This window comes from Campylobacter concisus, from assembly GCF_902460415.1.
Taxonomy (GTDB): domain Bacteria; phylum Campylobacterota; class Campylobacteria; order Campylobacterales; family Campylobacteraceae; genus Campylobacter_A; species Campylobacter_A concisus_Y.
The window spans coordinates 32,626-75,167 of record NZ_CABPTY010000004.1; the positions used below are offsets into that span (position 1 = coordinate 32,626).

43 protein-coding genes are annotated in these 42,542 nt (G+C 36.9%); 23 read left to right on the forward strand and 20 right to left on the reverse strand.

Annotation, left to right across the window (positions count from 1 at the left end; genetic code table 11):
• Positions 1-53 precede the first annotated feature (53 nt).
• The 4 genes from FZ940_RS08115 to FZ940_RS09685 all read left to right on the forward strand — a co-directional run bounded on the left by FZ940_RS08115 (position 54) and on the right by FZ940_RS09685 (position 3,165).
• Positions 54-1,727: a 4Fe-4S binding protein gene (locus FZ940_RS08115; RefSeq protein ID WP_148822191.1), complete on the forward strand. Its 1,674-nt coding sequence runs from the start codon at positions 54-56 to the stop codon at positions 1,725-1,727.
• The gene (locus tag FZ940_RS08120) at positions 1,720-2,433 is read left to right on the forward strand and encodes a TorD/DmsD family molecular chaperone (protein ID WP_148822192.1); all 714 of its coding nucleotides are present in this window, start codon (positions 1,720-1,722) and stop codon (positions 2,431-2,433) included. Before FZ940_RS08115 ends, FZ940_RS08120 begins: the two co-directional genes overlap by 8 nt.
• Before the next feature lie 205 nt (positions 2,434-2,638).
• Positions 2,639-2,890: a DUF6803 family protein gene (locus tag FZ940_RS09680; protein ID WP_262367624.1), complete on the forward strand. Its 252-nt coding sequence runs from the start codon at positions 2,639-2,641 to the stop codon at positions 2,888-2,890.
• Positions 2,809-3,165, forward strand: coding sequence for a DUF6803 family protein (locus tag FZ940_RS09685; RefSeq protein ID WP_262367625.1), 357 nt, complete (start codon positions 2,809-2,811; stop codon positions 3,163-3,165). Before FZ940_RS09680 ends, FZ940_RS09685 begins: the two co-directional genes overlap by 82 nt.
• Before the next feature lie 39 nt (positions 3,166-3,204).
• On the opposite strand, the gene FZ940_RS08130 is transcribed toward FZ940_RS09685, so the two are convergent.
• The 6 genes from FZ940_RS08130 to gltX all read right to left on the reverse strand — a co-directional run bounded on the left by FZ940_RS08130 (position 3,205) and on the right by gltX (position 8,012).
• Positions 3,205-3,885: an MqnA/MqnD/SBP family protein gene (locus tag FZ940_RS08130; RefSeq protein ID WP_148822193.1), complete on the reverse strand. Its 681-nt coding sequence runs from the start codon at positions 3,883-3,885 to the stop codon at positions 3,205-3,207.
• Positions 3,882-4,154, reverse strand: coding sequence for a barstar family protein (locus FZ940_RS08135; RefSeq protein ID WP_148822194.1), 273 nt, complete (start codon positions 4,152-4,154; stop codon positions 3,882-3,884). The genes FZ940_RS08130 and FZ940_RS08135 overlap by 4 nt, the downstream gene beginning before the upstream one ends.
• Entirely contained in the window at positions 4,151-4,657 is a 507-nt protein-coding gene (locus FZ940_RS08140; protein WP_148822195.1) for a ribonuclease domain-containing protein, read from the reverse strand. The genes FZ940_RS08135 and FZ940_RS08140 overlap by 4 nt, the downstream gene beginning before the upstream one ends.
• Positions 4,658-4,666: 9 nt before the next feature.
• Positions 4,667-5,293: a uracil phosphoribosyltransferase gene (upp, locus tag FZ940_RS08145; RefSeq protein WP_004317747.1), complete on the reverse strand. Its 627-nt coding sequence runs from the start codon at positions 5,291-5,293 to the stop codon at positions 4,667-4,669.
• Between the two features lie 89 nt (positions 5,294-5,382).
• Positions 5,383-6,636 carry a malic enzyme-like NAD(P)-binding protein gene (locus FZ940_RS08150; protein WP_148822196.1) on the reverse strand — a complete coding sequence of 418 codons (1,254 nt, stop codon included), beginning with the start codon at positions 6,634-6,636 and terminating at the stop codon, positions 5,383-5,385.
• On the reverse strand, positions 6,633-8,012 hold the full coding sequence (gene gltX / locus FZ940_RS08155; protein WP_107811683.1) for a glutamate--tRNA ligase: 1,380 nt from the start codon (positions 8,010-8,012) through the stop codon (positions 6,633-6,635). The genes FZ940_RS08150 and gltX overlap by 4 nt, the downstream gene beginning before the upstream one ends.
• Positions 8,013-8,082: 70 nt before the next feature.
• Between gltX and FZ940_RS08160 the strand changes: the two genes are divergently transcribed.
• A complete protein-coding gene (locus FZ940_RS08160; protein ID WP_148822197.1) occupies positions 8,083-8,913 on the forward strand; it encodes a peptidylprolyl isomerase in 831 nt (276 codons plus the stop codon).
• Positions 8,914-9,005: 92 nt separating this feature from the next.
• Here the strand turns inward: FZ940_RS08160 and FZ940_RS08165 are convergent, their stop codons facing one another.
• Together FZ940_RS08165 and yedE are read right to left on the reverse strand one after the other, a co-directional pair.
• The gene (locus tag FZ940_RS08165) at positions 9,006-11,102 is read right to left on the reverse strand and encodes a TonB-dependent receptor (RefSeq protein WP_148822198.1); all 2,097 of its coding nucleotides are present in this window, start codon (positions 11,100-11,102) and stop codon (positions 9,006-9,008) included.
• Between the two features lie 293 nt (positions 11,103-11,395).
• A complete protein-coding gene (yedE, locus tag FZ940_RS08170) occupies positions 11,396-12,454 on the reverse strand; it encodes a YedE family putative selenium transporter (protein WP_148822199.1) in 1,059 nt (352 codons plus the stop codon).
• Between the two features lie 135 nt (positions 12,455-12,589).
• Here yedE and FZ940_RS08175 point away from each other — a divergent pair, with 135 nt between their 5' ends.
• Positions 12,590-13,789, forward strand: coding sequence for a molybdopterin molybdotransferase MoeA (locus FZ940_RS08175; RefSeq protein WP_148822200.1), 1,200 nt, complete (start codon positions 12,590-12,592; stop codon positions 13,787-13,789).
• A gap of 17 nt (positions 13,790-13,806) precedes the next feature.
• Complete coding sequence (locus FZ940_RS08180; protein WP_148822201.1) at positions 13,807-14,808, forward strand: TerC/Alx family metal homeostasis membrane protein; 1,002 nt, start codon at positions 13,807-13,809, stop codon at positions 14,806-14,808.
• Between the two features lie 118 nt (positions 14,809-14,926).
• On the opposite strand, the gene FZ940_RS08185 is transcribed toward FZ940_RS08180, so the two are convergent.
• The 9 genes from FZ940_RS08185 to FZ940_RS08225 form a co-directional block, all read right to left on the reverse strand.
• Entirely contained in the window at positions 14,927-15,490 is a 564-nt protein-coding gene (locus FZ940_RS08185) for a MotE family protein (protein ID WP_148822202.1), read from the reverse strand.
• A complete protein-coding gene (locus FZ940_RS08190; RefSeq protein ID WP_021090542.1) occupies positions 15,490-15,912 on the reverse strand; it encodes a flagellar export protein FliJ in 423 nt (140 codons plus the stop codon). The genes FZ940_RS08185 and FZ940_RS08190 overlap by 1 nt, the downstream gene beginning before the upstream one ends.
• Positions 15,909-17,159 (reverse strand): adenylosuccinate synthase, encoded by a 1,251-nt coding sequence (locus FZ940_RS08195; RefSeq protein WP_148822203.1) that lies wholly within the window; start codon positions 17,157-17,159, stop codon positions 15,909-15,911. Before FZ940_RS08195 ends, FZ940_RS08190 begins: the two co-directional genes overlap by 4 nt.
• A 2-nt stretch (positions 17,160-17,161) precedes the next feature.
• Positions 17,162-18,028 carry an ATP phosphoribosyltransferase regulatory subunit gene (locus FZ940_RS08200; RefSeq protein ID WP_087576583.1) on the reverse strand — a complete coding sequence of 289 codons (867 nt, stop codon included), beginning with the start codon at positions 18,026-18,028 and terminating at the stop codon, positions 17,162-17,164.
• Entirely contained in the window at positions 18,028-22,122 is a 4,095-nt protein-coding gene (locus FZ940_RS08205) for a diguanylate cyclase domain-containing protein (protein ID WP_148822204.1), read from the reverse strand. The genes FZ940_RS08200 and FZ940_RS08205 overlap by 1 nt, the downstream gene beginning before the upstream one ends.
• A gap of 144 nt (positions 22,123-22,266) precedes the next feature.
• Positions 22,267-22,896 (reverse strand): NAD(P)H-dependent oxidoreductase, encoded by a 630-nt coding sequence (locus tag FZ940_RS08210; protein WP_148822256.1) that lies wholly within the window; start codon positions 22,894-22,896, stop codon positions 22,267-22,269.
• 93 nt (positions 22,897-22,989) lie between these two features.
• Positions 22,990-24,012: a selenide, water dikinase SelD gene (gene selD, locus FZ940_RS08215; protein WP_410368987.1), complete on the reverse strand. Its 1,023-nt coding sequence runs from the start codon at positions 24,010-24,012 to the stop codon at positions 22,990-22,992.
• On the reverse strand, positions 24,009-24,608 hold the full coding sequence (gene yedF, locus FZ940_RS08220; protein ID WP_084041655.1) for a sulfurtransferase-like selenium metabolism protein YedF: 600 nt from the start codon (positions 24,606-24,608) through the stop codon (positions 24,009-24,011). Before yedF ends, selD begins: the two co-directional genes overlap by 4 nt.
• A gap of 151 nt (positions 24,609-24,759) precedes the next feature.
• The gene (locus FZ940_RS08225; RefSeq protein ID WP_021090567.1) at positions 24,760-25,707 is read right to left on the reverse strand and encodes a formate dehydrogenase subunit gamma; all 948 of its coding nucleotides are present in this window, start codon (positions 25,705-25,707) and stop codon (positions 24,760-24,762) included.
• Positions 25,708-25,941: 234 nt separating this feature from the next.
• On the opposite strand from FZ940_RS08225, the gene FZ940_RS09690 reads away from it, so the two are divergent.
• The 3 genes from FZ940_RS09690 (at position 25,942) to FZ940_RS09700 (ending at position 26,534) form a co-directional block, all read left to right on the forward strand.
• Entirely contained in the window at positions 25,942-26,085 is a 144-nt protein-coding gene (locus FZ940_RS09690; RefSeq protein WP_262367626.1) for a type 1 glutamine amidotransferase family protein, read from the forward strand.
• 77 nt (positions 26,086-26,162) lie between these two features.
• Complete coding sequence (locus FZ940_RS09695) at positions 26,163-26,321, forward strand: hypothetical protein (RefSeq protein WP_262367627.1); 159 nt, start codon at positions 26,163-26,165, stop codon at positions 26,319-26,321.
• 81 nt (positions 26,322-26,402) lie between these two features.
• On the forward strand, positions 26,403-26,534 hold the full coding sequence (locus FZ940_RS09700; RefSeq protein WP_262367628.1) for a hypothetical protein: 132 nt from the start codon (positions 26,403-26,405) through the stop codon (positions 26,532-26,534).
• A gap of 57 nt (positions 26,535-26,591) precedes the next feature.
• On the opposite strand, the gene nspC is transcribed toward FZ940_RS09700, so the two are convergent.
• The gene (gene nspC / locus FZ940_RS08235; RefSeq protein WP_148822205.1) at positions 26,592-27,731 is read right to left on the reverse strand and encodes a carboxynorspermidine decarboxylase; all 1,140 of its coding nucleotides are present in this window, start codon (positions 27,729-27,731) and stop codon (positions 26,592-26,594) included.
• A gap of 83 nt (positions 27,732-27,814) precedes the next feature.
• On the opposite strand from nspC, the gene FZ940_RS08240 reads away from it, so the two are divergent.
• The 10 genes from FZ940_RS08240 (at position 27,815) to FZ940_RS08290 (ending at position 37,230) form a co-directional block, all read left to right on the forward strand.
• A complete protein-coding gene (locus FZ940_RS08240) occupies positions 27,815-28,036 on the forward strand; it encodes a MoaD/ThiS family protein (protein ID WP_107824274.1) in 222 nt (73 codons plus the stop codon).
• Position 28,037: 1 nt separating this feature from the next.
• A complete protein-coding gene (locus tag FZ940_RS08245; protein WP_148822206.1) occupies positions 28,038-28,472 on the forward strand; it encodes a molybdopterin synthase catalytic subunit in 435 nt (144 codons plus the stop codon).
• 11 nt (positions 28,473-28,483) lie between these two features.
• Positions 28,484-28,945 carry a molybdate transport repressor gene (locus tag FZ940_RS08250; RefSeq protein WP_148822207.1) on the forward strand — a complete coding sequence of 154 codons (462 nt, stop codon included), beginning with the start codon at positions 28,484-28,486 and terminating at the stop codon, positions 28,943-28,945.
• A gap of 240 nt (positions 28,946-29,185) precedes the next feature.
• Positions 29,186-31,039, forward strand: coding sequence for a TonB-dependent receptor domain-containing protein (locus tag FZ940_RS08255; RefSeq protein WP_148822208.1), 1,854 nt, complete (start codon positions 29,186-29,188; stop codon positions 31,037-31,039).
• A gap of 11 nt (positions 31,040-31,050) precedes the next feature.
• Positions 31,051-32,016 carry an ABC transporter substrate-binding protein gene (locus tag FZ940_RS08260; protein ID WP_107709250.1) on the forward strand — a complete coding sequence of 322 codons (966 nt, stop codon included), beginning with the start codon at positions 31,051-31,053 and terminating at the stop codon, positions 32,014-32,016.
• Positions 32,013-32,810 carry an ABC transporter permease gene (locus FZ940_RS08265; RefSeq protein WP_148822209.1) on the forward strand — a complete coding sequence of 266 codons (798 nt, stop codon included), beginning with the start codon at positions 32,013-32,015 and terminating at the stop codon, positions 32,808-32,810. Before FZ940_RS08260 ends, FZ940_RS08265 begins: the two co-directional genes overlap by 4 nt.
• Entirely contained in the window at positions 32,810-33,499 is a 690-nt protein-coding gene (locus FZ940_RS08270; RefSeq protein WP_148822210.1) for an ABC transporter ATP-binding protein, read from the forward strand. Before FZ940_RS08265 ends, FZ940_RS08270 begins: the two co-directional genes overlap by 1 nt.
• Positions 33,492-34,598 carry an NnrS family protein gene (locus tag FZ940_RS08275; protein ID WP_148822211.1) on the forward strand — a complete coding sequence of 369 codons (1,107 nt, stop codon included), beginning with the start codon at positions 33,492-33,494 and terminating at the stop codon, positions 34,596-34,598. The genes FZ940_RS08270 and FZ940_RS08275 overlap by 8 nt, the downstream gene beginning before the upstream one ends.
• A 111-nt stretch (positions 34,599-34,709) precedes the next feature.
• Positions 34,710-35,255: a hypothetical protein gene (locus FZ940_RS08280; protein ID WP_148822212.1), complete on the forward strand. Its 546-nt coding sequence runs from the start codon at positions 34,710-34,712 to the stop codon at positions 35,253-35,255.
• A gap of 358 nt (positions 35,256-35,613) precedes the next feature.
• Complete coding sequence (locus FZ940_RS08290) at positions 35,614-37,230, forward strand: AAA family ATPase (RefSeq protein ID WP_148822213.1); 1,617 nt, start codon at positions 35,614-35,616, stop codon at positions 37,228-37,230.
• A gap of 39 nt (positions 37,231-37,269) precedes the next feature.
• Here the strand turns inward: FZ940_RS08290 and FZ940_RS08295 are convergent, their stop codons facing one another.
• Positions 37,270-38,484 carry a saccharopine dehydrogenase family protein gene (locus FZ940_RS08295; protein ID WP_148822214.1) on the reverse strand — a complete coding sequence of 405 codons (1,215 nt, stop codon included), beginning with the start codon at positions 38,482-38,484 and terminating at the stop codon, positions 37,270-37,272.
• A gap of 92 nt (positions 38,485-38,576) precedes the next feature.
• On the opposite strand from FZ940_RS08295, the gene FZ940_RS08300 reads away from it, so the two are divergent.
• On the forward strand, positions 38,577-39,299 hold the full coding sequence (locus FZ940_RS08300) for a tetratricopeptide repeat protein (RefSeq protein WP_148822215.1): 723 nt from the start codon (positions 38,577-38,579) through the stop codon (positions 39,297-39,299).
• On the opposite strand, the gene FZ940_RS08305 is transcribed toward FZ940_RS08300, so the two are convergent.
• Positions 39,292-39,933: a non-canonical purine NTP pyrophosphatase gene (locus tag FZ940_RS08305; protein WP_148822216.1), complete on the reverse strand. Its 642-nt coding sequence runs from the start codon at positions 39,931-39,933 to the stop codon at positions 39,292-39,294. The two genes, FZ940_RS08300 and FZ940_RS08305, sit on opposite strands and share 8 nt — an antisense overlap.
• Positions 39,934-40,047: 114 nt before the next feature.
• Between FZ940_RS08305 and FZ940_RS08310 the strand changes: the two genes are divergently transcribed.
• Together FZ940_RS08310 and FZ940_RS08315 are read left to right on the forward strand one after the other, a co-directional pair.
• The gene (locus tag FZ940_RS08310) at positions 40,048-41,349 is read left to right on the forward strand and encodes an MFS transporter (protein WP_148822217.1); all 1,302 of its coding nucleotides are present in this window, start codon (positions 40,048-40,050) and stop codon (positions 41,347-41,349) included.
• A complete protein-coding gene (locus tag FZ940_RS08315) occupies positions 41,346-42,470 on the forward strand; it encodes a BaiN/RdsA family NAD(P)/FAD-dependent oxidoreductase (RefSeq protein WP_148822218.1) in 1,125 nt (374 codons plus the stop codon). The genes FZ940_RS08310 and FZ940_RS08315 overlap by 4 nt, the downstream gene beginning before the upstream one ends.
• Positions 42,471-42,542: the final 72 nt, after the last annotated feature.

Consider the following 42,542-nt stretch of genomic DNA (forward strand, 5'->3'; position numbering starts at 1 on the left):
CTATTAATCCCATTAATATTAAAATAAGCCTGTTTTTGATAATAGGAGAAATTATGAAAGAATTTGGCTTTTATAACGATTTTGACGATACTTTAATGCTAAATGAACAGATAGAAATAAATAACGAAAAGGAAGAATATTTAGTTTCTAACTCGCCAAAGCTTAAAGCAAACATTATCGCACCTGAGATAAATTTTTATCTAAAAAATACAACTGCAAGCGTATTAGAAAAAGCTAAAAATACACTTTTGCTTTATGAAGCAAGAGCAACTGCATTTGACATGGCAAAGGATGTTGATTACGAAAAAGAAGTCGGCAAAAATGTCGTAATAGTAAGCAACTCAGGCCGTGAGGAGTTAGCAAATTTATTAAAAGAAAATGGCTATAAAGTCATTGAATTAACGCACTTTGAAGTAAAATTTATTTATGGCGCAGCTGGCGAGCTTAGTGTTTTGATACTTAGAGCAAATGACGAATTTGAGGTCGATTGTGACTTTTTCTTGGTTGAAAATGCAAGGGATTATATGCTAAAGCAAAGCGGCTGTTATGAAATAGCTGGGCTAGAAGATGAAGCTGTGCTTAAAATTTTAAATGAAAAAACTCCAAAATTTAAGTACAAAAGCCTAACTCAATATGACTCTTCGATCTGTCAATATCACGAACGACGAAATGAAATTTGTGGACGCTGTGTCGATGTTTGTCCAACTGTAGCCATTTTAAAAGAAGATGAGACAAAGCATCTTGTTTTCTCACAAATCGATTGTGTAAATTGTGGTAACTGCATTAGCGTCTGCCCTAGCGGATCTCTTGACTCTACACTTATGCCACAAAACTCATTTGCTACTATTGCCAAACTTTACAAAGGTAAAATTCCACTAATAATCTCTAATGAAACAAATTTAGATGAGCTAAATATAAGCCTACCTGAAAATGTCTTACCTTTTTTCATATCAGCACCACATATGTTAAATCAAGCGCATCTCCTTACATTGCTTCAAGAAAGTGGTGCGAGTGTGATTTTATTTAGCAAAACTCTTGGCAAAGGCGAAAAAGACGCCATTAGCATCTTAAATCAAATTTATGAGCTTAAATTTAAAGAGACGGCGATCTATCACGCTAAAGATAAAAATGAGCTTGAAGATGCGCTCAAAAAGGCAAAATTTATAGCTGACTCACAACACACGATAAACGAATATGCCTTGCCAAAAAGAGAAATTTTTGCAAAAAGACTCGAGTTTTTAGTAGGTAGCGAAGATCTTGGCGTGGTAAAAAGCGGCGAGATGATAAGATATGGCGATGTCAAGATAAATACTGATAGCTGTACACTTTGTCTAAGTTGCGTTGGCGCTTGTAACGTAAGTGCGCTAGTAGCTGATAAAAAGACAAATTCGATTTTATTTAATCCAAGCGTCTGTACAGCTTGCGGATACTGCGAACTAAGCTGTGCTGAAAAAGATACCATAAGCCTTGAGGTTGGAAAAATTTCTCTTAAGCCTGAGTTTTTTACATATAATGAGCTGGCACGAGATGAGCTTTTTGCCTGTGTTGAGTGCGGAAAAGAGTTTGCGACCAAAAAAGCGGTCGAAAAGATCGCAACTATAATGCAACCAAGATTTGGCAACGATAGGGTCAAGATAAAAGCGCTTTACTGCTGTGCTGACTGTAAGGCCAAACTAATGGTTCAAGCCCAAATAAACGCGATGAAAGAGGATTTATTGAATGGATAAAAACATCATAAAAGCAAGATCATATTTTTACGAATTTCTAGCATACCCTATGTTTTTTTACACAAATGATGAGAAATTTGCAAGATGGAAAGAGCAGTTAAGATACTTAAGTGCAAATCCTTTGAGTGAGGATAGTGATGCTGCATTTAAAAATTTAGATAAATTTAGCTTTGAAGAATTTTTAAAAGAACAAAATGACGTTCTTTTTGGCTTTACAAACATCCCCTTAAGTGCTTCATTTTATGAAGAGGGCAGAGATAACGGAGCAGCTAGGCTTAGGGTTATTGAATGTTTAAAACTAAGCCCATATAGACGTGATAGAGAGCTTTGCAAAGACAGCGAGGACTACGTTGGATTTATATTTTTAGCGATGGCTACATTTTTAAAAGATGAGTTTAATGATGCAAAAAATATTAGCAACAAGCTATTTTCTGAAACTTTAAATTTATTTGTAGATGAGTTTTCTCAGCTACTTTCAGCTCACAAAGAGGCAAATTTCTTTAAATCATATACTATTATTTTAAAAGATTTCATCGATCTTGAACGCTCTATACTAAACGTAGAAGCACCAGCTAAGCCAAAAGGCGATAGTGTCGCTATGGCAGCTCTTAAGAAAGAGCCATTTCAAAGCAAGATGCCAACAATCAAAACCAAACTTCATTGGGAAGAATTTTCTCCAGTCATCTCACACGAGTTTAAAGACTAGCTTAAATTTACTCTTAGCCCAGCTAGGAGTAAATTTAACATCCGCTTAAATCTCACAATTATTCTTGATATTTTTTAACTATCTTAGCCCCTTGGTAGTAAATTTCTTTAATTTTTTACAAAGGATTTACAATGGTAATGACACACTACATGGAGCTTTTATCGCTCAATCAACCTTATAATCTATCCTCTACATGGTGCTACCTATGGGACTTGCGGAGCTTTTAGTGGCGATGGAGTTTTTCACGATATATCACATGGATAGTGGTAAAAACGCTGGCTTTAAAGCTGTTAGCAAATTTGTTGGCATAGTGCTTGGGGTCTATTTTACAGCTCTTGTGATCTACTTTTTAGCAAAAATTTATCCAACTATAAAATGGCGCGGATATGCCGATGTTATCGCTATCTACTCTCATATCTCATCGGCGTCATCCCGCTTCTTGGCATCGCGCTTTTAGAGCTAAATTTGATCTATAAAAACGCAAGCGAAAGAGCAAAACTAAAGCTTCACTTTTGCCTGCTCATCTTCTTCTTGATCGTCGGACACGTCGCTATGATATTTGGCATGGTTGATCCTACCATAACAGGCTACAAGGCTAATGATGGCGAGATGGATATGCATATGAATATGCAAATGAACATACCAGCAGATATGCCGATGCATGATCACCACAAGATGATAATGCAAAATATGAGTGATGACAACTCAACTAATATGCATATGCATCACTAAATTTAAAAGTTTCTTGGAAGTTGCTAAGCAGCTTTAGATTTAATTCTTTTTTGCCGCTTTTAATAGTCTATTTTCTTTAAAAAATTTTCTGAGTGATTTTTGCTCTTTTGGGCCTATTTTGTAGCTTATAAATTTCAAATACCACTTGATATCTTGCTCGCTTATCTCGCGGCTTTTAGCATACTGGGCTAAGATATAGTTTGGGATCTTTACATTTTTTTGTAAAAATTTTGCGACCAGTCTTTTGTAAAATGAGCCGTTTTTTACGTAAGAAAATCTACCAAAAACAAATGGCAAATTTGTCTTTTCGTGCCAAATTTTACCAAGGTCGTAAAAGCACTCTTTGCCATCGCTTAAGTATGCCTTTAGCGCCCTGTCGCCTATGATCACCTCGCCATTTAGCTTAAGCACCTTGGCTAGGGCATTTGAGCTAGCTGAGGCAGGATCTGGCTTTGGGGCTGAGTTCTTACGCACAAGCACGCTTTTTACATCTTTTTTGGCGACTATTCCAAAATTTAGCTTCTTTAAATTTGCCTTTTTACTAGCTATGCTTGAGATAACCGCAGCGTCGATCTTTCTAGTGTTTAGCGCCCTATTTAGCTTACTTGGCACGCCCTTTTTAAACTCGATCGCCTTTTTTATCTGAGAGCTAAGTGGGGCTGATTTTAAAAATACGTGAAATGGGAGTAAATTTAGATAATCAATCTTTCCAAATATCATTTTTCATCTTTTACAAGCTCAAATTTAACTAGCTCATTTTCGTTGCAAACGTCACAAAATAGCTGGGTTAAGCTCTCTTTTGTGGCACTATCCAAAAAATTTTCATTTTTTAGCTTTATAAGAGTTGGCTCATTTATCTCACAAAGGCAGTCAAAGAGTGCGTCTAAATTTCTGCCGTAGTACTCTGGTAGGTCAAATTTCTTGGCAAAATACTCATGCATTTTTTCTTTTTCGAGCATCTTTTTGGCATCTAAGATCACGATTTTCATTGCATCCTCTTTTCATAAAGCAGGTAAAAATGCTCGTAGTGATCAGGCGTGTAGTAGATAAGCCCGTCGTTTGAGTATAAAATTCTCTCAGCGCCGCGCCTACCACCATTATAATTTACATCACATTCAAACCACTTTCTGCCATCAGCTTCAGGTAGCTTCTTTTCTCTGTTTAAAAATCTATCTCCGCCGATACTTTTGCCGCCGCTTATCTGCCATAAATTTCCGCTTTTTGCGTCCCAGCCAAGTTCAAGTGCCTCTTTTTTGGTTATGAAATTCTTTGGCAGCTTGTTAAATTTATAGATATAAAGAGCGACCTCATCTTTTGAAGTGTATGAGCCATTTTCTGCAAGGCTCTGGCTCTTTTGTCCCTCTTTGTTTAGTTGCTCAAGTAAAATTTGAGCGTTTTTATTTACTTCACTACCATTATTTGAAAAGAAAAAAGTGCCAACAATAATAGCAATGATAAAGGCGACTAAGGCTGGCAAAAGTCTTTTATTCAAATTTTACCCTTAAAGCGTGTTAAAAACTCTATCGCCAGCATCACCAAGACCAGGAACGATGTAGTTTTTCTCGTTTAGTTTCTCATCAATCGATGCCGTATAGACCTCGACGTCTGGGTAAATTTCGCTAAATCTCTTTAGCCCCTCAGGAGCAGCGATGATAGAGATAAATTTGATCTCCTTAACGCCCTTTTCACGCAAGAATTTGACCGCATCTATCGCCGTGCCGCCAGTCGCAAACATAGGATCGATGATGATCGCCATGCGCTCTTTTGCGTCTTTTGGAAGCTTTGCGTAGAAAAACTCAGCCTGAGCGGTCTCTTCGTTTCGCTGAAAACCCAAAAAGCCCACACTCGCATCTGGAATGATGGTAAAAACGCTATCAAGCATACCAAGAGCAGCCCTTAAAATAGGACATATCATCACCTTTGTAGTAAGCCTTTTTGCATCTGCTACCGCAACTGGAGTTTGGACTTTGACATCTTTTACCTTTAAATTTCTAGTCGCCTCAAAGATCATAAGGTAGCTGATCTCATCAACTAGCATGCGAAACTGAAAAGGTTGGGTGTTTTTATCACGTAGAATGGTTAATTTATGCTCAATCAATGGGTGCGAGATGAGCTTTACGTTTTGCATTTTTTGTCCTTAAATTTACTGTTTTTACAAGGTTTGTCTTTTACAAAATGCCAAGAGAAGAATTTAGCCCATATTTGGGCTAAATTTGATTAAAAACCTTTTGCAAGTTTGGCTCTATAGGCCTCAACATCAAAGTCTTTTACTCTTGCTACTCCGTCCTCAACCGCAGCTTTCGCAACTGCTGGAGCAACTGCTGTAAGTACACGTTTATCAAATGGTTTTGGAATGATATACTCTTTACCAAATTTTAGCTCACTAACACCACTTGCTTTTAAAACTTCAGCTGGCACTGGCTCTTTTGCAAGCTGTGCAAGTGCTCTAGCAGCTGCCATTTTCATATTTTCAGTGATCTTTTTAGCTCTAACGTCAAGCGCGCCTCTAAAGATGAATGGAAAACCTAACACGTTATTTACTTGGTTAGGATAGTCGCTTCTGCCTGTACCCATCATAACGTCACTTCTTACAGCCTCAACGTCCTCTGGATAAATTTCAGGCACTGGGTTTGCCAAAGCAAAGATAATAGGCTCTTTATTCATTGAAGCAACCATCTCTTTTGTAAGCACACCAGGCTTAGAAAGACCTAAAAACATATCAGCACCCCTCATCGCATCAGCCAAAGTTCTATCCTCAGTTTCAAGCGCAAACTCTATCTTTTCAGGCGTTAGGTCTGTTCTTTTTGAGTGAATGACGCCTTTGCTATCTATCATCACGATATGTTTTGCACCAAGCGCTTTATACATCTTAGCGCATGCAATGCCAGCCGCACCTGCGCCGCTAACTACGATTTTTATCTTAGATATATCTTTGCCAGAAATTTCCATTGCGTTTATCATGCCAGCACTTGTTATCATCGCTGTACCGTGCTGATCATCATGCATTACAGGGATATCGACTGCTTCTTGAAGTTTCCTTTCGATCTCAAAGCATTTTGGAGCACGGATATCTTCTAAATTTATACCGCCAAATGTTGGAGCAAGAGCCTTGCAAATCTCAACAATCTTATCTGGATCGTGCTCGTCTAGTTCGATGTCAAAGGCATCAACGTTTGCAAATTTTTTAAATAAGACTGACTTTCCTTCCATAACTGGCTTACCAGCGATGGCACCGATGTCGCCAAGCCCAAGGACAGCCGTGCCATCGGTGATAACGGCTACCAGATTTGCTTTATTTGTATATTTATAAGCTAGTTCATTGTCAGCTTCTATCTCTTTGCAAGGCTCTGCAACGCCAGGCGTATAGGCCATTGAAAGGTCTCTTGATGTCTCGCAGGGCGTCTTTACCTTTATCTCGATCTTACCACCTATGTGGTAGTTTAGTGCTTCTTCTTTAGTTACATGTGTCATTTTTCTTCCTTTAATAAATTTTGTATTCTATTTTTCGTCTCGCTACTGCCCACTACTTCAAGCACTTCAAAGATGCTTGGGCTCACGCTTGAGCCAGTTAGCGCTATCCTTAAGGCTTGAGCTAGGTCTTTTAGTTTTAAGCCATTTTGCTCTAAAAATTTATTTGTTAGCTCCTCATAGCCCTTTGCGTCAAGGTCACGATCTAAAATTTGAGCAAATTTAGCCAAAATTTCTTTGCTATTTTCATTTATAAATTTAGCCCATGCTTTCTCATCGTAGCTTTTTGGAGCGTTGATGATCGCGTTTGCACTATTTGCCATTTCGATTAGTGTCTTTGATCTCTCACGGAGCGAATTTAACAGCAACTCACCCTTTGCCAAGGCTTTAAAATTTACGCCAAACTCGAGCATATCATGAGCTAGTCTCTCATAAGGCAAAGTCTTGATGTAATGAGAATTTAGCCAGTCAAGCTTTTGAGCATTGTAGGTGCTTGAGCTTTTGTTGATATCGTTTGGATTAAAGTATTTAAGCATATCATCAATGCTAAAAATTTCATCATCGCCATGACTCCAGCCAAGACGAACAAGGAAATTTAAGAGCGCTTCAGGCAGATATCCCATCTTTTTATACTCCATGACATCGGTTGCGCCATGCCTCTTGCTAAGCTTTTTACCATCCTCGCCGTTTATCATCGCTACGTGATAAAATTTTGGTACCTTAAAGCCAAGTGCCTCGTAAAGAACGATCTGTTTTGGGGTATTTGAGAGATGATCATCGCCGCGGATGACGTCCGTTACACCCATTAGTGCGTCGTCTATCACGACCGTGAAGTTATAAGTCGGTGTGCCGTCGCTTCTTGCGATGATGAAGTCATCTAATATGTCTTCAACCTTAAATTTAACCTCGCCCTTTATGCCATCATGTATAACGATCTCACCGCTAAGTGGGGCTTTGATACGGATGACTGGCTCGATGCCAGCTGGAGGCGTGCCAGTAAAATCTCTATATCTATTATCATATTTTGGACGCTCTTTTCTTGCCTCTTGGCTAGCTCTAAGCTCTTCAAGCTCATCCTTGCTCATGTAGCATTTATAAGCTTTTCCTTCTTCAAGAAGCTTTTTTACATACTCCTTGTAAAGATCAAATCTTTTTGATTGATATGTCACTTCGCCGTCGTGATCTAGCTTGCACCAAGCAAACGCTTCTTTTATGGCTTGCGTGGCCTCTTCTGAGTTTCGTTTTAAATCAGTATCTTCGATGCGAAGTAAAAATTTTCCATTATTAGCTCTTGCGTATAAATAATTATAAAGAGCTGTCCTAAGTCCGCCTATATGTAGATATCCAGTAGGCGACGGAGCAAATCTAGTAACTATCATTTTGTGCCTTATTTTTATGTTATAATTGCCCAAAATTATATTTACTAAATACTTAAATAAAGGTTTTATTATGAAAAAATTGCTCTTTTTGGCTGCTGGCATGCTAAGTGCTTTAAATTTATATTCGGCTCAGATGGTAAATGGTATCGCAGCTATTGTGGAGAACGAACCAATCACGCTTTATGAAGTTTATAGCTTGAAAGAGCAGCTAAGAGCTAGCGAACAAGATGCCTTAAATTTACTCATAAGAGATAGACTCGAAGATGCTCAGATAAAAAATTTAAACATTAGCGTAACGCCATTTGAGCTAAACGACAGGATCGAATCGATCGCAAAGCAAAATGGTATGACAAATTCGCAGTTTAGAAGCTCTATCCAAGCTCAAGGCATGGACTTTTTGGACTTTAAAAACAACATAGAAAAAAAGATGCTTCAAGAAAAGCTTTATAAAAGTATCTTGGCTGAAGCTGGCAAAAATGTAAATGAGCAAAAAGCAAAGATGTATTTTGATGCTAATCCTGATAAATTTAAGGTCTTTAGCACCGCTAGAGTCGTAGTTTATAGAGCAAAAGATCCTGAGCTACTTGAGGCTCAAAAGACAAGTCCGAAGCTGCTAGACGGCGTGCAAACACAAGAGGTTAGTTTGGACTATCAAAGCATAGATCCAAGGCTTGCTGCGATCATCTCAAGCACAAATAACGGTGACTACACACAGCCTTTGCAAGGGCCTGACAGCTTTGATATGTTTTTAGTAAAAGAGAAGATCGGCTCATATACTCCAAGCTTTGCAGATGTTAAGGATAATGTTATAAACGAGCTTTATCAAGGTGAGCAAGAAAAACTTATGGCTGATTATTTTGACAAACTCCGCGCAAAAGCAAAGATTCAAATTTTAAGATAACTTCAAATTTAGCCATCCTTGGTGGCTAAATTTCTCCAAATTTCACATGACAAAAGATTACACCGCCAAAGAGAAGGCGGTGTAAATTTTAGTTAAAAAGTGTAGTGCATATTTAGCATAAACGATCTCTCGTCGCCCGGTCTTGAATCAGAACGCCAGTATTTTTTATTTAAGATATTATTTATTGCCAGTGTTATTTGAGCGTGTTCATTAAAGTTATATCCAGCACTTGCATCAAGCCTTACAAAGCCGGGCAAGTGTTGATCGGTTACGCTTGTTTTAGTTAATTCGTAACTATATCTTTTAGAGTATCCTGTTACGCCACTTTCGACATACCATTTGTCGTTTTTAGCATATCTTAAAAAAACATTTCCCTGCCAGTTAGTTGTATTTTTTAGACTAAGTTTTTCGTTTAATGGATTTGACTTATCACTTGCGATAATAGCTCTCATATATCCAAGAGAGCTACGCAAGTATAAATTCTCATAAATTTGACCCAAGATGTTTAGCTCGATACCGCGGCTGCGCTCCTTGCCGCGAACTGCCCATGTATATGGATCATTTTTAGAATCTGGTTGGTATCTTATATTATTATGCTCGATCTGAAATATCGCAAGATTTGAGCTAAATCTATTATCCGCCCATGTGCTTTTTAAGCCGATTTCGTATTGCTCGTTATTTTGTGGTTTTAGATCAAGCATCGTTGTATCGCCTGTACTTATACCTATATTTCCGCGACCACCATAAGGGGCAAAGCTCTTTGAGTATGAAGCGTATGCGGTATGCTCTGGCAAAAAATCCCACAATAGGCCAACTCTTGGACTAAAAGAATCCCCTTTATAGCTATTTGTTTTACCATTTATGTCTCTTGTCTTAAACTCATAAAAGTCAAACCTGCCACCAAGAAGTAGCCTATATTTATCATCTAGGCTTATTAGATCTTCTAAAAATACTCCATTATTTATAGCTTTGTGTTTGTTGTCTGTCGTAAGCGGCATGTAGCCCACGCTACCCCAACTTGATCTTGATGCGTATGGATTTATGGTTACATTTTTTGCTTTGTCATACCAAAGCCTTGGATGGCGAGTTTCTACGCTGTTGTCATATCCAAAAGTAAGATTATGCTTAAATCTTGTAAATTCAAGCTCTTTTGTAAGTGTTATAGCATTTGAGAGCGTGTCATTATCGGTTTGTTGTTTAGCATAGTTTTGCTTTAATCTATTTCCAGGCATGATGGTACCACTAAAATAATGATCAAAATTTTGACTAGCTTTTCTGTATCCAAAAACCCATTTTAAATTTATATCCTTTACTAGTTGCGCATTTAGCTCAGTACGGAAGAAATGAAGCTTATCTTCAACAAAGTCTCCATCGTGAGAAAATCCCTTTGTATAGTCGATACCAAGTTTGTCATAGACACTTTTTGTTGGCATTCTATCAGGTACGCGCCAAGCATTATCATATGTGTATTGCGCCTCAAAGCTCACCGTTCCACCATCATTTGTCACAATAATACTTGGACTTATCATAAAATTTTTATATTTTACGCCCTCTCTCCATGATTTTCCACGCTCCATATCAGTCGTTAGTCTTGCGGCTAATTGATTATTTACTACATGATTTATATCAACACCACCACCATATCTGCTCCAGCTACCAACCCTGCCTGAGAGCTTGTAAACAGGCATAAAATTTGCCTTTTTACTAACCAAATTTACAACCGCACCGCCGTCACTTCTTCCATACAAGATCGATGCTGGTCCTTTTAAAATTTCAACTCTCTCAACATTTGCTGTACTGCGTCTTATCTGGCCAGAGTCTCTAACACCATCTCTATATATATCACCGCCATCAACACTAAAGCCTCTTATCCTGATGTTCTCGCCTCTCATATCATAGCTTGCATCAATACCAGCATTTCCTTCTAGGATACTTGAAAGATCGTTTGTGCCATAGTTTCTATTCTTTTGTATATCGATATTTTCGATAGTTTGTGGCGTCTCTTTGTTGCTGAGTCCATTCCTATTGATATCCGCGCTATCATACGCGATATAACCTTTTAGGGTATTTTGCTCCGAGATACCTTCCACCTCGATAGTTGGTAAAACAACTGAATAATCACTGTTATTTGTATCTAAAGCCCACAGCGAGCTAAAGATTAGTGATGAAGCAAGTATACTAAACTTCATAGAATTCCTTTAGATAAAATTAAAATCGATATTCTATATCAAAATAGCTTAAAATATTTACTTTATATTGATGTTTATTAATTTTATCAATTCATTGTTAAAATTTTAGTTCGATTTAGAATTATCGTTTGCCATATCTTAAAACAAAATGCATTACTATTGCCGCTAAAAAATTTTAAGATTAAGGCTAGTATTTTAATGATCACACACCAACGCGAGCTTTTTAAACTTTTTGATGAAGTGATAGATATAAAAAGTGAGTAAATTTGACTGCAAAAGCAGCCAAATTTATATTATGCTTTTTTAGTAAAAACTCCGACATAAATAGCATAGATAAAGCCGATCGCTACGGCATATGGAGCGTAAGAAGTGATACCAGCTGGTGAGCTTGCAAGTATGAAGTTATGGCTTATCGCAGCGCCTGCTCCCATGCCTAAGACAAATACAGCTGAGCTTAAATTTCCAGCTCCCATTTGCACTAAATGTTTGCCTGGGCAGCCATAACTTAGGCTAAAGCAAAGACCAGCGAGTGTCATACTAAGAAAGTTCCAAAGAATGTCATTGTGGGCGATAGGTTGAGCCTCAAAGCCAAATTTGTATTGATTTAACACTAAATTTGTAATGCTAGCAAAAACAACAACCGATACGATACCGTAAAACATCGAAAAATCACGCTCAAAAACTTTGCTGATCGCACCAACCGAACAAAATTTGCTTCTTTGCATAAAAATACCAATAACAATGGCGCAAATAAGTGAGATAAAGATATTTGCATGCTGTGAGCCTGGACCTTTTTCTGAGCTAAATAATGCACCATTATCGCCAAGCTTTAAACCAAAAACAAGGGCTGCTAAAAGTAAAACAGCAATAATTAATGGTAAAAAGGCAACTGGTTTTGTAGTGGCATCATTTTCAGGTATAACATAACCATTTTTCTTGAAAAATCGTCCAACAAAAACGCCGGCAAATAGACCGACAAGGCCAGCAATAGCAGTCATATCTCCGCCACCAAGGCGCAAAAACGCTCTCCATGGGCAGCCCAAAAAGATAAGGCAACCAATCATAGCAAACACACCTAGGAAAAATCTAGAAAATGCTGCACTGCCAGATACTGGAGTGAAATTTCTACTCCAAAGCATGCTAGCTAAAAAGCCTCCAATGATAAGCCCTAAAATTTCAGGTCTTAGGTACTGCACTACTTTGGCTTGATGAAAGCCAAAAGCACCTACGCTATCTCTTAAAAAGCAAGCCGCGCAAACGCCCATATTTGCTGGGTTACCAAAATAAACAAGCACTGGGCCAAGAATGCCTAAGCTTGCACCTGCGATTATGTAAAGCACTGTTTTATTCATGAATATTCCTGTGTATAGGGTAAAATCAAACTGATTTCTTAAACGATATTTTAATAATCATTAAATAAAACAAAGATTAATTTTTTTAAGAGCAAAGTAGATAAAATATGCAAAAATTTCATAAAAGGGATAAAAATGAAAGATTTTATGAGTTACGCAGATAGCCTAAAAATTTTAAAAGATACAATAAATGCGTGGGAAAAGGTCGAAAAAGTAGCCATCACGGACGCACTTGATAGAAATATCGCCTACGACGTGACAGCCACTGAAAATTACCCAGCAAAGCCGGTTTCAGCGATGGATGGATACGCTTTTGCCTTTAAAGATGGCCTAAGCGAGCTTGAGCTCATCACAGACCTGCCCGCTGGAAGCGACAAAGGACTAGTCATAGAGGGTAGTAAATGTGTAAAAACTTTCACTGGCTCACTAATGAGCGAAGGCACTGATACTCTTGTGCCGGTAGAAAATGTCGAGGTTAACGGCTCAAAAATACTCATCAAAAAGAGTGTGCCAAAGGGCTTTGCTGTGCGCGAAGTGGGGGAAAGTTACAAAAAAGGTGAAATTTTAATAAAAAAAGGCGCTCGTCTAAGCTACGCTGAGATAGCACTTCTTGCTGAGCTTGGTGTCTTTCACGTAAGCGTTTTCATACGCCCAAGAGTGGCGATACTAGCGACTGGTAGTGAGATAAAAGACCTTGGCGAGCCACTAGAAAATCCAGCACAAATTCACAGCTCAAATCACGTAGGCATCGCTATGCAGATACGCAAAATGGGTGCGGAGCCGATCCTTTGCGAGATCGTAAGAGATAAGGCCGAGCTTGTCGAAAAAGCGATCATAAACGCACTAAAATCAGCTGATATATTAGTGACGACTGGTGGCATAAGCATGGGTGATTACGACTTTGTAAAAGGCGCTTTAAATGAAAATTTTAGTCTTATCATCGAAGGTGCTGCCATAAAACCGGGCCGTCACATCAGAGTGGCAAAGTCAGGCGATAAATATATCTTTGCACTGCCAGGATTTCCGTACTCGGCAATGGTTATGTGTGTGCTTTACGTAAGGGTCTTAATAAATGCGTGGTTTGGTCAAGAAGAGCCAAAGATAACGGCTATAATGGACGAAGACTATAAAAAGCGTTCACCATTTTTAGAATTTACGGCTGTAAATTTAGAAAATCGTGAAGGAAAAAATTTTGTAAATCTAAATGGCAAAAAGCTTGGCAGTTCAGCAATCGTAAATAACTTAACAAACAAAGCCGCACTTTTAATGATCCCAATGGATAAAGAATTTCTCAAAAAAGGAGAGATAGTAGAAGTATTGATGATGCCTTGTTAAAATTTTAAGGATAAAAGTTGAACGCATTAGAAATTCAAACAATTATAGTTTTTCTTATAATGGCATCACTTGCCTTTGGAATAGATCTTTTTGCTCATAAACATGATGAGAAAATTTCACTAAAACAAGCTGGCATTTGGTCTATCTTTTGGATAGGAGTTTCAGTACTTTTTGGCATATATTTATATTTTGAGCGAGGCAGTGAAATAGCAAGTCTTTATTTTGCAGGATATGCGCTAGAAAAGTCGCTCTCAGTAGATAATCTTTTTGTGATGATGGCGATTTTTTCATGGTTTAAGATACCTGAAATTTACCGCCACAGAGTGCTTTATTTTGGCGTTATAGGAGCTATGATATTTAGACTCATCTTTGTAGCCGTAGGTACGATGCTTTTTGCCATCTCGCCTTGGATGGAGCTAATATTTGCAGCAATAGTCGCATATAGTGCCGTAATGATGATAAAAAAAGATAAGTATGATGAAGATATAAAAGATTATTCAAACCACGTAGCTTATAGGGCAGTTTATCGCTTCTTTCCGGTTTTACCACAGCTTTTTGGACATAGTTTTTTTGTTAAATTTAGCGAAATTTCTAAGCAAATTTCAGATAGTCAAAAAACTACTCTTAACGATCAAATTTTAAGGCTAAAAGCCACTTGGATAGCAACACCATTATTCTTGTGTCTTTGTGTGATTGAGCTAAGCGATGTGATATTTGCTTTTGATAGCGTTCCAGCTGTCATTGCTGTAAGCAAAGATCCTATCATTGTTTATTCAGCGATGATATTTGCGATACTTGGGCTAAGAACGCTTTATTTTGTGCTTGAAGCACTCAAAAATTTTTTAAAGTATTTAGAAATTTCTGTGATCGTGCTTTTATTTTTTATCGCAGCAAAGCTAGCTGTAAATGCGACTGCTCATATCTTTCATATCGGTTTTGAAATTTCTGCACAAATTAGCCTTTTTATCATTCTAACCATCCTTGGAGTTGGGGTCGTAGCAAGTTTGGTTAAAAAATAGCTACCACAAAAGTATACAAGCTAAAGTTAGGCAAGCTTAAAATTAAAAATTTATAAGCATAGCACTTTATGTTTGATGTCTAAATTCTTTAAATTTTACTTGCTTGTGCAAAAATTTATTACTGTATATTTATGCTACCGGCTGGAGTTGGCATATCGCCTTTTTCATCAGCAAATGGTGGCCCTTTTTGAAGCAAAGTGGTGATCTCAGATGCTACTTTTGGATCCATTTTTGCCATGATAGTTGATATCTTTTTGGCATCAAGAGCATAAAGTATGGTGGCTGCGTTTGATCTAGGCATTTTAGAGAGCACCTCAGCTGCCGCGCCATCTTTCATCTTAGAATATGACTCATTGACTTTATCACTAGTCATTGTGCGAAGCTCTTTTAAAATTTTCTCATTTTTGGCGACCACTTCATCGATCTCTTTGCGTTTTTGCTCGATCACTTTCATTGTCGCATTTAGATCAGCTTCTTTTTTGGTAAGCTTTTTATTATTTTCTTCATAGGCTGCTACCGAGCTTGCGCGAAATACTTCTAAAGCTTGGCGCTGTTCATCTATGATCTCAAGTTCCTTTGAAATTTCTTCTTTTCTAGCTTCAAAAATTTGCGTACAGTCAACTGGTACTTCAAAACAAAATGCAAAATTTAAAATAGTTAAGAGTAATAAAACCGCTCTCATCACAACTCGCTCTTAGTTGTAAATTTCATCACTGCAAACTCATCAAGCGCAAGTGCTTCGGCTTTTTGTATGCGTTTTATCTCTTTTTTAAACTCTTCTTTTTCTAGATATTTCATCTTTTCGTACTCTAAATTTGCATTTTTATATTTATGTTCGTAATGCGAAACCTCTTTTTTAGCTATTTCAAGGCTCTCTTTGCAGGCATTTAGCTCTTGCCTTGCTATCTTTATAAACTCTAAATTTTCCTTTAGCTCGCCTATATTGCCACTTTTTGGTAAGCAAAACTCCTCAAGCCTTGCTCTTAAATGTACTAAATTTTCTTCAAAATTTCTTACATTAAGCCTAGCAACGGCGAGCTTTGCCTCTACCTTATCCATCTCTTGTTTTTTTACGCGGACGATAGAGGTAAATTTGCTTTTCATCTAATGATCGTATCGCTTCTTTCAGGGCTTGTTGAAATGTAGCCGATCTTTACGCCAGTTAGCTCTTCTATTCTCTCGATATAAGCTCTTGCATTTGCTGGTAAGTCTTCATATTTGCTTATGCCTTTTACGCTATCCCAGCCTGCAAGTTCTTCATAGATAGGAGTTGCATTTTCAAGATCTGTTGGCATATAATCGATAGTTTCACCATTATATTGATAAGCTTTGCAAATTTTTACCACTTCAAATCCATCAAGTACATCAAGCTTCATAAGCGCATAAGTATCGATACCGTCAAGCCTTGAAGCATATTTTACACTCACAGCATCAAACCAGCCACAACGTCTGCGGCGGCCTGTTGTTGTGCCAAATTCCTTACCGATATCACACATCTTATCGCCACTCGTACCTTTATCTTCTGTTGGGAAAGGACCAAAGCCAACACGAGTCGTATAGGCCTTTATGACGCCTATTACTTCACCGATTTCTTTTGGATTTAGTCCAAGACCTGTGCAAGCACCTGCACTTATGGTATTTGAGCTAGTTACGTATGGATATGTGCCATGGTCGATATCTAAAAGCGTGCCCTGAGCGCCTTCAAGTAGGACTTTTTTATCTTCATCTAGCGCTTTCCAAACTAAATTTGTAGTATTTGCGATAAATGGAGCTAAAACCTCTTTATATCTTTTTAGCTCTTCAAGCAATTCATTCTCATTAGGAATTTTGACACCAAGTGCGTCAAATACGCATTTGTTTGTCTCAAAATCATGCATCAAAGCATCGCACAAACGCTCTGGCTCAAGTAGCTCGCCTACTCTGTGACCACTTCTACTTATTTTATCAGCATAAGTTGGTCCGATGCCTTTGCCAGTCGTACCGATTGCTTTTTCGCCTTTTAGTCTCTCTTTTGCTTGATCGATTTGGCTATGGTAGCTTAGATTTAAATGTGCTTTATCACTAATATAAAGCCTCCCCTCTAAATTTTCAAACTGAGCCATTTCAGTGATTAACACTTCTGGGCAAACAACAACGCCATTGCCAATGATGTTTATGATATTTTTATGCAAAATTCCGCTTGGAACAAGGTGAAGCGCGTATCTAACGCCATCAACCCAGATCGTATGGCCGGCATTGTGACCACCTTGTGAGCGACAGATCATGTCATAGTTTAGTCCTAGCATATCAACTATCTTGCCTTTACCCTCATCACCCCATTGAACTCCAACTACTAAATCAGCCTTTCTCATTCTTACTTCCTTAAATTAATTTTTTCTTCTATCAATGCATCTGTATAAACAGCAAAACCACTATTTATTTTTCCGTCTATTTCGTAGCTACCGCCACTTGCTATTATGCTGTTATTTCTTAAAAATCTAAAAAATAAACTATCGTAATATCTCATTTTCGAGTAATATAGCGGAACTATTCTTAAATTTTTATATTCTAAAGCGCTGGCTAAATTTCTCAAATTTTCAAGCGGTTCTTTTAGTTTACTTGGAGAAATTTTAATCACTTCATCCAGTTCATCAACTGACTTTAAAAGAGCAAGAGCGCTTAGCCATGGAACATTTTGAGATAAAATTTTCTCCATTTGCCCATTTTCAAAAATTTCAATAGGCACGCTTAAAATTTCACAAATCACTCTTGGAATTTGTATATTGCTCACTTGCAAAAATGTATCCATTTTTAGCTCATCAATAAGCTTTGCTACGATATTTATGCTTTTTAAAACATCATTTTCACCGATTAGTTCGGCTCCGATTTGATAAATTTCTTGGCTTGGATAGCGAAAGACCGGCTGGATATAAAACCATCTTTTTGATTCGTTTGCTTTTAGCCTTCTAAGCACGATCCTTACAGTATCTACCGTGCTATCAGCTCTTAGGCTTATTTCGTGATTTAGACTATCGCTAAAACGCAAAAGATTTGTCGCATCTACACTTAAATGCTGGTGATATGAGAAAAATGGCGTTACGATCTCACTAAAGCCTTCATTTTCTAAAATTTCACTAGCTTTTTGCTCGATCTGCCTCTTTAGCTTTGCGCTACTGGCAAAGTACAGCTTGCTTCCATTTGGGATTTCGTGCTCATAAACATTTAAAGCATTTTCATTCATTATTTATTCGCTCCACTCAAATTTAGATCATTATCGCATAATAAAATTGCCTCATTAGCTAAATTTATTACGTTCTCTTTGTCTATTTTTACAAGGATCGTATCTAAAATTTCAGCTAATTTTTCATTTATTGTTCTGATATCATCTACTTGATTTGCTATTTCGCTTTTTAATTTTTCACTTATTTTTTCATCGCATTTAAGTAAATTTATCAAACGAGTCATAAGCTCTTTTACGCCTACTATTTTGCAAAGCATATTGTAGTTCTCATCATCTTGAAAATTTCTTACATTTAGTGGAGATGATAGAGTGAATTTAAATTTTAGTACGTCATCCAGGCTAAGCTCTGGTGCAAAAAGCCGTCCTTGAAATCTACTAAAGCCAAATCCGACAAAAATTTCAAGCATGCTTTTATCTTCTAAATTTTTTATCATGACATCAAAATCAAATGTATCTGATACATACTTTATCATACGTATGGTCTTTAGCGCTTCTACTGAATCAAAAATTTGTTTGCAAAATCTTTTATCTATATTAAATCTATTTGTTTTTAACATACCTAAAGCTTCTACCGAGCCTGAATAAGACGCAAAATCATCAAGCGAAAAGCTAACGCCTAGCTCCTTATAAGCATCAATATATCTAACAACATCATCTAAATTTACGCCACTTGCGGAGTCAACGATGTCTATGATTAGCCCATTAGCGTCTAGTTGCTCATCTTTTAAAAGCTTTTTAAATTTCTCAAAAAACTCAGAAGTCATTAGCTTTTTAATGCATAAATTTACTCTAACTTTTGCATTTATCCCCTCTTTTAGCCATACAGCCCTAGCTTTTAAAGCATATTTTAGTGTAAATAGTGCAATAGCAACAACTGCTTTTGAGCCTTTTGCAAGTGGTAAGAAATCTGATGGCCTTAATATCTTATCGCCATTTTTCCATCTAATAAATGCCTCAAAGCTGCTAACTTCCCCACTTTTTATATCAATCTCAGGCTGATATAGCAAGAACATCTCGCCAGCATCGATAGCTTCAATGATCTTTGAGTCATCTCTATATTCATTTTTAAAGTACGTATCTTTTTTCGAATTAAATACATAATATTTATTTTTTCCATTAAGCTTTGCTTGATACATAGCCCAATCAGCTCTTTCAATTAGATCATCAACACTAAGTGCATCGCTACTTAAGCTAATACCAATACTTACGCTAAGTTTTTTCTCGTCATCATCAATAGAAATTTTACTCTGACCCACTCTTAAGATATTTTCAGCAGTTTCGTAAATTTCTCCCAAATTTTCATAAGGCATAGCACCTATAAACTCGTCCCCGCCTATTCTCGCAAATATTCCTTGTTTTGGGAAAATTTCATCTATTTTTTTTGAAATTTCTATTAGGATTTTATCACCTACTTGATGTCCATATCCGTCATTTATTGATTTAAAATTATCAAAATCAACATAAAAAGCTGCTATTTTTAAGCTTTTTTTTGCTTGTTTTAGCAGATTTTCTAGCTTATTGAAAAGTAAAAATCTATTTGGTAACCCAGTCAGCGTATCGTGATACGCGATAAATTCGAGATATTCTTTATTGTAGCAGTCATCATTTGCGCTTGAAGCTAACAATATATATCCCTCTTGATCGCCAAATGCGTTTAAAAGCTTACTTATACTTATAACTTCGAGTCTATTTTTGCTTCGAACATCATGAATAAGACCTTGCCAAAAGCCAGTTATTTTAAGTGAATTTAAAATTTCATCTTTAATATCTTTTAGTCCGTTTTTAAAATTAATTATATCTTTTGAGTAAATTTTCTCTATAAAATTTTTATCTCTAGAAATATCAAGCGTATCGAAAAAAGCGTCATTAGCATCTATAATCCTAAACTCATCATCAAGCATAATAATTTGCTCTTTTGCGTATGAGAAAATTTTTGCTAAAAGGTCTTGATAAGAAAAAAAACTATTTTGCACACTAAGATCTTGCATTGTGCCTTTTATGACGCTTGCTTCACCATCATAAAAAGCTATTGATTTTGCTCTAATCCTTACATAAATAATCTCTTTATCAGCCCTATAAAAACGCACTTCGCCATCATATACTTCACCTTTTTTTATAAGGTCAAAAAAGTCCTTAAAGCTTACAAATTCATCTACAAATATAGTTTTTGCACGTTCAAAATTTATACTCATATCCCCATTTAATGCATATCCGAGCGACTTGGCAATAGCATTTGGGATATAAAGGGTGTCGCTTTTTTTATCCCATGAAAAGACAAGCGCTTGGCTTGCCCAAAGTATGCTTTGAAAATATTTTAATTCAGCATCATATTTTTCTTGCAACTTTGCTATATCGCTTAGGTCATTAAAAAAGTAGATGATTTTTTGCTCTTTGTCAGCACCATTATCTATAAATTTTACTTTTATTTTAAATGGTGTTTTGTTATTTTCGTTTGTTTGCATATTAGCTACGAGATTGATTTCGCTATTTTTGCTACCTTTTTCAAAGAATTTTTTAGATTCATTAGAAATATTTACAGCAAACTCATCTAAACTTTCAGGGCTTATTAGATCTTTTAAATTTATAAGCTTCTTATCTTGCGGGACTTTAAAGACACTATCGATATTTTGCGTACTTCTTACGATAGAAAATGGATCGCTGCTTAATGCTTCTGCTATTACATTTGGCGATAAAAAAGAATAATCATTTATTGCTTCGTTATCCTTTTTCGTAAATTTTTCATCGTCAAGCTCGTGTATAAGCATAAAATTTAGCCTAGAATCCCTTAGCTCGATCTGCGACTCTTGTAAAAATCCCTCCTTAGTGCCGCCATCTTTTGTTCTTAGCTTGATTTTAAAACTCATATCGCTATTTTGAGCGTCTTGTTTCATTTGCATAAACAATGCAAAATCGCCATCTATTAAATTATTTAAATTTAGCTCTATAATCTCATCTTTTGTGTAGCCAATGGAAGACAAAAATGCATTACTAGCATCAATAATATCGCCACTATAAGCATCATAAACTACTATTTTCAAAAAGCTTTGCTCAAAAATATAGCCAAATCTACTTTTGTATTCTTCTAGTCCATTAGTTGCTTTTCTGGTTTCTATCTTTAGTTTGTTTATTCCATTTTTTATATCTTCAAATTCTGTTATATTAAGGCTTCGTCTTATCTCATATTCATTGCCATCTAAAGTATCTCTTACCTCTTTTAAAGCTGGCATTATTCTATTTTTTATAAATTTCACATCTCTAACCCATAAAATCAAAGAAGATATAAAACAAAAGATCGATAGCCAAAATAACACAAACTGCATAAAGATATGAAAATGCTTCGTTGAAGCGGTAATAACAAAAATTTTATACTCTGGCATATAGCTTATGAGATAAAAGCTCATATGGCTTAAAGAAAATATTATTTTATCCTCTTTAAACTCATCGCCAAGACTCACATAAGGCAAAAACATCGACTCATCGAATTTTTTATAAAACTCATCTCTTGATAAATTTCCATATTTATCTACCAGATAAGCATAAGTTTTGCTTTTCTCATCGTAATCTACATTAGTGTAGTTTTGCAAAAATTTTATATCAATTTGAACTAAAATGCTGCCTACATTTTTTAGTCCATAAGATGCATAAATATCTCTAAAACGATTGTTTTTATAAACTCGATCTGATACTGTAAATTTTCCAGCATCTGTCTCATTTAAACTAAGCTGAGATAGATCCTTTTCGGCTATGTCATCAGCACCTAAAAATCTCTTTGAATAGAGTAAATTTCTATTTTTATCAAAAACATAAAAAGCTATATAAAGATCGTTTTTTGTTGAATTTTTATCAAATAGCATATCGCTAAGACCTACTTCAACCATTTTTGATTTTAAAAATAGATCGTTTTTTATTATAAAAAAGCTATTTGAGATTGATGATTTTATATTTGAATTAGTTGAGCTAAGATCATACTTTATATCGTTCGTGCCGGCACAAACTACAAATAATGCTAAAAATATAAATGAGAGCAAAAGTAAAATAGCCTTTGTATAAAACATTTTTACTATTTGAAGGCTGGTTTTTTGTTTCTCAAGCACGATAGACACCTCGTTAGTTTAGGTTTTGGCTCTGATTTTATCCCATTTTTACTTGATTTGGGTTTATAAAGATAAGTATTTATTTAGAATTTATTGATTTATTTAAAATTGAGCCAAAAACTTATTTAAAATTTGGCTCAAATATTAATAAACCCAAGTAACGATATCAGAAATTTCTCTGCGAAGTTTTTTTGGTTGTGGATTTAGGCGGTAGCCAAATGGCACCATAATAGCAACTCTTTGAAAGCTCTCATCAAGCCCTAAAAGTTTATTTAAAGCATGTCTGTCAAAGCCTTCTATCGGGCAACTATCAATGCCCAAACTCGCGGATGCATTCATCATATTTGTGGCGATTATCATGCATTGCTCATGTGACCACTGAAATGTTAACTCATCATCATTTTTAAAATTTGCTAGCAAAAAGTCATGATAAAATTTTTGCCTTGCAGCAATGGCTTCAGGATCTTTGTTGGTATTTCTAGCGATTATTTTATTAACGTAGGTGCTTCCAAATTTTACCTCTTCGATCTTAGCTAAAACGACAACTAAATGCGAGCAAGATGTGATTTGCGCTTGATTCCATGAAAGAGCTTTTATTTTTTCTCTAAGCTCTTTATTTTGAACAACTAAGATATCCCACTGCTCAAGGCCAGTTGAGCTAGGGCTTAACCTACCAGCTTCTAGTATAAAATCAAACTCTCCAGCACCGATTTTTTTGCTTTCGTCAAAAACCTTGCAAGCATGACGAAATTTTAAAATTTCAAGATAATTCATCATCTCTCCTTTATAGTTTTTGAAATTATAGAATGGTTAAGTAAATTAAAAGATTTCGCTAACGCAATGGATAGCATGCTATTTTTAAAAAATTTATCTTAAAAATATACCAAACTCGCTCTTTGACACCGCAGAGCCAACGATAGCTGAGTGCTCATAACCTACTTCTTTTAAGCGCTTTACTGCAAGCATCGCATCCTTTTCGCCAACTGCGAGCAAAAGCCCACCTGAAGTTTGTGCGTCAAATAGCAAAATATCAGCTTCTTTGTCTATAAAATGCTTTGCAAATTCGCGGTTTTTATAGCTTCCCTCTGGGATGATGCCCATATCTGCAAATTCCTTTGCGCTTGCAATGATTGGCACGTTTTTTTCATAAATTTCAAAACTGATCTTTTCATTTAACATTTCGCTTAAATGTCCCAAAAAGCCAAATCCGGTCACATCAGTAGCGCCGTAGACTTTGATGCCATCAAGTGCTTTTAATGCATAAAAATTTAGCTGTGCCATGATAGTTGCAGCCTCTTTTATTTGCTCCATGCTTAATAAATCAGCCTTTATTGCTGTACTTAAAATACCGCTTCCAAGGGGCTTTGTAAGTATCAAAACATTGCCATTTATGGCTGTATTATTTGCCCAAAATTTATCAGGATGCACCCTTCCAGTGACGCTAAGCCCATAATACATCTGCTGTGTCTCGATCGTATGCCCGCCAACGATTATACCACCACACTCTTTTACTTTATCGGCTCCACCTTGTAAAATTTCGCCTAAAATTTCAGGTGCCAAGTTGCAGCTATCAAAGCCTACGATATTTAGAGCATTTATCACCTCGCCACCCATTGCAAAGACGTCGCTTAGGCTATTTGCAGCAGCGATTTGACCGTAAATAAATGGATCATTTACCACAGGCGTTATAAAATCAAGCGTTTGAACAAGTGCAAGATCACTTGAAATTTTAAAGACACTCGCGTCTTCGTTAGAATTTGTGCTTGAGAGCAGATTTGGATGAGATAAATTTAAACTACTAATCGTTTTGTTTAGACCCGACGGGTCAAGCTTAGCAGCTCAACCAGCGGCTCTAACGAACTGCGTAAGCTTTTTGTCGTGATAGATCATAATTTGATTTGCTCGTGAGTTGAGAGTATGTCGATGATCTCATAAGCATTTGAAATTTCGCCAATCGCAAGATCACTTACTAGCTTATAAGCCTCCAGGCAGCTTCCGCAGCTTAAAATTTTAACACCAGCAGCTTCAAGATCTTTAAGCGGCTTAAAGCTTGGGTGTGAGCGGTTTGTAGTCATCTTTACAGCGTTATTTACACAGATTATTATCTTTGGTTTTTTCTCGACTTGAAGAAATGCTCCTAGGAATTTTGATAGTAAATTTATTCCTACTTCGCCACTTCCCGCGCGCTCTTCATTCAGATAGAGTACTTTATTATTTTTTGGTGTTATGTCGCAGACAAACTCATCAAAATTTGTAAGCTCAAGCGCATTTTTGCCTTTTGTAGCTAAAATTTTAGTCTCATTGCCATTGCTTTCGAGGCTAAAGTTTATATTTTGATTTTTTAAAAATCTTGAAATATTTTCTTTTGGGGCTAGTGCATTTACCAAAATTTCTAAGCTTTCGCCTTCACTTAAACTATCAAGTGCATTTTTTGTCATTATGACTGGTTTTGGACACTCTAAATTTCTACAATCAATTGTTGTCATGATTTTTCCTTTTGCAATTAGTATTTCAAACCTTGAAACTAGTTTGGATTATAGCCAAAAAAATATTAATTATTTTAAAAATTTTAATGTATAAATTTGAGAAAAAAGAGAGCTTTGACCTCGCCTACTAGCAAGATCAAAGTAAAGTTAATTATTTTAAATTTGTATAAGACTTTTCATAATCAGATACTGGAATTTTATTTTCTCTAACGAGCTCTTGATACCAGTAGTGATGAAGAACATAAACTTCTTCTTCCTCTTTATATCCAGTAATCATCGACCAAATAGCACCATGAATAGCAATAGCTGCCATATAAATATGAACTAAGAAAAATACTGCACATGCAATGCCAAGACAATTATGAATAATTACGCTGTATCTTAAAAGATCAATTTGTGTAAGACCAAACCAAGAAGCAACCGCTGGCTCTTTGAAGTCCGTAAAATACATAATCGCGCCAGTAATTATCATAACGATACCACCAGGGATAGCGATCCAGTACCATGCTTTTTGACCAGCATTAAATTTACCAGCTGGAACAGGTCTCTTTTTCTTTGATAAATAGCCACCAACTATCATCATCCATCTGATATCATAAATTGCCGGAAGCATTCTCTTTGTCCAGGTAAATAACATAGGAAGCACAGAAACAGCAAATATCACAGTTGCCGTATCGTGCAAGTATCTACAGAAACGCACAAATGTTCCACCGCCAAGCTCTGCACCCCACATAATGATGATACCAGTTGGCACTAAAATGATCCATGAGATCGCTGCCAAACCATGAGCTATACGTATGATCAATGAAAAAGCAAATACCTTTTTACCATCATGGCTAAAATGTTTTGGCCCAATGATTAAAAAGTGTAATGCAAATGCTCCAATAACAGCCAAAATGATAGAAAGTGCTGCTATTGCAAAATAATCATTACCTTGGATAAAAGTAAATATCGGCCCCAAACCTTGTTCGTATGGCTTGATATTTTCTATCCTTTCAGCCGCCCAAATGGCACTATTATATTGATTGACGCCAGTTGGTCCTTGAGTTGCCATTGCTGTTACAAATAATGTAAAAAGCAGAGTAAGAATTCTCGTCATTGTAGTCCTTTATGAGTTTGAGCTTAAACAATTTAAGTATTGGTTAAATACGTTAAATCGCATAGCTACGCTATTTTGGTCGCTATTATATCAGAGCTAATCACAAGCAAACCTTAGCAAAAAAGATTACTAAAAATTTTATAAAAAACATTTAAGTTTTGTTAATTTTTAGCATTTTTGATCTGAAAATTTAGCTAAAATAAAGCCAAAATTTAGCCGAAAAAGGATCGCACTATGCATCTTTTTTGCCTTATATTTGATGACTACGAGACGCTTGATCTTATGGGTCCAGTGGAGTTTTTAGCAAGGGTGCCTGGAATAAATCTAAATTTCGTATCGTTTAGCAGTAAAATAATAAAAAGCAAGGCTTTGAAGTAAAAACAAAAAAGCTTTGTAAGATGTCAAAAGAGAGCATTTTGCTAGTTCCTGGTGATCAAGGCAAAGGATACTTGTAAATGAGGACAAGTTTATTTTTAAAGCTCAAAAAGTGTGTTTTGACTTCAAATTTTTGCCTTATTGTCTGCACTGACTCAGCCTTGCTAGCTCGCACTGGAGTGCTTGACGGCTTAAAGGCTACCTCAAATAAAAGATCACTTGGGTCGATGAAAGGATAAGGCGAGGCAGTAGAGTAACAAGAGCACGCCAACTAAGCAAAAGATGATAAATTTTACACGGCTTCAGGCGTAGCTGCTGGCATGGATATGGCCCTTGGCTTTATCAGTAATCATTTCGGTAAAGAATTAGCTCAAAGTATCGCAAATAAAACCAAATACAACTTGCAAAAGAGTGCAAAGATAGATAAATTTGCCAAAATTTATGGATACTAATCCGTGTAGAAAAATTCTCAGTATTTAGCTGCCAAAAGCTAGCCAAAACACCAGTGATTAGTTTCTGCGTCTATACTCTTCGTATTCAAATTCACGGATCATCTTTATCTCGCCATTTTCTTTTAAAAGCACTAAATCAGGTAGTTTTATACCATTAAATGTCGTGTTTTTCACGATCGTATAATGGATTTGATCTTCAAAGATGACGCGGTCGCCGATTTTTAGCTCACTATCAAATTTATACTCCGCATCGTCCGCTTCAAGACCCACTATATCGCCAGCTAAGCAGGTATTACCACCAAATCTATAAGCAAATTTGCCATTTTTACTCTCACCTCTAACTGCTGGGCGGTAAGGCATGAGCACGGTATCAGGCATGTGCGCCTCGGCTGAGGTGTCAAGGATGGCGATATCTTTCTCGTTATGCACGATGTCAAGCACGCTACTTATCAAAAAGCCAGTCTGCCAGCCCACGGCCTCGCCAGGCTCCAGATAGACCTCTACGCCATATTTCTCGCGAAAGCGCCTAACTATCTTTATAAGTAGCTCCACATCGTAATCAGCCCTCGTGATGTGATGTCCTCCGCCCATATTTATCCACTTCATCTTTGGGATAAACTCACTAAATTTCTCCTCAAATGCCTCCAGCACGGTCTGCAAGCTGCTAGCACTCTCCTCGCAAAGCGCATGAAAATGAAGCCCAGTGATGCCATCAAGAAGCTCTGGCTTAAAATTTGCCCTTGTGATGCCAAGCCTGCTAAATTTACCGCATGGATTGTAGCTGTCAGTCGGTGCTAGCGAGACCTCTGGATTTATGCGCAAACCGCAGATGATGCCATTTTGCAGGGCAATACCCTTGAATTTTTGCCACTGAGCAAAAGAGTTAAATGTGATGTGCTTTGAAATTTTTAAAATTTCATCAAAGTCCTCATCTTTAAATGCTGGGCTATACGTGTGGATCTCGCCTTTTACGTATTCGCTCGCAAATTTAGCCTCATGAAGCCCACTGCAAGTAGCTCCATCAAGGTATAAGCCCACCATATCCATCACTCCGCTAAACGCAAAGCCTTTGAGCGCTACTAAAATTTTAGCTCCGCTTTGTTCTTTGACATATTTTAAAAGCTCTAAATTTTTACGTACTTTTGCCTCTTCACAGACGTAGGCTGGGGTTTTTATGCTCTTTAAAATTTCGTTCATTTTTACTCGCTTTTTAAATTTTTAAATAAGTATATCTAAATTTATTTTTAAGTAAAATCAGCAAAAATCTCAAAGGATAAAACGTGATAGAGATCGAATTTCTTGGGCCTATCGGGCTTGAAAATATAAAAGTAGAGGCAAAAAATTTAGGTGAAGTAAAAGCAGCTTTAAGCGAGAAAGAAGAGCTTAAAAAATGGCTAAATATCTGTGCGGTTGCCGTAAATGACGAGATCGTAAGCGATATAAATTTTGCTCTTAAATCAGGTGATAAAATTTCTATTTTGCCACCAGTTTGTGGGGGCTAAGATGCAAATTTATAATGGAAGCTTAGATGTTCAAAGCATCACAAACGAGTGGTATGAACGCTTTAAAGATAAAAACTGCGGTGCGCTCATCACTTTTGTTGGAATCGTAAGAGAGGAAGGTGGCATTTCGGCGCTTAGCTTTGATATCTATGAGCCGATCCTTAAAAAATGGCTTGATGCTTGGGAGGAGCGGGCAAAAAAAGAAAATGCCTACGTACTCTTTGCTCACTCAAAAGGCGATGTAGCTGTGCATATGAGCTCTTATGTAGCAGGCATTGTGAGCCCTCAAAGAAAGGTCGCGCTAAGGCTTATAAACGAGTTTGTCGAGGACTTTAAGGCAAATGCGCCGATCTGGAAATATGACGTGATAAATGGCAAGAGAATTTATGCAAAAGAGCGCAGCCAAGCGATAAATGGTGCTGGAATTTTAGCTTAAAAGGAAAAATGATGATAACAAAAGAGAGTAAAAAAGATGTTTTTTGGGCGCTAGCCTTTGGGCTTGGGCTTTTTGCCTTTAGCATCGTTGGCTACTTTTATCTAGCTCTTGGCACAGCGTCTCTCTTTGGCATCATTATTGGCGCTCTCTCAGCGTTCTTTTGTGTTAGAAAAATTTTTCAAAACAACTTTTTACGTATTGAAGATGATGGGTTTATCATTACAAAAGGCTCAAAAAGCATAAAATTTTACTTTAAGGATATCGACGAGATCGCCATTAAAAGCTTTGGCGATAAGAAAAAAGTTGAAACATTAAGCGTAAAATTTAAGAAAAACCGTCTTGATAGAAATGCTTGCTTTGGATTAGTGCAACCACTAGGTGATGATTTGATCATCATTTTTGATAAATATGAACTTTCAAAATTTACAATTTCAAAAGAGCTAAGAGATAGGCTTAATAATTTTAGAGCCTAATTAAATCGACCTACGATTTAAAATTTTATATAACAATTATCAAAATTTTATACATTTTTCACATTAAATTTACACCATTTAGCTACTCTTGCAAAAATAAAATCAAGCATTTTATCTACAATAAGCTCGTAATTATGGATTAAAAATTTAAAGGATGACTTACATCAACTTTTATAAAGGGTTTTGCTACTACAATTCTGATAAAAGAAATCATAATTATATCTTTAAAAAGGAGTTTACATGAGGCCCATTTTAAGCCTAGCAGTTCTTTCATCACTGCTTCTAGCAAATGAAGCAAATTTAGACGTTATAAAGCCTATTAGAGAATTTGCTCCGCCACCAGTCATTACGCCAAACGTTGCACAAAGTGCCTTTGTAGAAAATCAATTTGACCGCACTCAAAAAGGCGAATACCCATTTGTTACAAATTTGCTTGATAACTCAGCTGATATGTTTCATATCTCGGCTGGAATGTATGGCAAAAGCTTTTACAATTCATCACTTTTTAAATATCGTGGCGCAAATTTTTACACCATCTTAAATGCAAATTTTACCAAAGCAAATAATTATAAAGATGGAAGTGGCAAAAGATGGGACTATGGCTACAATAGGCAAGGCCAAAGCGCTATCTTAGGTTTCGTGCCAAATGATATTAGCGAGCTTAGGCTTACGTTTTTAAGGGATAATATCGATAAAGACAAGCAGCCAGAGCACATGATGGATGCCTTTAAAACGACAAGAAAAGTCGGCAAGCTAAATATTAGATTAGGCGAAGAAGATCTTTCAAATACGCTAAATTTTGAATTTATCCTAAAAAAGGTTGAGCGAAAAGCTGATAATTTTCATCTAAGAGATGCCACTCCAAATGTGAAAGTGGATTTAAAGAGGAATATATTTGAGGCAAATTTAAAGTATGACGCTGACTTTGCAAGCTTTCACAATCAAATAGGCGCTGGCTTTGAAAAAGATAAGCATGACGGCAAAAGATACATGAAGCAAGGCAACAACTGGGTCTTTAATGGATACAGATTTGCTGATGTTAGAAATGATAAATTTATGCTTTTTGACACACTTGCTTATAAATTTAATGAAGCAAATGAAGCCTCACTTGCCTTAAAATATGAAGAGCAAAGAAGTAAGCTTAACGGACTTGATACTAAATTTTTTGCACCAAATCCAGCTATTAGCACGACTCGCGGACTGCTTCGTCAAATTTATGGTGAGGACGTAAGCGATAAGATCAAAAAAGACGCTTTTAGTGCAAGCCTAAAATATAAATTTACACCAAACGATAAGGATAGCTACTTTGCAAAGCTTGAGAGCTTATCTCGCTTGCCAAGTAATATGGAGCGTTTTAACGCACTTTATGGTGCAGACGATAAAGGCTGGATAGCAAATCCGAATTTAGAGCCAGAAAGACACAATAGAGCGGTTCTTGGCTTTAAATTTGGTAGCGAGTTTTATAAAGAATACCTAAACTCGCTTCAAAACAAAGATGCATTTAGCTTTGGAGGACATTTCATCGCTGATAGCGTTAAAAATTTGATCATTTTTGATAGACGCCACTCAAAGGCTGCGATGCCACTAATAAATAAAAATGCCGTCATCTCAAGAAACGTTGATGCAACGCTTTATAGTGTAAATTTAAACTCAGAATATAGCTTTGCAAGGCACTTTGGCTTAAAAAGCTCGTTTTATTATAACTACGGACAAAACAAAACTGATGGCAGACCGCTTTATCAAATAAGGCCTTTTGAGGCAAATTTTGCATTTGACTACAAAGACTATGCAAGCTTTGGTAGCTACAACCTTGGCACCGCACTAAGACTAGTTTCAAAGCAAACTAGAGGCGATTTTAGCAAGCAAAATGGTCTAGGCATCGATAAAAAAGAGGCGGCAAAAGGATTTGGTTTGCTTGATCTTTATGGCAGCGTAGAGTTTAAAAATAAAGTTGGCATAAGATTTGGCATAGCAAATTTATTTGATAAAGATTATGCAGAATTTATCAGCGGTGATCACGTGGCAGCGCTTGATCCAGTAGTCGTTCATGCCCCTGGCAGGACATTTTTCATTAGCTTTCACAGCAGTTTTTAAAGGAGAAAAAGATGTTAGATAGAAGAAAATTTTTAGGACTTAGCACGGCTTTAGGCGTTAGCGCTTTTGCACCAAATTTATTTGCAAAAGAGAGCTTTACTATGTGGGGCGCACCAGCGATCCCAAGCGTTATCATGGCGGTTGCTGCACTGCAAGGCGAGTTAAATAAAACTTATGATGTAAGCCTAAATATCTGGAAAACACCAGATCAGCTTCGTGCAGGTGTCGCTAGTGGAGATATCAAGGTCACGATGTCACCATCAAATGTCGCTGCAAATTTAAGAAATCAAGGGCTTGATTTTGCGATGTTAAATTTACTAACTCTTGGCGTTATGAACGCTATGGTTAAGGATGAAAAGATCAAAAATTTAGAGGATTTTGTAGGCAAAAAGCTTATCATGCCATTTCGAGGCGACATGCCTGATCTTGTTTTAAGAGCGCTTTGCAAGAAGAGGGGCATAGACGTTAGCAAGATAGACATCACCTATACAGCAACGCCGCCTGAGGCTCTGCTTTTATTTTTACAAAAAGATTTTGACATTTTAATAGTGCCACAACCTCTTGGTGAAGCGACTATTTTGCGTGGTAAAAAAGCAGGCGTTAGTGTACATTACTCAGTTGATTTTCCAAAAATTTGGGGTGAGAGCTTTGGTACAAAACCGATAATCCCAATGGCTGGCATTATCGTAGAAAGAGGCTTTTACGAGAAAAACTTAAATCTATTTGATACGCTTCATAACGATCTTAAAAATGCACTTTCATGGATACTTGAGAACAAACAAAGTGCAGCAAAGATAGGTTCAAGCTACTTACCAGCTCCAGAAGTGGCACTTGCAAATGCCTTTGACAAGGCAAATCTAACAGTGACAAAAGCAAATGAACTACAAAATGAAATCATGGCATTTTTTGAAGAAATTTATCAGTTTAATCCAAAATTTCTAGGTGGCAAGATGCCAGATAAAGGTCTATTTTTATGATACTAATTGATGGCATTAAAAAGGATCGCTCAAGCTTTTTAAAAATAATTGACTATTTTTGGGGCGGATTTAGCGGATTTGCCGTAGTTTTTTTGATCTTAGCCATTTGGCAAGTGGGAAGCGAGTTTAGCTCCCCACTCTTGCTTCCGCCACCAAAAGATGTATTTTTTAAAGTTTGTGAGATTTTAAAAGATTACAAAAATAGCGAGATAAATATAACGCTTTGCAGATCACTAGTTGGGGTTAGTACGGCGACATTTTTTGGTATATTTTTAGGGCTAATAGCAGGTAGCTTTAAAAGCTTTGCAGCCTTTTTAAAGCCTGTTATCACTTTGCTTTTGTCAATGCCACCAATTATTTGGATAGTGCTTGCTATTTTTTGGTTTGGATTTGGAAATTTTAGCACCATTTTTACTATCTTTATAACCGTTTTACCGCTTACTTTTGCAAGCTCGGCAGTTGCTATGAGCAGTGTAGATGAGGAGCTAAAAGAGATGTTTGATGCCTATCATTTAGGCTTTTTAAAAAAGATAAAACACCTTTATATCCCACATCTTACAAGTTATATCATAAGCTCTGTTAGTGTAGCTGTTGCAATGGGTGTAAAAATAGTCATAATGGCCGAACTACTAGGTGCAAATAACGGCATGGGAGCAAAGATAGCAAATGCAAGAGCAATGCTTGAAACAACCGAGGTAATGGCGTATGTTCTTTTAAGCATCACTCTTATCATGCTCTTTGAATACCTCATCATCGAGCCACTAAAAATAGCTTTGATGCCTTGGAGAAGATGATGCTTGAGCTTAAAAATGTAGAGTATGAAATTTTAAGAGATAAGGTCGTAAGGAATTTTAGCCTAAATGTAAAAAGTAGCGAGGTAGTTACGCTTTTTGGGCCATCAGGATGTGGCAAGACGACGATACTTAGGCTTATTAGCGGACTAAATGAGCCTAGAAAAGGGAAAATTTTTAATAACTTTAAAAAGACTACATATTTTTTTCAAGAAAATCGCCTGCTAACATGGAAAAATGCTCTTGAAAATGTGCTTTTGGTTATGGATAAACCAGACATTAACGCTGTTTTAGAGCTTTTTAAAAAGGTTGGATTAAGCCAAAAGGATACTTTAAAATACCCAAGCGAGCTAAGCGGCGGTATGAGGCAAAGGGTAGCTTTCGTAAGAGCGGTTGTAACAAAGCCTGATCTACTTTTGATGGATGAGCCTTTTTCTGGGCTTGATTATGATATGAAAGAAATTTTAATTGAAATTATTGGCCAAAGAGTTAGCGAAGGTATGAGCGTAGTTCTTGTCACACACGATAGAATGGAAGCTGTAAAGATGTCAAATAGAATTTATTTCTTATCAAGTAAAGGTGCAGTCATACAAAGAGAACTTGAAATAGACAAAGATTTCAAAGAGCGCGATTTTACTTTTATTAGCAAGATGATAGATGAAAATTTCAAAGGGCAAATTTATTATGATTAATAATTTTTTTACTCATCCTATGAGGATATTTTTCTTAATGAGTGCCGCCTGTGCGGTGCTTGGCGCTAGTGTGTTTTTTACTCCAACTGATTTTGTGAGCTTACATAAATTTATATTTTTGCAACTATTTTTGGCGCTTGCTTATGCTGGATTTTTGCTAACTGGACTAACTGATTGGACAAATTTTCAAGCGTCTTTAAAAATACACGCCTATATATTATTTTCACTCTTTTTCATAAGCTTTATATTGGCATTTTTTAGTCTATTTTTAGCACACTGCTTTATCACTCTTTTTTGGCTTTACTTGGTTTTGCTTTGTGTTTATATGATCTGGCGAGATAAAAATGATGATCAATTTGGCGTACTTGGCTTTTTATTTGGCATTTTAAGCTTTGAAATTAGTTATTTAATAAGCGGCAACGAAAAATTTTTAAATTTACAAGTTTTTATCCACGTGATCGCTATCTTGCTCATCTCTTACCGCGTTAGTGTCGTACTTGGAAAAGAAGCATTAAAAAGAGAAAAAGGCATGGATGAAGCTGTTTTTGTGCCAAATTTTATCTATAAAAATATCGCTATTTGCTGCGTTTGTGCTTTTTTGCTTTTAAATATATTTTTTGAGGAAAGCATGGGTGTCTATTATGCCGCGATAGCTTGTGGAAGTGCGGTACTTGCAAAGCTTAAAGAGTGGCACTATAAAGAGCTTTTTAGACATAGTTTTGTGATTTTATACTATTTTATGCAACTATTTTTAGCGCTTGGTTTTTTAGGCATCGGTTTTAGCGGCATTTTTGGGCTCCATCTTGAGACAAATTTTATGCATCTAATAGCGATAAATGCAGTAATTTTTAGCGTAATGCTTATATTTAATGTCGCAGGACTTCGTCACAGCGGACAAGAGCTTGAGTTTTTACGCCTTAGTAAGGTTGCTTTTATTTTAGTTCTTTTAGCTGGTGTTAGCAGAGGAATTTTGGCTTATTTTTGGAGTGGCTTTTACATTCATTTACCAGCAACACTCATAGCAATCGCTTTTATTTTTTGGCTCATAAATTTTTATGTGATCTTTAGGGATAACGATTTTAGCGATGATCCAGAGTAAAAAGATATTAAAAATTTATTCATTAATTAAAAAGAGTTTTTAAGTCTTTTTTGAAGTAAGTGGATATATAATTTGCGATATTTATTATCAATATTATAAAAAGGATTCTTTATGAACAAACTTACTTCTGTTGCTTTAGTAGCTTCATTTTTTGCAGTTTCAGCTCTTGCATTTAGCGTAGAAGGTGAACCAAAGGTAACATTTACTGGTTACAAGCTGGCAAATAAAACAGCCGTACCAGGTACTTTCAAGACGATAAATTTTAAAAGTCAAGAAAATGCAAATTTTGCTGATTTTTTAAAGAGCTTTGAATTTAAGCTTGAGCCAAAAGATATCGACACAAAGCTACCTGACCGCGATAAAAGGATTGGCATTATTTTCGATGGCAAGGCAGTAGATGGCAAGATCGTAGCAGTAAATGGCGACGATAAGGCTGGAGAAATGGATGTTGAGCTTAGCATAAATGGCAATTCAAAAATTTTTAAAACAAAATATGAAGTGCAAAATGGCAAGCTAGTAGCAAAATTTTCAGTTGATCTTGTAAATGATTTGAAGCTAAATGAAAGCTTTGATAAATTTGCCGCTGCCGCCAAACCATTTCACGGTGGAAAGAGCTATCCAGATGTAGATGTTGGATTTGAAGCGGCGATAAAATAACTTTCAATTTCGGCGCCAGTAAGTTAGCTTGCGCCGAAGTTACCTCTTTATCCTAGTTTCTTGCTCTGTGATACCGAAAAATCGAAGATGACGGATTTTTCATACAAAAAGGTGGCAAGAATGCGAAATTTTATTTTAAAGATATCGATGAAATCGGCATCCCCGAGATAGACGCCAAGCGCAGAATTAGTGTTTTTAATATAAAATTTAAAAAAGGTGGGCTAGCATACGACCTCATGCAGCCTACCGGCGATGATAATGCCGTGATATACGACAAATACGAGCTATCCAAGCACGAAGTTTTTAAAATTTAAAGCAGAAATTTGAGAAGTGTAATTAAAAATAATGAGGTTTAACAATGAAGATATCTAAAGTGCGTATACAAGAATTTAAACGTTTTAAGGATTTAACTATTGATTTAGGAGATAGCCCAAAGAAAATCATTGCTCTTGTCGGCCCAAATGGTTGTGGTAAAAGTAGTGTATTGGACGCTTTTATTGCATTAGGCCCATCTTTTGGTGCACGTATAGGAACAGACCCATCCGGTAGTGTTAAGAATTATTTTTTTAGATCAAATAATAAAAATTTCTATGAACTAATTGATATAGATTTTGTTGTAGGTGGTATTGTTTATAGAAAGGATGAACTGTGTAATATAGAAAAATATAAAAATAGTCTAAATAGTCTATTTTCGTTTAGAAGCCCATATAGATATAACAATGATTTAAATATTAAAGAAATTAGAGCAGTCAGCCCAATAGAGGAAAATAGATATGGTGCTAGCTATTCCGTTAGCATTGATGAAAAAATAGAAGAAAACTATAGGGGACTGCTTGCATATTTTAATTCATATAGAGATGACAATGATTTAAAACCGTCTGAAGCTAGAAAACATGTTATAGACCAACTAAATAATTCAATTAAAAACTGTTTAGATTTAGAAATAGTTAGTATGGGAGAAGTTGAAGGTGGCAATGGCACTTTATTTTTCAAAAAGCCTGATTCTGATGTAAAATTTTCTTTCAATAGTTTATCTTCTGGCGAAAAAGAAGTAGCTGATATACTTTTAGATTTATTTTTGAGAAAAGAAAAATATAAAGGCTCTATTTATTTGATAGACGAGCCGGAGCTTCATATAAATACATGTATACAAAGAAATCTTATGAAAGAGATAAATAATCTAATAGATGATGAAGGTCAAATTTGGATAACAACGCACAGTATAGGTTTTTTAAGGGCCTTACAAACGGACTTTATAGGCGATAGTCAAATCATTAAATTTCATAAAAACATTAATCTATCCGATAAAATAGAACTAAAACCCATTGATAAAAACTATAATGAATGGAAAGAAATTTTTGAAACTGCCTTAGACGATTTAACAGGCTTAATTGCACCTAAAAGAATAATTTATTGCGAAGGGAGAGCAGAATTAAAAGATAGCTATGAAAAAGGATTGGATGCAAAGGTATTAAATAATATTTTCAATAAAAAATATCCAGATACTTTATTTGTATCAAGTGGTGGAAATACTGAGCTAGACTATAGAAGTAGAATAGCGATAGCCATACTTGGAAAAGTATTTAAGGACTTGGAAATTTGGGTATTTAAAGATAGGGATATAGCTTCAGGCGGCAATGTGAGTGAATTTGATAGGCAAGAATACCTTGATGGTCAAGAAAATAGCTTTAGAGTTATGAAAAGATGGGAAATAGAAAATTATTTATTTGATAAAGAGATTTTAAAGGCTTATTGCGACAAAAAGGGGTGCCAATTTGATGAGAGTAGGTATGATGCTGTAGTAACAGATGTAGTAAATAACAATGTGAAGGATAAGGGTGGAGAAATTAAAAAGTGTTGTGGCATAACGACGCCTATTAATATTGAAATCTTCAAAGAAAATTTATCAAATTTTATTTTACCAGACACTTTGGTTTATAAAGAGCTTGAAGACTGCATATTTAATAGAAAATAAAAGATGGTAAAGAATTTTACCATCTTGTTAGAATATTTCTTACTTTACTTCATACCTCTCGCCCGGTTTCATCTCTATCATCTCCCACGGCAAGCCCTGCTTATTTAGCTCATCCATGAAAGGCTTGGCGTCGAAATTTTCCATGTTAAAGACGCCTTTTCCGCTCCAGATACCCTTCGCGACCATCATCGAGCCGATCATCGAAGGCACGCCCGTCGTGTAGCTCACCGCCTGCGCACCCGTCTCGGCGTAGCAAGCCTCGTGATCGCAGACGTTGTAGATGTAGACTTGGCGCTCTTTGCCGTCTTTTAGGCCACGTATCACGCAGCCGATGTTTGTTTTGCCCTTCGTGCGAGGACCTAGTGACGCAGGATCAGGCAGCAAGGTCTTTAGAAACTGGATCGGCACGATTTTTACGCCGTTGTGCTCGACCTCGTCGATGCGCAGCATACCGACGTTTTCTAGGCATTTCATGTGAGTTAGGTAGCTCTGTCCGAATGTCATGAAAAAGCGGATTCGCTTCAGCCCTTTGATGTTTTTAACAAGACTTTCAAGCTCCTCGTGGTAGAGCAGGTAGCTGTCTTTGACGCCTACTTTCGGATAGTCCCATTTGAACATTATCTGCATCGGCTTGGTCTCTTTCCACTCGCCGCGCTCCCAGTAGCGGCCCTTTGCGCTTACTTCGCGCAGGTTGATTTCAGGGTTGAAATTCGTCGCAAACGGATATCCGTGATCGCCTGCGTTGCAGTCTAGGATGTCGATCTCGTGGATCTCGTCAAAGAGATTTTGCTGTGCGTAGGCGCAAAATACGTTCGTCACGCCCGGATCAAAGCCGCTTCCCAGCAGCGCCATCGTGTTTGCGACTTTAAACTCGCCGTCCTTCGCCCACTGCAGCTTGTATTCAAATTTAGCTGTGTCGGGGTGCTCGTAGTTTGCGGTGTCGATGTAGGGGATGCCGGTACGAGAGCACGCGTCCATGAGCGTCAGGTCTTGATACGGAAGTGCGACGTTTAGTAACAGCTCGGCGCCCGTTTTTTTGATGAGTTCTACCACGGCATCTGTGTCGTCCGCGTCGATCTGGGCGGTATCGATCTGCACGCCCAAGCGGTCTTTGATAAATTTAGCGATCGCGTCGCACTTGCTTTTTGTGCGGCTTGCAAGGGTGATTTTTGTAAAAACGTCCGCGTTCATCGCGCATTTTACGGTCGCGACTTGGCTCACGCCGCCCGCGCCTATGATTAAGATATTTGACATTTGGGCTCCTTAAAATTTTAGTGATTTTAGCAAAGTTAATATAAATTTCTCGCTTTAAAAGGTAAAATAAGGCAAAATTTAAAGGTAAAAACATGAAGAAAATTTTGCCATTTTTAGCGCCTATTTGCCTCTTTGCAAGTAGCTGTGACGAGCTAATACAAGAGAGTGTGAGGGAGTTTTATAAAAGCGATAGAAATTTGGAGAGAGCCATAAATTTAGCCGAGCAAGCGACTGATGTCTGCTTAAAAGAGGGCAACACCGAGCAGGCGATCACTTCGCTCATAAATAGCGCTAGCATTTGCATGGTAAATAAAGAGCCACAAAAGGCGTTAGAGCTCTCACAAAGAGCCCTAGAGCTTGCGGCAAACGTTAGCGACAAGCTGCTACTAGCTCGCTCTTATCATAGCCTAGGTGCGGCACAAAAGGCGCTAGGCAGACACGACGAAGCACTTGCTAATTTTCAAGAAGCTCTAAAAATTTATGACGTCACGCCAAATACCCCAATGCGCGACGAACTCATCTGTATAAAAGGCATCGCTAGCGCCTACTACCTAAAAAACGAATTTGACAAAGCCCACGAAAACCACCTTTTAGCGCTAAATTTACTTGATATCACGCCAGAGTTGAGTGGCAACGAGCTTGTGCGATCAGAACTTTTAGTAGAGCTTGCTAACGACCTAGCAAAACTTAATCAAAAGGACGAAGCTACCCAAAACTACAAAAAAGTGCTTGAAATTTTAAATGGAAAAGAGCAAAATCCTCGCGCACGGGATCTTTTAGAGCGAGCAAACAAAGGACTAAAAGAGCTTAACTAAAGTTTTTCTTTAGACTTTTTAGCACGAAATTTGCAAGTTCCAGGCCTTTTGAGCGGTGGGAAATTTCAAGCTTTGTCTCGTTATCTAGCTCACCAAGTGTTTTATTAAAGCCATCTGGGATAAAGAGCGCGTCGTAGCCAAAGCCATTTGTACCACGCTCCTCATCTATCGCTTTGCCATACATAAAGCCATGCGTCGTGTAGTCGCCAAATTTCGAGCTAATGGCGATACAGGCGGTATAGTGCGCTGATGAACTCTCTAAATTTAGCGCCTTTAGCTTGCTAATTAACTTTACTCTATTGTTTGCGTCATTTGCGTTTTTACCGCATACTTTACCATTTTCATCAAGGTCAAAATAGCGAGCTGAGTAGATCCCTGGCTCACCGCCAAGTGCATCCACACTAATGCCGCTATCATCGCTAAGAGCGATAAACTCATTATCAAGCCCCTGCTCTTTAAGCTTTGCAAAGACGGCTTTAGACTTTATGAGTGCATTTTCTTGAAAACTACTGCCGTCCTCAACGATCTCAAATGGCTTTACAATCTCGCTTAGGGCGTAAATTTCATAGCCTTTCAAAAATTCTTTTATCTCTTTTACTTTGTCTAAATTTGACGTCGCAAGCACGATCTTCATTGCAAGAGCTCCTTGATTTTTGGGCGTATTTTACAAAAAAGTAGATTAAATTTTTAAATTTAAATTAGCGTTAAAATGATAAACTTAGTCCTTTTAAAAATAAGGAAAATTTTTATGTTAAAAAGCGTTTTACCACTATCTTTTATCATAGCAAGTAGATTTTTAGGTCTTTTTATAGTTTTGCCGGTGCTTAGCCTTTATGCCTTGAATTTACACGGAGCAAACGAATTTTTAGTAGGGCTAATAGTAGGCGTCTATGCGATCTCACAGATGATATTTCAGGTGCCTTTTGGAGCGCTCTCGGATAGGATAGGACGCAAAAAAACATTAACAATCGGACTTTTGGTTTTTATCATCGGCTCAATAATTTGTGCACATACAAGCGATATTTTTACCATGCTATTTGGTAGATTTTTACAAGGTGTAGGTGCTATCGGAGCAGTTGCAACTGCTATGATAAGTGACTATATAACAGAAGAAAAACGCTCAAAAGCCATGGCGATAATGGGAGCTTTTATAGGGCTTAGCTTCACGCTTTCGATGGTACTTGGGCCACTTCTTGCCAAAGACTATGGACTTTCAAGTCTCTTTTACCTAAGTGCCGCTCTTAGCTTACTTTGCATTGTACTTCTCTACACCGTTGTGCCAAAAGAGATAAAAGTGAGTGCTAAAAGTAAAAAAGTACCATTTGGTAAGCTGTTTTTACAAAAAGACTACATGATCATAAATTTCACCTCTTTTATGCAAAAGATGCTAGCAAGCATCGCATTTTTGGTGATCCCTATCGTTTTAGTAAAAGAGTATGGTTACGAAAGTAGCGAGCTTTACAAGATCTATTCGCTTGGCGCCGTGCTTGGCTTTTTGGCTATGGGGCTAGCTGGCGCCCTTGGCGATGGCAAGGGACTTAGCAAGGTCATCTTGATAGCTGGTACGCTGCTTTTTGCTCTAACCTACACCATTTTTGCCATTAGTTTTACACTTTTTATCTTCGTTTTGGGAGTTGCTATATTTTTTATAGGATTTAACCTTCACGAGCCCATTATGCAATCAACTGCAACAAAATTTGTAAAATCCTCACAAAAAGGCTCAGCCCTTGGTGTATTTAATTCATTTGGCTATCTAGGAAGCTTTGTTGGAGGTGCATTTGGTGGGTATATCTTGCACGCCTTTGGCTTTAAAGTACTCGCAATCATCTGCGTGGTGCTTTGCGTGATCTGGCTTGTTTTACTCTTTAGCCTAAGCGATCCAAGAATTTTTAAAAATATCTATCTAAGCCCTGAAGTAAGCTTAAATTTAGAGTTACTAAATAGCCAAAAAGGTGTGGTGGATTATTACAAAAACGAGAAAAATCAAGTAATCAAATTTGACTCTCGCCTAACAAGCGAGGCGGCTTTAAAAGAGAGCTTGAAGTTTTGATCTACGACGTCATCATCATTGGTGCCGGTGCTAGCGGACTATTTTTAGGAGCAAATTTAAAGGGTAAAAAGGTTGCGATTTTAGAGAAAAATAGTAGCGCTGGCAAAAAGATCCTAGCAAGCGGTGGAGGTAGATGCAACATCACAAATCGCTTCATAAGCGCTAAAAACTATCTTGGCGAGCAAAAATTTATAGAGCAAATTTTAAAGGTACTGACTCCAAATCAAGTTTTAAAATTTTTTAGCGAGCTTAAATTTAGTGAGCAGAAGCAAAATCAATTTTTCTGCGACAGTGGCGCAAAAAGCGTCTTAAGCGTACTTTTAAAAAGGCAAAATGCAGATATTTTTTATAACAAAGAAGTTCTTGGCGCTAAAAAAGTAGATGAAATTTTTGAAATTTTGACAAAAGATGAGAAATTCAGAGCTAGAAATTTAGTCATCGCAAGTGGCGGATTAAGCTATAAAACCCTTGGTGCGAGTGACATTGGCTATAAAATAGCAAATAATTTTGGCATTGAAACATCAACTCTTGCGCCTGCACTTGTCGGATTTAGCGTGCAAAAGGATGAGTTTTGGTTTAAAGAACTTAGTGGCGTCAGACTAAACGCAGATGTGGAGATAAATAGCCATAAATTTAGTGGAGACTTACTTTTTACACATAGAGGCATAAGCGGACCAGCGATACTAAACGCCTCGTTATTTTGGCAAAAAGGTCGAATTTATATAAATTTTTTACCTAAATTTAATAAGAAAAGTTTAATAAATGGCAAAAAGCAGCTTAGTTCGGTTTTGCCCTTGCCAAAGAGATTTGTGCTAGAGTTTTTAAAAAATTTTGGCTTAAAAGACAGAGCCTTTTATGAATTTAACGACAATGATAGACAAATAATAAAAAGGCTTTTTGCTTATGAATTTGCCCCAGCTGGGACATTTGGCTTTGAAAGAGCGGAAGTTACAAAAGGTGGCGTAAAGAGTGAATTTTTAGATGAAAATTTACAAGCTTATAACGTTAAGGGACTTTATTTTGTTGGTGAAGTCTTGGACATCACTGGCATGCTTGGCGGATATAACTTGCATTTTGCATTTGCAAGCGCTCTAAAGGTGGCTAGGGTCTTAAATCTATGATCTTCTAGAAGTTAGCTAATTTTAGATAAATTTTCATACTTTAAATAAGATAAGCAAGTTTTTTAAGTAATT

What these genes read in the sequence shown, in the direction of transcription:
- FZ940_RS08115 (WP_148822191.1), top strand. Translation starts at nt 54, where the DNA reads ATGAAAGAATTTGGCTTTTATAACGATTTTGACGATACTTTAATGCTA.
- FZ940_RS08120 (WP_148822192.1), top strand. Translation starts at nt 1,720, where the DNA reads ATGGATAAAAACATCATAAAAGCAAGATCATATTTTTACGAATTTCTA.
- FZ940_RS09680 (WP_262367624.1), top strand. Translation starts at nt 2,639, where the DNA reads ATGGGACTTGCGGAGCTTTTAGTGGCGATGGAGTTTTTCACGATATAT.
- FZ940_RS09685 (WP_262367625.1), top strand. Translation starts at nt 2,809, where the DNA reads ATGGCGCGGATATGCCGATGTTATCGCTATCTACTCTCATATCTCATC.
- FZ940_RS08130 (WP_148822193.1), bottom strand. Translation starts at nt 3,885, where the DNA reads ATGATATTTGGAAAGATTGATTATCTAAATTTACTCCCATTTCACGTA.
- FZ940_RS08135 (WP_148822194.1), bottom strand. Translation starts at nt 4,154, where the DNA reads ATGAAAATCGTGATCTTAGATGCCAAAAAGATGCTCGAAAAAGAAAAA.
- upp (WP_004317747.1), bottom strand. Translation starts at nt 5,293, where the DNA reads ATGCAAAACGTAAAGCTCATCTCGCACCCATTGATTGAGCATAAATTA.
- FZ940_RS08150 (WP_148822196.1), bottom strand. Translation starts at nt 6,636, where the DNA reads ATGACACATGTAACTAAAGAAGAAGCACTAAACTACCACATAGGTGGT.
- gltX (WP_107811683.1), bottom strand. Translation starts at nt 8,012, where the DNA reads ATGATAGTTACTAGATTTGCTCCGTCGCCTACTGGATATCTACATATA.
- FZ940_RS08160 (WP_148822197.1), top strand. Translation starts at nt 8,083, where the DNA reads ATGAAAAAATTGCTCTTTTTGGCTGCTGGCATGCTAAGTGCTTTAAAT.
- FZ940_RS08165 (WP_148822198.1), bottom strand. Translation starts at nt 11,102, where the DNA reads ATGAAGTTTAGTATACTTGCTTCATCACTAATCTTTAGCTCGCTGTGG.
- yedE (WP_148822199.1), bottom strand. Translation starts at nt 12,454, where the DNA reads ATGAATAAAACAGTGCTTTACATAATCGCAGGTGCAAGCTTAGGCATT.
- FZ940_RS08175 (WP_148822200.1), top strand. Translation starts at nt 12,590, where the DNA reads ATGAAAGATTTTATGAGTTACGCAGATAGCCTAAAAATTTTAAAAGAT.
- FZ940_RS08185 (WP_148822202.1), bottom strand. Translation starts at nt 15,490, where the DNA reads ATGAGAGCGGTTTTATTACTCTTAACTATTTTAAATTTTGCATTTTGT.
- FZ940_RS08190 (WP_021090542.1), bottom strand. Translation starts at nt 15,912, where the DNA reads ATGAAAAGCAAATTTACCTCTATCGTCCGCGTAAAAAAACAAGAGATG.
- FZ940_RS08195 (WP_148822203.1), bottom strand. Translation starts at nt 17,159, where the DNA reads ATGAGAAAGGCTGATTTAGTAGTTGGAGTTCAATGGGGTGATGAGGGT.
- FZ940_RS08200 (WP_087576583.1), bottom strand. Translation starts at nt 18,028, where the DNA reads ATGAATGAAAATGCTTTAAATGTTTATGAGCACGAAATCCCAAATGGA.
- FZ940_RS08210 (WP_148822256.1), bottom strand. Translation starts at nt 22,896, where the DNA reads ATGAATTATCTTGAAATTTTAAAATTTCGTCATGCTTGCAAGGTTTTT.
- yedF (WP_084041655.1), bottom strand. Translation starts at nt 24,608, where the DNA reads ATGACAACAATTGATTGTAGAAATTTAGAGTGTCCAAAACCAGTCATA.
- FZ940_RS08225 (WP_021090567.1), bottom strand. Translation starts at nt 25,707, where the DNA reads ATGACGAGAATTCTTACTCTGCTTTTTACATTATTTGTAACAGCAATG.
- FZ940_RS09690 (WP_262367626.1), top strand. Translation starts at nt 25,942, where the DNA reads ATGCATCTTTTTTGCCTTATATTTGATGACTACGAGACGCTTGATCTT.
- FZ940_RS09695 (WP_262367627.1), top strand. Translation starts at nt 26,163, where the DNA reads ATGAGGACAAGTTTATTTTTAAAGCTCAAAAAGTGTGTTTTGACTTCA.
- FZ940_RS09700 (WP_262367628.1), top strand. Translation starts at nt 26,403, where the DNA reads ATGGATATGGCCCTTGGCTTTATCAGTAATCATTTCGGTAAAGAATTA.
- nspC (WP_148822205.1), bottom strand. Translation starts at nt 27,731, where the DNA reads ATGAACGAAATTTTAAAGAGCATAAAAACCCCAGCCTACGTCTGTGAA.
- FZ940_RS08245 (WP_148822206.1), top strand. Translation starts at nt 28,038, where the DNA reads ATGCAAATTTATAATGGAAGCTTAGATGTTCAAAGCATCACAAACGAG.
- FZ940_RS08250 (WP_148822207.1), top strand. Translation starts at nt 28,484, where the DNA reads ATGATAACAAAAGAGAGTAAAAAAGATGTTTTTTGGGCGCTAGCCTTT.
- FZ940_RS08255 (WP_148822208.1), top strand. Translation starts at nt 29,186, where the DNA reads ATGAGGCCCATTTTAAGCCTAGCAGTTCTTTCATCACTGCTTCTAGCA.
- FZ940_RS08260 (WP_107709250.1), top strand. Translation starts at nt 31,051, where the DNA reads ATGTTAGATAGAAGAAAATTTTTAGGACTTAGCACGGCTTTAGGCGTT.
- FZ940_RS08265 (WP_148822209.1), top strand. Translation starts at nt 32,013, where the DNA reads ATGATACTAATTGATGGCATTAAAAAGGATCGCTCAAGCTTTTTAAAA.
- FZ940_RS08270 (WP_148822210.1), top strand. Translation starts at nt 32,810, where the DNA reads ATGCTTGAGCTTAAAAATGTAGAGTATGAAATTTTAAGAGATAAGGTC.
- FZ940_RS08275 (WP_148822211.1), top strand. Translation starts at nt 33,492, where the DNA reads ATGATTAATAATTTTTTTACTCATCCTATGAGGATATTTTTCTTAATG.
- FZ940_RS08280 (WP_148822212.1), top strand. Translation starts at nt 34,710, where the DNA reads ATGAACAAACTTACTTCTGTTGCTTTAGTAGCTTCATTTTTTGCAGTT.
- FZ940_RS08290 (WP_148822213.1), top strand. Translation starts at nt 35,614, where the DNA reads ATGAAGATATCTAAAGTGCGTATACAAGAATTTAAACGTTTTAAGGAT.
- FZ940_RS08295 (WP_148822214.1), bottom strand. Translation starts at nt 38,484, where the DNA reads ATGTCAAATATCTTAATCATAGGCGCGGGCGGCGTGAGCCAAGTCGCG.
- FZ940_RS08300 (WP_148822215.1), top strand. Translation starts at nt 38,577, where the DNA reads ATGAAGAAAATTTTGCCATTTTTAGCGCCTATTTGCCTCTTTGCAAGT.
- FZ940_RS08305 (WP_148822216.1), bottom strand. Translation starts at nt 39,933, where the DNA reads ATGAAGATCGTGCTTGCGACGTCAAATTTAGACAAAGTAAAAGAGATA.
- FZ940_RS08310 (WP_148822217.1), top strand. Translation starts at nt 40,048, where the DNA reads ATGTTAAAAAGCGTTTTACCACTATCTTTTATCATAGCAAGTAGATTT.